The sequence below is a fragment of the Delftia sp. K82 genome, from assembly GCF_002193035.1.
In the GTDB taxonomy this organism is placed as follows: Bacteria; Pseudomonadota; Gammaproteobacteria; order Burkholderiales; family Burkholderiaceae_C; genus Comamonas; species Comamonas acidovorans.
In genome coordinates this window covers 248,269-298,859 of record NZ_MYFL01000001.1, presented here as the reverse complement: position 1 = coordinate 298,859, position 50,591 = coordinate 248,269, and the positions used below count along the sequence as shown (strand labels likewise).

General features: G+C 66.4%; 47 protein-coding genes (1 of these 47 running past the window's edge). 12 read left to right on the top strand and 35 right to left on the bottom strand.

Going from position 1 to position 50,591, the window contains the following annotated elements; all coding sequences use genetic code 11:
• The 3 genes from KDK82_RS32590 to KDK82_RS01300 all read right to left on the bottom strand — a co-directional run.
• The coding region (locus KDK82_RS32590; protein ID WP_218827060.1) for a hypothetical protein at window positions 1-2,479 on the bottom strand (2,479 nt) is incomplete at its 3' end.
• 103 nt (window positions 2,480-2,582) lie between these two features.
• Window positions 2,583-3,266, bottom strand: coding sequence for a hypothetical protein (locus KDK82_RS01305; RefSeq protein ID WP_088163847.1), 684 nt, complete (start codon window positions 3,264-3,266; stop codon window positions 2,583-2,585).
• A 260-nt stretch (window positions 3,267-3,526) separates the two neighbouring features.
• Window positions 3,527-7,999, bottom strand: a complete 4,473-nt coding sequence (locus tag KDK82_RS01300; protein ID WP_179217832.1) for an IPTL-CTERM sorting domain-containing protein — start codon at window positions 7,997-7,999, stop codon at window positions 3,527-3,529.
• Between the two features lie 359 nt (window positions 8,000-8,358).
• On the opposite strand from KDK82_RS01300, the gene KDK82_RS01295 reads away from it, so the two are divergent.
• Window positions 8,359-9,510 (top strand): S1C family serine protease, encoded by a 1,152-nt coding sequence (locus KDK82_RS01295; protein ID WP_012207313.1) that lies wholly within the window; start codon window positions 8,359-8,361, stop codon window positions 9,508-9,510.
• 70 nt (window positions 9,511-9,580) lie between these two features.
• Here the strand turns inward: KDK82_RS01295 and KDK82_RS01290 are convergent, their stop codons facing one another.
• Window positions 9,581-10,483: a D-hexose-6-phosphate mutarotase gene (locus KDK82_RS01290; protein WP_088163845.1), complete on the bottom strand. Its 903-nt coding sequence runs from the start codon at window positions 10,481-10,483 to the stop codon at window positions 9,581-9,583.
• An 85-nt stretch (window positions 10,484-10,568) separates the two neighbouring features.
• On the opposite strand from KDK82_RS01290, the gene KDK82_RS01285 reads away from it, so the two are divergent.
• A complete protein-coding gene (locus tag KDK82_RS01285; RefSeq protein ID WP_088163844.1) occupies window positions 10,569-11,759 on the top strand; it encodes a spherulation-specific family 4 protein in 1,191 nt (396 codons plus the stop codon).
• 85 nt (window positions 11,760-11,844) lie between these two features.
• Here KDK82_RS01285 and hisA read toward each other — a convergent pair whose 3' ends face one another.
• The 29 genes from hisA to KDK82_RS01140 form a co-directional block, all read right to left on the bottom strand.
• Window positions 11,845-12,585 (bottom strand): 1-(5-phosphoribosyl)-5-[(5-phosphoribosylamino)methylideneamino]imidazole-4-carboxamide isomerase, encoded by a 741-nt coding sequence (hisA, locus tag KDK82_RS01280; RefSeq protein ID WP_088163843.1) that lies wholly within the window; start codon window positions 12,583-12,585, stop codon window positions 11,845-11,847.
• A 61-nt stretch (window positions 12,586-12,646) separates the two neighbouring features.
• Window positions 12,647-13,315 carry an imidazole glycerol phosphate synthase subunit HisH gene (hisH, locus tag KDK82_RS01275; protein ID WP_013800802.1) on the bottom strand — a complete coding sequence of 223 codons (669 nt, stop codon included), beginning with the start codon at window positions 13,313-13,315 and terminating at the stop codon, window positions 12,647-12,649.
• Window positions 13,316-13,396: 81 nt separating this feature from the next.
• A complete protein-coding gene (hisB, locus tag KDK82_RS01270) occupies window positions 13,397-14,002 on the bottom strand; it encodes an imidazoleglycerol-phosphate dehydratase HisB (protein WP_012207318.1) in 606 nt (201 codons plus the stop codon).
• Window positions 13,999-15,123 carry a histidinol-phosphate transaminase gene (gene hisC, locus KDK82_RS01265; protein WP_088163842.1) on the bottom strand — a complete coding sequence of 375 codons (1,125 nt, stop codon included), beginning with the start codon at window positions 15,121-15,123 and terminating at the stop codon, window positions 13,999-14,001. Before hisC ends, hisB begins: the two co-directional genes overlap by 4 nt.
• A gap of 53 nt (window positions 15,124-15,176) precedes the next feature.
• Window positions 15,177-15,614: a PIN domain-containing protein gene (locus tag KDK82_RS01260; protein ID WP_088163841.1), complete on the bottom strand. Its 438-nt coding sequence runs from the start codon at window positions 15,612-15,614 to the stop codon at window positions 15,177-15,179.
• Window positions 15,611-15,859 carry a DUF6364 family protein gene (locus KDK82_RS01255; RefSeq protein ID WP_017405472.1) on the bottom strand — a complete coding sequence of 83 codons (249 nt, stop codon included), beginning with the start codon at window positions 15,857-15,859 and terminating at the stop codon, window positions 15,611-15,613. Before KDK82_RS01255 ends, KDK82_RS01260 begins: the two co-directional genes overlap by 4 nt.
• Before the next feature lie 134 nt (window positions 15,860-15,993).
• Window positions 15,994-17,310 carry a histidinol dehydrogenase gene (gene hisD / locus KDK82_RS01250; protein ID WP_013800800.1) on the bottom strand — a complete coding sequence of 439 codons (1,317 nt, stop codon included), beginning with the start codon at window positions 17,308-17,310 and terminating at the stop codon, window positions 15,994-15,996.
• Between the two features lie 17 nt (window positions 17,311-17,327).
• Entirely contained in the window at window positions 17,328-17,999 is a 672-nt protein-coding gene (locus KDK82_RS01245; protein ID WP_088163840.1) for a DUF6348 family protein, read from the bottom strand.
• Window positions 17,983-18,633 (bottom strand): ATP phosphoribosyltransferase, encoded by a 651-nt coding sequence (gene hisG / locus KDK82_RS01240; protein WP_012207324.1) that lies wholly within the window; start codon window positions 18,631-18,633, stop codon window positions 17,983-17,985. Before hisG ends, KDK82_RS01245 begins: the two co-directional genes overlap by 17 nt.
• Window positions 18,630-19,898 carry a UDP-N-acetylglucosamine 1-carboxyvinyltransferase gene (gene murA, locus KDK82_RS01235; protein WP_088163839.1) on the bottom strand — a complete coding sequence of 423 codons (1,269 nt, stop codon included), beginning with the start codon at window positions 19,896-19,898 and terminating at the stop codon, window positions 18,630-18,632. Before murA ends, hisG begins: the two co-directional genes overlap by 4 nt.
• A gap of 96 nt (window positions 19,899-19,994) precedes the next feature.
• On the bottom strand, window positions 19,995-20,243 hold the full coding sequence (locus tag KDK82_RS01230; protein WP_012207326.1) for a BolA family protein: 249 nt from the start codon (window positions 20,241-20,243) through the stop codon (window positions 19,995-19,997).
• A gap of 128 nt (window positions 20,244-20,371) precedes the next feature.
• Entirely contained in the window at window positions 20,372-21,127 is a 756-nt protein-coding gene (locus KDK82_RS01225; protein WP_012207327.1) for an ABC transporter permease, read from the bottom strand.
• Window positions 21,124-22,053 (bottom strand): ABC transporter ATP-binding protein, encoded by a 930-nt coding sequence (locus KDK82_RS01220; protein WP_017405469.1) that lies wholly within the window; start codon window positions 22,051-22,053, stop codon window positions 21,124-21,126. Before KDK82_RS01220 ends, KDK82_RS01225 begins: the two co-directional genes overlap by 4 nt.
• Window positions 22,054-22,126: 73 nt before the next feature.
• On the bottom strand, window positions 22,127-22,408 hold the full coding sequence (locus tag KDK82_RS01215; RefSeq protein ID WP_034396961.1) for a lipid asymmetry maintenance protein MlaB: 282 nt from the start codon (window positions 22,406-22,408) through the stop codon (window positions 22,127-22,129).
• Window positions 22,409-22,428: 20 nt separating this feature from the next.
• Window positions 22,429-23,070, bottom strand: coding sequence for a phospholipid-binding protein MlaC (locus tag KDK82_RS01210; RefSeq protein ID WP_088163838.1), 642 nt, complete (start codon window positions 23,068-23,070; stop codon window positions 22,429-22,431).
• A gap of 115 nt (window positions 23,071-23,185) precedes the next feature.
• Window positions 23,186-23,989, bottom strand: coding sequence for a VacJ family lipoprotein (locus KDK82_RS01205; protein ID WP_034396962.1), 804 nt, complete (start codon window positions 23,987-23,989; stop codon window positions 23,186-23,188).
• Window positions 23,986-24,471 (bottom strand): outer membrane lipid asymmetry maintenance protein MlaD, encoded by a 486-nt coding sequence (gene mlaD, locus KDK82_RS01200; protein ID WP_012207332.1) that lies wholly within the window; start codon window positions 24,469-24,471, stop codon window positions 23,986-23,988. Before mlaD ends, KDK82_RS01205 begins: the two co-directional genes overlap by 4 nt.
• Before the next feature lie 44 nt (window positions 24,472-24,515).
• A complete protein-coding gene (mlaE, locus tag KDK82_RS01195) occupies window positions 24,516-25,298 on the bottom strand; it encodes a lipid asymmetry maintenance ABC transporter permease subunit MlaE (RefSeq protein WP_034396964.1) in 783 nt (260 codons plus the stop codon).
• Window positions 25,295-26,134: an ABC transporter ATP-binding protein gene (locus KDK82_RS01190; RefSeq protein ID WP_088163836.1), complete on the bottom strand. Its 840-nt coding sequence runs from the start codon at window positions 26,132-26,134 to the stop codon at window positions 25,295-25,297. Before KDK82_RS01190 ends, mlaE begins: the two co-directional genes overlap by 4 nt.
• A gap of 218 nt (window positions 26,135-26,352) precedes the next feature.
• Window positions 26,353-27,105 (bottom strand): amino acid ABC transporter ATP-binding protein, encoded by a 753-nt coding sequence (locus KDK82_RS01185; protein WP_034347627.1) that lies wholly within the window; start codon window positions 27,103-27,105, stop codon window positions 26,353-26,355.
• 176 nt (window positions 27,106-27,281) lie between these two features.
• Window positions 27,282-27,935 (bottom strand): amino acid ABC transporter permease, encoded by a 654-nt coding sequence (locus KDK82_RS01180; RefSeq protein ID WP_088163834.1) that lies wholly within the window; start codon window positions 27,933-27,935, stop codon window positions 27,282-27,284.
• A 131-nt stretch (window positions 27,936-28,066) separates the two neighbouring features.
• Window positions 28,067-28,873 (bottom strand): amino acid ABC transporter substrate-binding protein, encoded by an 807-nt coding sequence (locus KDK82_RS01175; protein ID WP_012207337.1) that lies wholly within the window; start codon window positions 28,871-28,873, stop codon window positions 28,067-28,069.
• A 208-nt stretch (window positions 28,874-29,081) separates the two neighbouring features.
• Window positions 29,082-30,455, bottom strand: a complete 1,374-nt coding sequence (gene pelG / locus KDK82_RS01170; protein ID WP_012207338.1) for an exopolysaccharide Pel transporter PelG — start codon at window positions 30,453-30,455, stop codon at window positions 29,082-29,084.
• Window positions 30,455-32,011, bottom strand: coding sequence for a GT4 family glycosyltransferase PelF (pelF, locus tag KDK82_RS01165; protein WP_088163832.1), 1,557 nt, complete (start codon window positions 32,009-32,011; stop codon window positions 30,455-30,457). The genes pelG and pelF overlap by 1 nt, the downstream gene beginning before the upstream one ends.
• Complete coding sequence (locus KDK82_RS01160; protein ID WP_071956744.1) at window positions 32,008-33,030, bottom strand: hypothetical protein; 1,023 nt, start codon at window positions 33,028-33,030, stop codon at window positions 32,008-32,010. Before KDK82_RS01160 ends, pelF begins: the two co-directional genes overlap by 4 nt.
• Entirely contained in the window at window positions 33,023-34,402 is a 1,380-nt protein-coding gene (locus tag KDK82_RS01155) for a PelD GGDEF domain-containing protein (RefSeq protein ID WP_012207341.1), read from the bottom strand. The genes KDK82_RS01160 and KDK82_RS01155 overlap by 8 nt, the downstream gene beginning before the upstream one ends.
• A 23-nt stretch (window positions 34,403-34,425) precedes the next feature.
• Window positions 34,426-34,977 carry a penicillin-binding protein activator LpoB gene (locus KDK82_RS01150; RefSeq protein WP_088163830.1) on the bottom strand — a complete coding sequence of 184 codons (552 nt, stop codon included), beginning with the start codon at window positions 34,975-34,977 and terminating at the stop codon, window positions 34,426-34,428.
• Between the two features lie 25 nt (window positions 34,978-35,002).
• Entirely contained in the window at window positions 35,003-38,842 is a 3,840-nt protein-coding gene (locus KDK82_RS01145; RefSeq protein WP_088163828.1) for a tetratricopeptide repeat protein, read from the bottom strand.
• A complete protein-coding gene (locus KDK82_RS01140; RefSeq protein WP_088163826.1) occupies window positions 38,808-41,645 on the bottom strand; it encodes a bifunctional glycoside hydrolase 114/ polysaccharide deacetylase family protein in 2,838 nt (945 codons plus the stop codon). Before KDK82_RS01140 ends, KDK82_RS01145 begins: the two co-directional genes overlap by 35 nt.
• Before the next feature lie 234 nt (window positions 41,646-41,879).
• Between KDK82_RS01140 and galE the strand changes: the two genes are divergently transcribed.
• From galE to tatC, 10 genes are all read left to right on the top strand, one after another.
• Window positions 41,880-42,890: a UDP-glucose 4-epimerase GalE gene (galE, locus tag KDK82_RS01135; RefSeq protein ID WP_088163824.1), complete on the top strand. Its 1,011-nt coding sequence runs from the start codon at window positions 41,880-41,882 to the stop codon at window positions 42,888-42,890.
• Between the two features lie 76 nt (window positions 42,891-42,966).
• Window positions 42,967-43,767 carry an imidazole glycerol phosphate synthase subunit HisF gene (gene hisF, locus KDK82_RS01130; RefSeq protein WP_013800786.1) on the top strand — a complete coding sequence of 267 codons (801 nt, stop codon included), beginning with the start codon at window positions 42,967-42,969 and terminating at the stop codon, window positions 43,765-43,767.
• Between the two features lie 97 nt (window positions 43,768-43,864).
• Entirely contained in the window at window positions 43,865-44,263 is a 399-nt protein-coding gene (gene hisI / locus KDK82_RS01125) for a phosphoribosyl-AMP cyclohydrolase (RefSeq protein ID WP_012207347.1), read from the top strand.
• Window positions 44,260-44,673: a phosphoribosyl-ATP diphosphatase gene (locus tag KDK82_RS01120; protein WP_043822256.1), complete on the top strand. Its 414-nt coding sequence runs from the start codon at window positions 44,260-44,262 to the stop codon at window positions 44,671-44,673. The genes hisI and KDK82_RS01120 overlap by 4 nt, the downstream gene beginning before the upstream one ends.
• Window positions 44,670-45,062 carry a hypothetical protein gene (locus KDK82_RS01115; protein ID WP_088163822.1) on the top strand — a complete coding sequence of 131 codons (393 nt, stop codon included), beginning with the start codon at window positions 44,670-44,672 and terminating at the stop codon, window positions 45,060-45,062. The genes KDK82_RS01120 and KDK82_RS01115 overlap by 4 nt, the downstream gene beginning before the upstream one ends.
• 19 nt (window positions 45,063-45,081) lie before the next feature.
• Window positions 45,082-46,113 (top strand): patatin-like phospholipase family protein, encoded by a 1,032-nt coding sequence (locus KDK82_RS01110; RefSeq protein ID WP_088163820.1) that lies wholly within the window; start codon window positions 45,082-45,084, stop codon window positions 46,111-46,113.
• 41 nt (window positions 46,114-46,154) lie between these two features.
• On the top strand, window positions 46,155-46,517 hold the full coding sequence (locus tag KDK82_RS01105; RefSeq protein WP_012207351.1) for a histidine triad nucleotide-binding protein: 363 nt from the start codon (window positions 46,155-46,157) through the stop codon (window positions 46,515-46,517).
• A gap of 193 nt (window positions 46,518-46,710) precedes the next feature.
• Window positions 46,711-46,950 (top strand): Sec-independent protein translocase subunit TatA, encoded by a 240-nt coding sequence (gene tatA / locus KDK82_RS01100; protein ID WP_016445560.1) that lies wholly within the window; start codon window positions 46,711-46,713, stop codon window positions 46,948-46,950.
• Window positions 46,951-46,971: 21 nt separating this feature from the next.
• Entirely contained in the window at window positions 46,972-47,469 is a 498-nt protein-coding gene (tatB, locus tag KDK82_RS01095) for a Sec-independent protein translocase protein TatB (RefSeq protein ID WP_012207353.1), read from the top strand.
• Between the two features lie 150 nt (window positions 47,470-47,619).
• A complete protein-coding gene (gene tatC / locus KDK82_RS01090; RefSeq protein ID WP_013800779.1) occupies window positions 47,620-48,444 on the top strand; it encodes a twin-arginine translocase subunit TatC in 825 nt (274 codons plus the stop codon).
• A 195-nt stretch (window positions 48,445-48,639) separates the two neighbouring features.
• On the opposite strand, the gene KDK82_RS01085 is transcribed toward tatC, so the two are convergent.
• Entirely contained in the window at window positions 48,640-50,115 is a 1,476-nt protein-coding gene (locus KDK82_RS01085; protein WP_013800778.1) for a glutamate synthase subunit beta, read from the bottom strand.
• Window positions 50,116-50,184: 69 nt separating this feature from the next.
• Window positions 50,185-50,591, bottom strand: the final stretch of a protein-coding gene (locus tag KDK82_RS01080; RefSeq protein ID WP_013800777.1) for a glutamate synthase-related protein. 4,324 nt of this gene lie beyond the right edge of the window; the window shows 407 of its 4,731 coding nt (coding positions 4,325-4,731); its start codon lies beyond the right edge, outside the window — the gene reads right to left on this strand; its stop codon occupies window positions 50,185-50,187.

Sequence of the window (50,591 nt, the reverse complement as noted above, 5' to 3'; positions counted from 1 at the left end):
CATACCTCGTGAGCCTCAGCGCCTGGCTGGCAGCCACCACGGTCTGCACATTCGACTTGCTCTCAACAAGGCCTTGCACCTGCGCTTGCACCCTGTAGGTTCCCGCTGAAACAGGGCGTTCCACGTAGACCCAGCCCGTGCCCCTCTGCCCTCGATCGATCACCATCTGCGAGATCAGGCTACCCCCATTGGCAGCAGAGTAGATGCCTGTGACCACACCAGCCGGGTCCTGGTCCCCCAGGCCCACCTGTACCGTCATCGGCTTGATCGCATATTGACTTTCTGACCAGTACGCGCCGGGTACGCTCAGCACCACATAGAAGTTGTCCCTCAGACTGACCGTAGACCGCTGTCCATCCAGGCCTTCAAACCGCATCTGCGGCAAGATGACTTCCACCGGCATGGGTGCAGCAGCCGTCGCCCCTTCCGCAGAGGCCTCGATCTGCGTGGAGCCCAACTCCAGGCCGCCCACGTTGATGTAGGCCCGGCTCTGTCCCGCAGGAATCGTCACCGTCGCTGGCGTCTCGCAGATCTCCGCCGCCACACAGCGCAGGTTCACCGTCACCGCATCAGCTCCGTTGCTGACCACACCGTTGACCAGCCGCTCCACATACAACTCGTCCGAGACGCTGTACAGCCCCTTGCCCACGATCAACTTGCTTCCTCCATACCTCGTGAGCCTCAGCGCGAACTTCGCCTTCACATCCACCTTCACCGCCTTGGCGATCAAGCCTGGAGATGCGAAATCCAGCACTGTCTGCCCCACAGCCAGCGCTTTGACCGTGATCGGCGTCGTCCCATAGATCTGTCCCTGGGGAATGAACACCTCGGCAGGGCTCACGCCGGCAACCGCCGGATCACGGCTGATCACAGACACCGTGACGCCGCCTTGCGGAGCCGCCTTGCTCAACTGCACACGCAGGACCCTGGTCAGTTCCTCATTCATCACCAGGTCGGCGGCTGGATCCGTGTCGAGGCCGATGGCATCCACGCGCAATGCAGCCTGCGCCGACTGGTAGCCGCTGGCCGTGGCCGTGATCCGGGTCGTGCCCAGGCTCTGGCCTGCCACCGTGAAGGCCGCCTTGCTCTGGCCAGAGGGAATCTGCACGGACGCCGGGACCTGTGCCAGTCCTGCCTGCTCCAGTGCAAGGCTCACGGCCAGCCCTGCCGAGGGAGCTGGCTCAGTGGTTTCGATAGTCACGCTGGCCTGCGCACCAGGCGCCACGATGACGCTGGCCGGCAGCACCAGTGCCTTGCCACGCACGGAGACCGTGGCCAGCGCACTGGCATGGCCTTCGGCTTGGGCTGTCAGCCGGCTGCTGCCATCGGCAAGGCCCGTCACTTCGAAGCTGGCGCCTTGTTGACCCGCCGGGACCAGCACGGACGATGGGACAGAGAGCACGTTGGCGTCGGAGTTGCCCAACTGCACGTTCACACCACCGACGGGTGCCGGCGCGGGCAACGACACGGTCATGGAATACGGCCGGTTGACACCGACCGTGGGGCTGCCGGGGACAAGGCCCAGCGAAGGCAGATTGACGACTTCGATCTGCGTTTCGGCAAAGCCCAGCGAGGCGTGGCTTGCGGTGATGCGGGTAGCGCCCAGGGTGCTGGCCTGTACCTCCAGGTCCGCGCTGGTCTGCCCCGGCGCCACGGCGACCCGCGACACGGCAGATGCCACCGAGGGCACGCTGCTGGTGATGTCCACTACCACGCCTTGTGCAGGTGCAGGCGCGTTGAGCGAGACCCTCAGCATGGCGACCACGCCGGGACTGAGCCGGAGCCTGGCGGGCTCGATGGACAAGGGCGCCTGACCTATCTGGATGAGGCCCTGCTGCACCAGGTAAGGAATGCCGACCATGCCCCAAATGACTTGGGAGCGAATGGTGCCCGAAGGAACTGCAATGGCATTCAGCGAGTTGCCCTTTGCCGAGTTTCCCTTGCCGGCCGGCGAGGACGCAAGATCAACGCCGATGGCCGGGCCGCTGTGGTGATTGAAGGCCGTGTTGTTGATGGAAGGGGCAGCGTTCTCGATGACCACGCTGCTGCCGTATTCGATGGTGACGTGGTCCAGCAGCGTCTGGGCGCTGCGCGTGCCGGCCGTCATGCGCCATTGGCGCCAGTCCCCGGGCGCCGGGGTTGCGGCCGCCGAGGTGATGAGGATGGGCTTGTCCGGCGTGCCCACGGCTTGCAGCGCACCTTTCTTGAGCAGGAAACTGGCGCCAGGGGCCATGCGCAGGGTCACCCCCGGCTCGATGGTGAGCGTTGCATCGCCATCGAGCACCACGTCGCCCTGCATCAGGTAAGGCGATTGGCTGGCACGCAACACCGTTTGGCTGGAGATGGTGCCGCTCAACGTGGTCTGGGCCCAGGCGGGAGAGACCAGCAGCAATGCCAGCGCAAGACAGGCAGCCAGCCATGCCTTCCCCACGTCTGCCATGCGGGCCAGCGCGGTCACGGCCAGGACCTGCCAACGCACAGGATTCGCCCTTCTGCACACACCCACAGACCCATCCGTTCGCACGCTGTACTGCATCACCACTTCTCCCCCAATACTTGACTCGTTCAATCGTTGTGCTCGCTCAAAACCGCCCGCATGCCGCCTGAAGCCGGTGGCCTGCCGTTGTTCCGATGGCCTGCATGCTCGCCACCTGTGACTGATAGGCCTGCCACCCGCCCAGCAGCCAGTACAGGGGCACTGCGTCAGGCCGCTCACCCAAAGAGGCCCGTTGCGCGGCCAATCGGGCACGCAACTCAGGCTCCGTCGAAGCGTCGGCTATGACCACCAAAGCCCGGGATGCGAGGCCTCCTGGCTGGTCGCCGCGTGCCTTGCCGCCGGCCATGGCGTTCAGTTGGATGGCCAGATCGTGCGTGGCGACCAGACGGTGCGTTTGTTGTTCGTCAACGGGTGACTGCACAGCCGGCGCCGCATCCAGGGCCTTGCTGAGGGACAGCACCGTCCATTCAATGCCTTGTCCCAGGCTGGCGATCCAGTCGCTGGCGGACAGGTCCTGCAGCCTGGCCGATGCCGTGGGATGCAGGGCCACCGCCGCGCCGCCCAGCAAGGCCTTCACACGGCCAAAGCCCTGGCTGCGCAATTGCCGGCATGCCGAGTCAAGGTCCGCATGGTCCAGCCCGGTGCCCAGCAGGATGACTTCCTCCTGCATCAGAAAACGCTTGCCTTGCAGCTGCGGCAAATCCATCTGCAGGGCCTGCGCGATGGGGGTAGCGCGCCTGTGCTGCGCCGGCCGAACGTCAACGAGCATGGCCGCTGCGCCAGGGGAAACAAGGCGCTGCCGCCACTCGGCCGGACTCATCCAGCAGGAAGGGGTCAACGCCAGAGACAGCACCTGACGGGGCCACGTCACAGGGGACTCGGCGGCCCTTGCGTCCCGTACGGCATGCGCGTCTGCCCGACAGGACTGCGGCTCGGCATCGGCCTGCGCCCGCAATGGTGCAGCCACCAGGACGGCTGCGCACACCGCCACTGCATGCGCCAGGCCAGCGCCACAAAAACGACGCAGCCTCATGCATCCATCCCCGCGCCTGCACGTGCGGCGCGTCGGCGCCTGTGCTGCAGGCAGGCGCCCAAGGCCATGAGGGCGGACAACAGGGCCAGGCCCGCCGCCTCCAGGCCAGGCACCGCCGTCAACTGATCCTCAGGCAACGGCCCAGACTGAATAACGGGGCCGCCCGGGTCCTTGATGACGCCATTGGCCTGCAGGTCATCGTCGCCCAACTGGCCATCGGTGATGGTGTAGCTGATGCGGTTGCCGTTGATCGACAGGTTCCTGGGCGCGTACCAGATGCTGCGGCCCCGCGAATGGGGCACAGGCCCGTACTTCAGGTAGCTGCTGATGCCGAACAGGTTGGGCCACTCGGTGGTGACGGTGACCGTGCTTCCGACGTCGCAGCCGGTGAGTTCGTAGTCGAACACGCCATGCGGGAAGAGCAGCACGTTGAACAGCGGCAGCCAGCCTTCAGGCTTGCGCACGGCCGTCTTGTCCGGGTTGAAGCGGCAGCTGGCGCCTCCGCCCGTCACCGAGGCTTTCAGCGTGCCGGAGCCCGTTGGCGTTGGCAGGGCCACATCCTTGCTTCCTGCGGGCGTGGCCTGGTTCTGCAAGGACACGCGCAAGGCTTCGCCCGCACCGGCCGCCGTCACGCGCATCTCGAATGCTCCGACCAGTCCATTGGCTCGAAGAGCGGGCGACGCGGCAACGCCTGCCGCATCGGTGACGGCCTGCGCTGCGAGCGTGCCGCCGTCAAACACGGCGCTCGCTCCGCTGTCCGGCAGCGCAAAGACCACGGCGTGGCCGGCCACGGCGGCGCCCTGCGCATCGGTGACCTTGACACGTACAGGTGCCGCATAGGCCGTCCCCACTGTGGCCGTCTGCCCATCCCCTGCCAGCTTGACAATGCGCAGCACGGGCGCCGTGCCATCCAGGTTGCCCAGCGTGAAGCGCACGCCGCCGGGCAAGGCCTCGACGCCGGCGGATACGGTGAAGCTTCCCGCAGCGCCAGTGGCTGTCATGACCGGGCTGCGTGCCAGGCCCTGTGCGTCGGTGAGCACGCGCGCCTGGCGGCTGCCGCCGGCAAAGCGTGCGGAGGCCCCGCTGGCAGGCGCGTCGAACGTGACCTCCTGCCCTGCCACCGGGTTGCCACCAGCCGTCTGCAGGCGCACCTGCAGCGGCAGCGCAAACGGCTGCTCCAGCCTGGCGGACTGCAGGTCGCCGGACACGATGGAAAGCGTCCAATCCCGCGCGGGCTCCTCCTGCCACTGGGCGGCGACAAGGCCTATCCACTGCGCCAGCGATTGCAGGGCCACATTCCGGGTACCGTGGGATGGCAGCTCCCTCAACAGGGGCTGGGCCTGCACCAGGGCCGAGAGGGCCTGGGCCGGCTTTTGCTGCTCCATGGCGACCCGAGCCTGGCCCAGCAATGCCTCGACGGCCTGCCGCTGGTCTGCCGTGGCCTGCGCCAGCGCAGCCACTGCGGCCCGGGTGTTAGCGGCGGCTTGAGGTTCTGCGATGACGGTGACCGGCTGCGACCAGCTGTCCACCAGCGACTTGTCGCCGGCCTTGCGCAACTGCGTCTCGACCGTGGTGGCCAGCGAGGTGCCGGGCAGGTCCAGCCAGGCCTGCACCTGCAATTCGGCCTGGGAGGCGGGCTCCAGGGTCCACCTGACCCGATCACCGTCGACCACGGCCTGCGGCGAGGAGGAGCGCAGCTTCATGCCACTGGCCAGGGTCATGGCCTGCTCCAGCGCAATGGCTTGTGTGCTTCGGTTGGCGATGCTGGTTCTGACGCGCACGGCAGATTGCGCCAGCATGGGCTCGGACACAGGCGGGACCAGGGCATTGAAGCGCGTCTTGGTCCAGTCTTTCCACGAAGCCGCAACCGCGCCTTGCGCCAGGGCATCGAAGCCGATCACCAGCACCTGGCCCTTGCCGTGGGCCACGCCCAACGCAGCAGTCTGCCCTGTGCCATAGCGGGCCAGTTCCGAGCCTGCGCCTTCGTTCTGCAACGCCCACGCCCGGCCTTGCAGCGCCAGCGCCGCATCGCCCAAGCCTGCATCGCCCAGGTGCACAGAGACGCCCGCAGGCAGTGGCTGGCCTGAACGACTGCCGCCCCAGACGTCGGCCAAGGTGTCCGGCAACGCGCCCGGTGCGCCATCGATGACCAGCGAGGCACCGCGGTAGACGGCGGCCCGCACTTCCTCCATCTGGGAAGCGGCCAGGTCATCCACCGATCCATGGAGCCAGAGCGCGCTGAAGTCGCCGGCACGCAAGGCCTTGCGGAGCTCCCCTGGCGTGACCGCCAACTGCACCGAGCCATCGGCCTGCGCCAGCAGATCCTGCAGAGCCTGGCGCTTGCCGTCCGTGCAAGCGGTATCGGCGCCGCATGCGGCATAGGCCAGCACACGCAGGCCCTGGTCCAGGGTCTGCGAGGCGGCTACGGAGGCCTCCTGCTCGCGCCTGAGCAGGGTACTGGCCGCGTTGTTGCCGGTGACGGGGTCGCGGGTGGCCGCGCCGATGCGTGCGGCCAGCAGGAATTCCCTGGCCGTGGCGCTTGCTGCAGGACGCACCTGCAGCACCAGGGTGGGGGCGGAGTCCTTGGCCATGTCGCCCAGGGTCCAGCGGCCCTGCGAATAGCTGCCCGCCGATGCCAACTGGCTGGCGATCTCCAGCCCCTGGGGCAGGTCCACATGGACGACGGTGGAGGCTGCAATGGCCGGCCCGGCATTGCGTGCCGTGATGGTGACCGTGGAGCCACCGTCGCGCGCCATGGTGGCCGGTGCCGCAGTCACGCTGATGCCAATGTCCGCTTCCGGTTCGGGATCTGGCCCGGTCACCTTGGCGGAGCGCTTTGCAAACAGATAGCCCGCAGCCGCCGTACCGGTGGCCAGATCAATGCCCGATATGCGTCCCGGCGCGGACTGGCCGCCCGCCGTGCCCGCAAGCGCAGCGCCATCGACCAGCCCCTCGCTGACGGCAGCCGACAGCGCATAGCTGCCCTGCAGCAGTCCATCGAATCGGAATTGGCCCTGGGCATCGGTGTGGGCCGTGGCCAGCACCGACTCCCCAGTGCCTGCCCGGGTACCGGTGAGCTTGATTTCGAGCACGGGGATGGCGGGCTCGCCTGCATCGCGCAATCCGTTGGCATTGCGGTCCTCGAAGGCCGCGCCGGCGATGCTGGCCTGTGCCTCGCCAGCGACCAGACCGATGGTGTAGCGGCCCGTGGTGTTCACGTCGAACAGGTTCAGGTAATAGCTCCAGCTCAGGTCCTCGTTGCGCTGCCTGGAGAGCCAGACGTTTTCGCCAGGGACGACGTAGCCGTCGGAGCGGACCACCTGCCGGGGAAGACGGGTGCCCCTGGAGGGATCGGGCACGCGCGCATAGGCCATGCCATTGGCCACGGGATTGAACTGCAGGCTGGCGGTGGCACCGGAGGGCACGAATTGCGCGGATCGGCTTTGATCGCTGACCTCGGTATCCACGCCATCGGATTCATAGACGCGGTAGACATCGCCATCCAGGGCCAGAAAATCGCGGACCTTGTCGCGTCCCGGAAGATCGACACGCACATCCTGGACCAATTGATGGGTATTGACGGTCTTGATCAGGGACGTCAGGGCACCGCCCAGCGAATCCGCATGGGTGAATCCGGCCGTGAATTCGACAAATTTGCCGGCCAGGCTGGACACCATGTTCCAGCGCCCATGCAGGGACGATCCCGGCGTGATGTCGCCAAAGTCGAGCAGCAGGCTTTTGCCTGCTGGCGCATCGTTGACATAGCCGCTCAGAATCTGGAAATTGACAAGCAGCCCTTGCCGGTTTTCGACAATGCGGGGCTGGGCGGTATCGATCTTGGTCTTGTACGAAGTGCCGCCACCACTGTTCTTGATGCGCACGCCCAGCGTGAAGGGGTCGGAAGGCTCGACCTCGGGGGTGAAGGCATCGTCACCCGGAACGTCACGGGGCAGGAAGTAGTCAAGCACCAGTTCAGGCTGGGGCCGCACGACGATGGACTCTGGTGCGACCTCGACGGTGTCGGTCTTGCCATCCAGCGTGTAGGTGACCTTGGCGCCTATGTAGTAGACCGCACCCTGGGGATCGCGGCCGCCCGTGCCGGCTGCGGGAATGATCAGCCATCGGACATTGGCGACGGCCTTGGGAGCAATGGTGCCGCCCTGCAGGGAAGTGATGCCCTCGACCCCATCCGTGCGGTAGAAAAAGTGGGCTCCGGAGGCTGCGGGATCCGTGGTGGCGATCACCGTCTGGTTGTTCGCATCCAGGAACTGCAGCGTGATGCTGACGTTCTCCAGCTTTTGGTCCGCCAGGCCATTGGTGATCACCATCCTGGCGTCAAATGCCTGGCGCTCCAGCGAAAGTTTTTGCTCTATGACAATCTTGACTTCGGCACATACCGCATCGGCGGCCTGTGCAAAGGCAATGCCGATGGTTCCTGCAATGGCAAACACCGCGCCAACCAATAGCATCAGCCATCTGGGCGCAATCCTCCCCGAGTCTTTCCACTCCATAGCCCCTCCGTCCCCGCTCTATTCATTGGGCCGCGATTGTATTGAAATTCCTCATCCGTATCAAATCGTGACTTGAAAAAATAATTAGCAAGCCAATTTAAATAAGACTTGTCCCATTTCAAATGGCGCAACAAAAAAATTGACACGCCCTTCAGCGCTTCAGGAAAAGGCAAAAATCGGCACATCCCGATATAGCAATGTCGGTTGTCCGGTGATTCATCGATCACCCAGCGCCCCAGCGAACGCGCCCACCACCGCCCTGTGTACGACATGCCTCACAATGAGGCCTTGTACTCCCGCACAGAACACCACACTTCATGAAACGCACCTGGCTGCTGTTTTCGCAGGCGGTCACCATCCTGGTGGCTGCCTACTTTGTCGTCGCCACCCTGCAGCCGGACTGGCTGCGCCGTGGAGCCGTGCGCAGCAATGCCGGCATCGCGTTGCTGGAGGCGCCGGCCACGCCCGTCGGAGAAGTCAGCCCCGGCAGCTTTGCACCTGCGGCCAAGAAGGCAGCGCCGGCCGTGGTGAGCATCAACACCAGCAAGGCGGTGCGCCATCCGCGCAGCAACGATCCGTGGTTCCAGTTCTTCTTCGGCGACCAGGGCACGCAGGAGCAGGCGGGCCTGGGCAGCGGCGTGATCATCAGCACCGACGGCTACATCCTGACCAACAACCACGTGGTCGAGGGTGCGGACGACATCGAGGTCACGCTGACCGACAGCCGCCAGGCCAAGGCCCAGGTGATCGGCACCGATCCCGAGACCGACCTGGCCGTGCTCAAGATCGCCCTGGACAAGCTGCCCGTCATCGTTCTGGGCAATTCCGACCAGATCGACGTGGGCGACCGCGTGCTGGCCATCGGCAACCCCTTCGGCGTGGGCCAGACGGTGACCAGCGGCATCGTCAGCGCACTGGGCCGCAGTCAGCTGGGCATCAATACCTTCGAGAACTTCATCCAGACCGACGCCGCCATCAACCCCGGCAATTCGGGCGGCGCACTGGTGGACGCCAGCGGCAATCTGCTGGGCATCAATACCGCCATCTATTCACGCTCGGGTGGCAGCATGGGCATCGGCTTTGCGATTCCCGTGTCCACGGCCAAGCTGGTGCTGGACGGCATCGTCAAGGACGGCCGCGTGGTGCGCGGCTGGATCGGCGTGGAGCCCAATGAACTGTCGCCGGAACTGGCCGAGACCTTTGGCGTGAAAGCCGACTCCGGCGTGATCATCACCGGCGTGCTGCAGGCGGGCCCCGCGGCCCAGGCCGGCATGCGACCGGGCGATGTGATCGTGCAGGTGGGCGACAAGCCCATCCGCAATGTGTCCGAGCTGCTGACCGCCGTGGCCGCGCTCAAGCCCGGCGAGGCTGCGAAATTCGATGTGCGCCGTGGCGAAGGCCCCGTGGAGCTGCAGATCACCCCGGGCCTGCGCCCTGCGCAGTCGGCACAACGCATGCAGCGCCGCTGACCCGGCTCACGAACCCATGAAAAAAGCGCCTGTTCACAGGCGCTTTTTTCGTTCAAGAACGGGTGCCGGACTACCGCTTGTGCAAACGCTGCGCCGCGCGCCAATGCGCGCCGGGCGCCACATGCACGGGCGCATCGATGGCGGCGGCCTCCACGCACAGCATCTGCTGCCACCCTTGTGGCGGCATGTCGGCCAGGCGGGCACACAGCGCAGGACCGGGGTTCCAGACCACGGTCTCGCTCCAGGCAGCATCCTGCGAGATGCGCAAGCCTCCGGCAGGAGCGTCCAGCTCCATGGTCTTCCCGGGCCGAGGATAAACACGATCGAGCTCTTCGCCAAAGCGCACGTCGCCTTGCTGCGTGGGGTGGGTGTCGGCCACGGCATCCCAGTAGGGCAGGCCATCGAGGCCTTGCAACCGGCATTGCTCCACGTCCGCCACGCGCAGGTAGCTGTGCAAGGCGGCAGTGAAGGCCAAAGGCATGTCGCCCCGGTTGTGCACCACCAGGTCCACGTCAAGCCGGCCAGGCAACAGCGTCACCTCCAGCCAGGTCTCGAAGGAATGCGGCCAGACAGCGCGCGTCTGCGGCGTGTCGGCGAGCTTGAGCCGCAGGAACAAGCCATCGTCGGCAAGAACCTCGGCCTGTGCTGCATCAGCCTGCCACGGCAGGGTGCGCGCAAAGCCGTGCTTGACCAGCGGGCCGCGTTGGTTGAATTGGGGAAAGCAGACCGGAATACCGCCGCGTATGGGTGTGTGGCCGTCATGGGCGGCATGAGGGCTCAGGAACAGTTGCTCCTCGCCACCTGCCTGCCAGGACAGCAGCTGCGCGCCCTGCAAGGCCACCAGGGCGGTATCGCCGCAGGCCAGGCGCAGGCGGATGGCGGGCAGGCCCTGCCATGCATCAGCGCAGGCGCCGGGAGCTTGCGCGGCCGCAGGTAAAGCTGTTACTGCGGGAAAGGAAGATGTAACTTTCATGCTTGAATATAGCCTTTCCCCCGCTCAGCCCTCCTCTGTCATGCAACGCTCTCACGCTCCCTCTCCTCTTGTCCTGCGACTCGGCATGCTCGCCCTGGCCGCCTCGGTGGCCTCCTGCGGCGGAGGCGGCGGTGGTGACAGCAACGCTGGCGGTGGCAATGGCGGTAATGGGGGTGACGGCGGCACCGGCCAGCCCGGAGTGACCTCGGTCACTGTGCAATGGACGGCCCCTGCCGCCAGGGATGTGGTGACTGCAGGCTCGGCACTGACCCTGCGCACAAGTGTTCTGGCCGATGGCGTGAATGCCGCCGATGGAACCGTGGTGAGCTTCAGCGCAGCCACAGGCGTCAGCACCTCGGCGCTGACAAGCTCCGGCGTGGCAACAGCTTCGCTGACCGGCGCCACGCCGGGCCGCCAGCAGGTGCAGGCCAGCGCCACCGTGGCAGGCCGCACGGGCAGCGCTTCCCAGACCTTCTATCTGCGTCCTGCACCTGCACCGCTACGGGTGCTGGTGCCCACGTACTTCTATCCCACCGGCTCGGGAGCCACGGCCTGGAATGCGCTGACGGCCAGCGCACAGGCGAATCCGACCGTGCAGATGACGGCCATCCTGAATCCGGCCAACGGCATTTTCAGTGGCCCGGACGCGAACATCACGCGCGCCGCCACCGCTTTTGCCAACGCGGGCGGGCAGCTGGTGGGCTATGTGAGCTCCAGCTATGGCACGGGCACGCGATCGCTGGCCAGCATCCAGGCCAATATCGACAACTATTTCACGCACTACGGCGCGGGCCTGGTCAAGGGTTTCTTCATTGACGAGATGGCGGCCACCACCAACCGGCTGGACTTCTACCGCACCATCTACCAGTACATCAAGGCCAAGAATCCCAACCTGATCGTGATCGGCAACCCGGGCCTCGTGCCCGTGGCCGGTTATGCCGATGTGGCCGATGTGCTGACCACGTTCGAGGGCAAGGGCTCCACCTACGCCACCTACGATCCGCGCACGACGAGTTTTGACTGGCTGTACGGGCTGCCCAACAGCCACCAGGCCTCGCTGGTGCACAACGTGTCGGGCTGCGCGGCCATGCAGACGGCCGTGCAGTCGGCCGCCTCGGCCCGCTACCAGGCGGGATGGATCTACGTGACCCAGCTGGAGTTCGAGCCCAGCACCGGCGTGGGCAACCCCTGGGCCGGGCTGCCGAACTACTGGGGTGCCTTTGTGCAGACCGTGCGCGCCACCAATGCCGGGCAGGCCATGCCCGCCTGCTCGTAAAGAAAGCCTGAAGCCCTGGCGCTGAATGCAGCGCGGGCGCCTGTGAAGCACAGGCGCCCGCGGATACAGGGAAGGCGCAGGCCGTTCAGGCCCTGAGCTCGTCGGCGCGGGCCTGCGCCGCGGCGAAGTCAAGGTCGCCCGAGTAGATGGCGCGGCCGCAGATCACGCCTTCGATGCCTTCGTCCTCGACCTTGCACAGCGCTTCGATGTCGGCCATGCCCGCCAGGCCGCCCGAGGCGATGACGGGAATCTTCAGCGATTGGGCGAGATTGACGGTGGCGTCGATGTTGATGCCCGTGAGCATGCCGTCGCGGCCGATGTCGGTGTAGATGATGGACTCCACGCCCCAGTCCTCGAAGCGCTTGGCCACCGAGTGCACGTCCTGGCCCGTGAGCTTGCTCCAGCCGTCGATGGCCACCTTGCCGTCCTTGGCATCAAGCCCGACGATCACATGGCCGCCGAAGGCGCTGCAGGCGTCCTGCAGAAAGCCCGGGTTCTTCACGGCAGCGGTGCCGATGATCACGTAGCTGATGCCGGCATCTATGTATTTCTCGATGGTGTCCAGGTCACGGATGCCGCCGCCGAGCTGCACCGGAATCCGGCCATCCACCTCTTTGAGGATGGCCTTGATGGCCAACAGGTTCTTGGGCTGGCCCGCAAACGCGCCATTGAGGTCCACCAGGTGCAGGCGGCGTGCGCCGGCGTCGAGCCAGCGGCGGGCGATGATGGCCGGGTCTTCGCCGAACGTGGTCGACTGGTCCATATCACCCTGGATGAGGCGTACGCAGTGGCCGTCCTTGAGGTCGATGGCAGGAATGAGCAGCATGATGGTTTGCGAGCAATGAAGGCCTGGGATGCAGCGGCCGGTGCGGGGAGGGAAAGAGGGTTCAGGGCTTCCAGCCCAGAAAGTTGCGGAACAGGGCCAGGCCCTGGTCCGCGCTCTTTTCGGGGTGAAACTGGGTGGCGAAAATATTATCGCGTGCGATGGCGCAGGCAAAGCGCCCGCCGTAGTCGGCCTCTGCAGCGCAATGCTGGGGCTGCTGCACCACGGCGTAGAAACTGTGCACGAAGTAGTAGAAGCTGTCTTCGGGAATTCCACGCCACAGCGGGTGGGACTGCCCGGCATTGTGCTTGCGGTGCACGCGGTTCCAGCCCATTTGCGGCACCTTGAAGCGGCTGCCGTCGGCCTGGACGCGGCCCGCCAGATCGAACTTGCGCACATTGCCGGGGATCAGGCCCAGGCCAGGCACATCGCCCTCGTCGCTGTGGTCCAGCAGCATCTGCATGCCCACGCAGACGCCGAACAGGGGCTTGTTGGCAGCGGCATGCAGCACGGCGTCCTGCAGGCCGGATTCGCGCAGTTCGCGCATGCAGTCGGGCATGGCACCCTGGCCCGGCAGCACGACCCGGTTGGCGGCCAGCACCACCTCGGGATCGGCGGTGACCACGACCTGCCAGCCGGAGTCGGCGGCGGCCGTGCGCACGGCCTGGGAAACCGAGCGCAGATTGCCCATGCCGTAATCGACGACGGCGACGGTGTTGTCAGTCAAACTCATAGCGTGTGGCGCGTGTTCGGTCGGATTTTCGGCTGGATTGCCCGGTCAGATCAAGCTCTGACCGGAGTCAATCGCTTCTCTTTACAGAGCGCCCTTGGTCGAGGGGATGACGCCGGCCATGCGCTCGTCATGCTCCAGCGCAAAGCGCAGGGCGCGTGCGAAGGCCTTGAAGATGGTCTCGCACTGGTGGTGGGCGTTGAAGCCTTTGAGATTGTCGATGTGCATGGTCACGCCCGCGTGGTTGACGAAGCCCTGGAAGAACTCGTAGACCAGCTGGGTGTCAAGCTGGCCGATGCTGCCGGCCGTGAATTTCACGTCCATGTGCAGGCCCGGGCGGCCAGAGAAATCGATGACCACGCGGCTCAGGGCCTCGTCCAGCGGCACATAGGCATGGCCGTAGCGGCGGATGCCCTTCTTGTCGCCCACGGCCTTGGCAAAGGCCTGGCCCAGGGTGATGCCGATGTCCTCCACCGTGTGGTGGCCATCGATGTGCAGGTCGCCCTCGCAGTCGATATCGAGGTCGATCAGGCCATGGCGCGCGATCTGGTCGAGCATGTGGTCCAGAAAACCGATGCCCGAGCGCAGGCTGGCCTTGCCCGTGCCGTCCAGGTTGATGGCGACCTTGATCCGGGTCTCGGCGGTGTTGCGCTGCACTTCAGCGGTGCGTGCGGGAGCTGCATTGCTCATAGGGATTCCTTCAGGGCCGCCAGCATCTGGGCGTTTTCTTCGTGGGTGCCCACGGTCAGTCGCAGGCAGTTGGCCAGCAGCGGGTGCATGGCAGAGACATTCTTCACCAGCACGCCCCGGGCCTTCATCTCGGCCTGGGCGCGCGCGGCATCGCGCACGCGCAGCAAGACCATGTTGGCCTCGGATGGCCAGATCTTTTCCACACCCGGCAGCGTGGCCAGCGCATCGATCAGCGGCTGGCGCTCGGCGCGGATGGCCACGGCCTGCTGCGCATACAGCGCTTCATGCTCCAACGCGAAGATGGCCGTCTCGCAGTTGAGCACGCTGATGTTGTAGGGCGGGCGCACCTTGTCGATCTCGCCGACGATGGCGGCCGGGCCGATCAGGTAGCCCAGGCGCGCACCGGCCAGGCCGAACTTGCTGAGCGTGCGCATCAGCAGCACATGGGCGTTGCGGGCCGGGTCGGCGCGCATGTTCTCTGCCCAGCTGCGGCGGGCGAAGGGCTGGTAGGCCTCGTCCATGACGACCAGGCCGCCAATGGCGCCGACCGCGTCGATCACGGCCTGCACATCGGCCTCGGCCCAGAGCGTGGCCGTGGGATTGTTGGGATAGGCGACATAGGTGATGGCGGGGCGGTGCTCGGCAATGGCGGCGCGCATGGCGGGCACGTCCAGCTCGAAGTCGGCCGTCAGGTTGACGCCCACGAAATCCAGGCCCTGCAGCCTGGCGCTCATGGGGTACATGACGAAGCCCGGCATGGGCGCCAGCATGGTGGCGCGGCCCTCGGCGTGGGGCTGGGCACAGGCCAGGGCCAGCAGCGTGATGATCTCGTCCGAGCCATTGCCCAGCAGCACGGCACTGCCGACCGGCGCCTGCGCGTAGCGGGCCAGCATGTCCTTGAGCACTTCCTGGCGCTCGCCAGGGTAGCGGTTGATCTCCAGCCGGCCCAGGCGTTCGCCCAGCGCAGCCTGCAATTCAGGGGGCAGGCGGAAGGGGTTCTCCATCGTGTCCATCTTGAGCAGGCCTTGCGAGGGCTGCACATGGTAGGCATGCATGGAGCGGACATCGGCGCGGATGCGCTCCAGGGCCAGGGCCTGAACCTGCGGAATGGAAGCTGTCATGGCATGCACACTTTCACGAGTCGGTGGGGGAGGAAATCCATCAGCGAAGCCGCTCAGGCCTGCTGCTGCAGCGGCGCCTGGTGCAGCGGATGCACCATGGCAACGCCGCCAAACTGGGTGCCGTGCGGCAGGTGCAGGGTCAGCATCTGCTCGCAGCCGCTGTGCTGGGCGCAGGCCACGGCCAAGCAGTCGCCAAAGGCCAGTTGGTGGCGCGATTGCACGGCCCAGGCGGTCTCCAGCGTGGCTGCATCGGTCTTCCAGGGCGTCCAGGTCTGGTAGCGGCGGATGGCGGCGCGCGCATCGCCCTGCGGCAAAGGCTGGGCGGCCGTGGTGACCTGTTCATAGAACTCGCACAGCGACTGGCTGCCGGTGCGCCCGCTGCGCGTGCGCCACAGCAGGTCCAGCCACTGCAGCACGGCGGCATGCAAGGCGCCCTGCCCCGTGTCTTCGGCAGCGACCAGCACGGAGGTATCGACAAAGACGGTGTTCATGCCTGGCCCTCGCGGCGCAGCGCGGCACTGCGCTGGGCGGGCTGCGTGGATGACGGCTGACCGCCGTCCCAGCCGCGCTCGTCCGTGCGCCAGGCCAGGTAGGCGCGCTCGTAGGCATCCTCGCGGCGCTGCATCTCGGCCATGAAGTCGCCCACCATGCGCGAAACGCTGGTGCCGCGGCGCGCGGCCTCGATGCGGGCCCATTCGAGCACGCTGTCTTCAACGGTGATGGTGAGGTTCTTCACAGGGCGCAAGTCTACACGAAATTCGTGCTCCACTGATTTCGTGTCAATTCTTGACACGCTTGCTCTAGCGTTCAGACAGCAAAAAGCGCCGTCCCTTTCGGTAACGGCGCCTTCGTCCAACAGGAAGCGAGTGTCTACTTCAAACGCATTTCGGCCGCACGCGCATGGCCTTGCAGGCCTTCGCCATGTGCCAGCACCGAGGCGATGCGGCCCAGGGTCTGGGCGCCCTGCTCGCTGACCTCGATGAGGCTGGACCGCTTCTGGAAGTCATAGACCCCTAGCGGCGAGGAAAAGCGCGCCGTGCCGCTGGTGGGCAGCACATGGTTGGGGCCGGCGCAGTAGTCGCCCAGGCTCTCGCTGGTGTAGGCCCCCAGGAAGATGGCGCCTGCGTGGCGCAGCAGCGGCTCCCACTGGTGGGGATCGTTGCTGGAGACCTCCAGGTGCTCGGGCGCGATGCGGTTGCTGATGGCGCAGGCCTCCTGCATGTCGCGCGTGAGGATGAGGGCACCCCGGTCGCTCAGGCTCTTGGCAATGATGGCGCGCCGCGGCATCTCGGGCAGCAGGCGGTCGATCTCGCGCTGGACGGCGGCGATGTAGTCGGCATCGGGGCACAGCAGGATGCTCTGCGCCAGCTCGTCATGCTCGGCCTGGCTGAACAGGTCCATGGCCACCCAGTCGGGCGGCGTGCTGCCGTCGGCCAGCACCAGGATTTCACTGGGGCCGGCAATCATGTCGATGCCCACGGTGCCGAACACCCGCTTCTTGGCGCTGGCCACATAGGCATTGCCGGGGCCGGTGATCTTGTCCACCTTGGGGATGGTGGCCGTGCCGTAGGCCAGGGCCGCCACGGCCTGGGCGCCGCCGATGGTGAAGCCGCGCGTGACGCCGGCCACATAGGCAGCCGCCAGCACCAGGGCGTTCTTCTCGCCGCGTGGCGTGGGCACGACCATGATGATTTCCTGCACGCCAGCCACGTGGGCGGGAATGGCATTCATCAGCACGCTGGACGGATAGGCGGCCTTGCCGCCGGGCACATAGATGCCCACGCGGTCCAGCGGCGTGACCTTCTGGCCCAGCAGGGTGCCATCGGCGTCGCGGTAGCTCCAGCTCTCGCCGCTGGCGCGCTTTTGGGCCTCGTGGTAGGTGCGCACGCGCTGGGCGGCGGCCGTCAGCGCATCGCGCTGCTCGTCGCCCAGGCTGTCGAAGGCGGCCTTGAGCTCGGCCTGCGTCAGCTCCAGCGCTGCCATGCCGTCCACCTGCAATCCGTCGAAGCGCGCCGTGTACTCCAGCACGGCCGCATCGCCGCGCTTTTGCACATCGGCCAGGATGTCGGCCACACGCTGCTCGATGGCCGCGTCCGTGTCTGCCGACCAATGCAGGCGCTGCGCAAAATCGTGTTCGAAGTTGGCGTCCGCAGTCGACAGGCGGGCAGGGGCAGCTACATATTCCATTGTGGTTTCCTTGGGGTCTAGCAGGCCGTCTCGCAGCCGTGCTTCAGTATCAAGAACAGGCGCGCGCCGTAGTAGCCGTCGCGCAGGGGCCAGTCCTGGTCGCGCAGCAGGGCTTCAGCGCTGGGCCACTTCTGATTGTCCTTGAGCGCTTCAATGGTGAAATCACCATTGTTCTGCCCGACAAAGAAGCGGAACCAGTGCAGGTCCTCGTCCTTGTCCAGCGCCTCGGCCTCGATCAAGGCCTGCAGGCGCTCAGTGATGCCTTCGGGCAGCGGGGCATCGTTGCGAAGATGCCAGGGACCCGGATAGGCCTGCCATGGCCGGCCCTGGACCTGCCAGGCCTCGGCTGGCACGGCATCCTCATCGCGCGCCGTCCACAGGGCGGAGAGCATCACATGCAGGTCGCTGACAGCGAAGTGGCCGAATGCGTCGTGCATTCCCTGCAGTCCTTCGCCCAGGCCCGTGAAATTCTCGATGATCTCGCGCCGGTCCGGCAGGCGGACCACCACGGCCAGGGAACCGACCAGGGGATGGCCGAGGTAGGCACCGCGCCAATCAGCCAGCACGCCTGGTGCCTGGCCGCCAGGCAGCAGCCAGCCGTTGTATTCCTCGCAGGGCAGGCCATGCGCGGCGAAACACAGCGCAAGCGCCTCCTTCGCCGGATCGCCGGGCTCAGCCCCTAGGGCCATTTACCGCCTCGGCGAAGGCATCGATGATGTGGCGCAGCGGCTCGCGCTTGAGTTTGAGCGCCGCCTGGTTGACCACCAGGCGCGAGCTGATCTCCATGATGGGCTCGACCTCGACCAGGTCATTGGCCTTGAGCGTGTTGCCGGTGGACACCAAGTCGACGATGGCGTCGGCCATGCCGGTCAGCGGGGCCAGCTCCATGGAGCCGTAGAGCTTGACCATGTCCACGTGCACGCCCTTGGTGGCGAAGAAGTTGCGCGCGATCTCGGGGTACTTGGTGGCGATGCGCAGGCGGGCACCTTGCTTGACGGCCAGCGCATAGTCGAAGCCGTTGCGCACGGCCACGCTGACGCGGCAGCGCGCGATCTTCAGGTCCAGGGGCTGGTACAGGCCCTGGGCGCCATGCTCGATCAGCGAGTCCAGGCCGGCCACGCCGAGATCGGCGCCGCCGTACTGCACATAGACTGGCACGTCGGAGGCGCGCACCAGCACCACACGCACGTCGCTCTTGTTGGTCTCGAAGATCAGCTTGCGCGACTTTTCAATGTCTTCGCTGACCGAGATGCCGGCAGCGGCCAGCAGCGGCACGGTTTCGTCGTAGATGCGGCCCTTGGACAGGGCAATCGTGATGGTCATTGGGAAACTCTTTCGATGTCGGCACCCAGGCCGCGCAGCTTGTCTTCCATGCGATCGTAGCCGCGGTCCAGATGATAGATGCGATCGACCAGGGTCTCGCCCTTGGCCACGAGGCCGGCGATGACCAGGCTGGCCGAAGCGCGCAGGTCGGTGGCCATGACGGCCGCGCCCGACAGCGACTGGCTGCCGGTGATGGTGGCAACGCGCCCGTCGGTGGTGATCTGCGCGCCCAGGCGCAGCATTTCGTCCACGTGCATGAAGCGGTTCTCGAAGATGGTCTCGGTGACCATGCTGCAGCCTTCGGCCACCAGGTTCAGCGCCATGAACTGCGCCTGCATGTCGGTGGGAAAGCCCGGGTATTCGGTGGTGCGAAAACTCTGGGCCTTGAGCTTGCCGGCCGCGCGCACGCGGATGCCGCCGTCCTCGGCGGACACCTCGGCGCCCGCATCCTTGAGCTTGTCGATGACGGCGCCCAGATGGTCGGCGCGGCCATTGCGCAGCAGCGCATTGCCGCCCGTTGCGGCCACGGCGCACAGAAAGGTGCCGGCCTCGATGCGGTCGGCCACCACCTGGTGCTCGCAGCCGCTCAGGCGCTCCACGCCCTGGATGACGATGCGGCCGGTGCCATGGCCTTCGATCTTTGCGCCCATCTTGATGAGCATTTCGGCCAGGTCGCCGATCTCTGGCTCCATGGCGGCGTTTTCCAGCACGGTCTCGCCTTCGGCCAGCACGGCGGCCATCAGGAAGTTCTCGGTGCCAGTGACGGTCACCATGTCGGTGGTGATGCGGGCGCCCTGCAGGCGCTTGAGATGCCCGGGCAGGCACGCGTTCATGTAGCCGTTCTCGACAACGATCTCGGCGCCCATGGCCTGCAGGCCCTTGATGTGCTGGTCCACGGGCCGCGAGCCGATGGCGCAGCCGCCGGGCAACGACACGCGGGCCTGGCCGAATCGTGCCAGCAGCGGGCCCAGGGCCAGGACCGAGGCGCGCATGGTCTTGACCAGTTCGTAGGGTGCCTCGGGGTTGGACAGAGAGCCGGCGTTGATGCGCACGGTGCCGCTGTCATCGTGCTCGGCGCTGACACCCATGTTGCGGATGAGCTTGAGCATGGTGGCCACGTCCTGCAGGCGCGGCACATTGCGCAGGGTGACGGGCTCGGACGACAGCAGCGCGGCGCACAGTTCGGGCAAGGCGGCATTCTTGGCGCCGGAGACCGTCACCTCGCCATGCAGCGCTCGGCCACCGCGAATCAGGAGTTTGTCCATGGCTGACAGCCTTGAATCTGGAAATCGGGGAAAAGAAGATGCCGCACGGGCCGTGGCGACCGGTGCAGCAGGAGTCTGAAGTGCCTGACCGCTGGCTCAGGCCTGGCCGGCCTGGGCAGCCCACTCGGCGGGCGTATAGGTCTTCATGGACAGGGCATGGACCTCGTCGGTGTGCATGCGCTGGCCCAGCGTGGCGTAGACCAGGCGCTGGCGCTGCAGCAGTCGCTGGCCCTCGAATTGGGCCGAGACGATGGTGGCAAACCAGTGCCGTCCATCACCTTCCAGCGCAATGTGTTCGCAAGGCAGGCCGGTGGCGATCAGTTCCTTGAGTTGGTCTGCAGTCATGGGGGGAAGCTTTCCTGCCATGCATCGTGGCATGGCCTTGGTTGGCGGCGGCGCCGGGCGCCGGCCGCCTGTTCATGGGTGGATTCAACAATGCGGGCACAGCGCCCGCCGCAGCCTGTGGAAAAACCTCAGCCGCGGATCTTGTAGCCGATGCGCAGCAGGTGCACGGCCAGGGCGCTCACCGCCAGCCAGGCCGAGCCGACGATGGCCAGGCTGACCCAGGGCGACACGTCGCTCTGGCCGAAGAAGCCGTAGCGGAAGCCGTCGATCATGTAGAAAAACGGGTTCAGATGGCTGACTTTTTGCCAAAAAGGCGGCAGCGACTGGATGGAATAGAACACGCCCGACAGGAACGTCATGGGCATGATCAGGAAGTTCTGGAAGGCCGCCATCTGGTCGAACTTGTCCGCCCACAGGCCGGCAATCACGCCCAGCGTGCCCAGCAGCGCCGCGCCCAGCAGGCCGAAGACCAGAATCCACAGCGGCGCCGTGAATTCGGGAATGGCGAAGTACAGCGTGACGATGAAAACGCCCACGCCCACCAGCAGCCCACGCAGCACCGAAGCGCCCACGTAGGCGCCAAACCACGCCCAGTGCGACAGCGGCGTGAGCAGCACGAAGACCATGGAGCCCATGATCTTGCTCTGCACCAGGCTGGAGGAGCTGTTGGCGAAGGCGTTCTGCAGCACGCTCATCATCACCAGTCCGGGGATCAGGAAGGCCGTGTAGCTGATGCGGTCGTAGACCAGCACCCGGCCTTCCAGCACATGGCCGAAGATCAGCAGATAGAGCACGGCCGTGAGCACGGGTGCGGCCACGGTCTGGAAGCTGACCTTCCAGAAACGCAGCACTTCCTTCTTGAGCAAGGTCTGCCAGCCGTTCATGCCGAAGCTCCCTGCGAGGTCTGGCCTTGCTCGTTCATCACGTGAATGAAGACATCCTCCAGATCGGCACGGCGGATTTCCACGTCCTCGGGGACGACGGAGCCCTCGCGCAGCGCGGCGAGCAGGCGCTCCACATCGCTGGCGTCGTTGGCGGGTATCTGCACGATGCGGCCGGTCACCCGTGCCCGCGCGGCCAGGGCCGGCGGCAAGGCGGTATCGGTCTTGAACTGCAGCACGTTGGAGGAGGCGGACTTGAGCAGATCCGACATGGTCGAGAGCTTGACGATGTTGCCCTGCTTGAGCATGGCCACGCGGCTGCACAGCGCCTCGGCCTCTTCCAGGTAATGGGTGGTGAGCAGCACGGTATGGCCTTCGCGGTTCAGGCGCGCGATGAAATGCCACAGCGTCTGGCGCAGCTCCACGTCCACGCCGGCCGTGGGCTCGTCCAGCACGATGATGGGCGGCTTGTGCACCAAGGCCTGGGCCACCAGCACGCGGCGCTTCATGCCGCCGGACAGCTGGCGCATGTTGGAGTTGGCCTTGTCGGTCAGCCCCAGGCTGTGCAGCAGCTCGTCGATCCAGTCGTCATTGTTCTTGACGCCGAAATAGCCGGACTGAAAGCGCAGCGCCTCGCGCACGTTGAAGAAGGGATCGAAGACCAGCTCCTGCGGCACGATGCCCAGCTTGCGCCGGGCAGCCGAGTAGTCGGCATGCACGTCGCTGCCCTGGACCAGCACGCGGCCGCTGGTGGCGCGCGACAGGCCGGCCAGGATGCTGATCATCGTGGTCTTGCCAGCGCCATTGGGACCGAGCAGGCCGAAGAACTCGCCCTCCTCGATGTCCAGACTCACGTGGTTGAGCGCCTGGAAGGCCCCCTTGGGGGTCTGGTAGGTCTTGGAGATGGATTGGAATGAGACGGCAGACATGCGAGGCGCGATTCTAGGCCCTTGCAGCCAAACCTGCCTTGCAGGGCTCTTTGCAGCGGCGCGCTGCGCCGGCTCAGGAGGGGGAGGATGCGTCGGTCAGCAGCCCGTCGACGCCGTACAGCGCCGCCATGGACTGCAGGCCCTGCGGCAGGCCCACGACCACCAATTGCTTGTCGGCCGCCTTCGCGGTGCGGCGGCAGGCCAGCAGCACGGCCAGGGCGGCCGAGTCGAAGACCTCGACGCCGCTGGCATCGACGCGCACCTGGGCGCCATCGAAGGCCTGCACCTGGGGCTGCAGCTGCACAAGGCAGCTGCGCGCCTGGCGGTAGGTCAGTTCACGGGGGAGCTGCAGCATGGCGCGTGCGTCAGCGGCTGTCAGCCCTTGGAGGGCGGCGTGGCCGGCATCTTGCTGCGCGTGGCCAGGGTCTCGATCAGGCCGTCGATGCCGCGAGCATTGATTTCCTGGCTGAACTGGTTGCGGTAGGTTTCCACCAGCCACACGCCCAGCACGTTCAGGTTGTAGATCTTCCAGCCGTCACCGGACTTCTCGAGCCGGTAGTCCAGCTGCACGGGCTCGCCGCGGCCCAGCACCTCGGTGCGCACCAGCACATCGGTGTCGCCGGCTGCCGCGCGCAGGGGCTTGACGTTGATGGTCTGGTTGCTGACCTGGGTCAGCGCGCCCGAATAGGTACGGATCAGCAGGGCCTTGAACTCGGTCTCCAGCTTCTCGCGCTGCGCAGGCGTCGCCTGGCGCCAGGCCGGACCCACCGAAGCGGAGGTCATGCGGCGGAAATTCACATACGGCATGACCTTGTCATTGACCAGCGCATTGACCTTGGAGACATCGCCCTCGCGCAGCGAGGGGTCCTTCTTGATGGTTTCCAGCACGTCGGTGGAGACACGCTTGATCAGCGCATCGGGGGTCTCGCCGGCTGCGCGGGCCGGCAGTGCCGCGCCAAGGGTTCCCAGGGCCAGCATGGCTGCAGCTGCAGCGCTCCAGGCACGTCGATTGATCATCACTCTTCCTTTCCCAGCAGGGCCTCATGCCCCGGACCGGGTTGATATTGCACATTTTCCCGGCCGCGCCATGTCAGGCAGCGGCCGTTTTTCATCTCGGGATGTTACGAACTGCTTACTTCGCGCCGTCTTCGGGCGGCAGCTTGCCGGCATCGTCGTCGTAGTCCTCGATGCGGCCGTCATCGCCGGACTTGCCACGCCGCAGGTTCAGGTAGACATCGCGCGTCAGGCTGTAGCGGTCGAGCGCGACGGAGTCCAGCGTGTCGGAGGCATTGAGCAGGCGGGCACGTGTATCCACCAGTCGCAGCACATACAGGCTGTTGCGCACCGGGATGTCGTTGATCGCCGACATGGGGTTGCCCCAGGCATCCACCGGAAGAGCCGCAGTGTCACGCACCGTGGACGGACCCAGGAGCGGCAGCACCAGGTACGGCCCGGTGGGCACGCCCCAGCGACCCAGGGTCTGGCCGAAGTCCTGCTTTTGGCGCTCGATGCCGGCCTCGCTGGCGATGTCGAGCAAGCCGCCCAGGCCGAAGACCGTATTGACCGAGAACCGCACGACGGAGTTGTAGGCGCCTTCGGCCTGGCCCTGCAGCGCGTTGTTCACGAAGGACCAGACATCGCTGAGGTTGGAGAAGAAGTTGCTCACCCCATCGCGGGCCAGACGCGGAGTGACGTCGCGGTAGGCCGTGGCCACCGGCTTCAGGACGGCACGGTCCAGGCCGTCGTTGAACGAGTAGACGCTGCGGTTGAACGGCTCGAACGGGTCCTGGGGATTGCGGGCCTCGCCCGGCGCGGTGGCGCAGCCGGCGAGCAGCGAAGCGGCGGCCAGCGTGCCGAGCATGGCTGCGCGCTGCCAGGAGGCTGCCTGGGCGGCAGGGCGACCCGCAGTCGCCTGTTCATGGTGGTTGGTTGTCATTCTTTGCCTCCTGCACCGGAGCTGCCACCCTGCTCGGCCTTGCCGTAGAGGAACTGTCCGATCAGATTTTCCAGCACAACGGCCGACTGGGTTGCGACGACGCGGTCGCCATCCTTGAGATTGTGGTCATCTGCACCGGCCTCGATGCCGATGTACTGGTCGCCGAGCAGGCCGCTGGTCAGGATCTTCAGAGAGCTGTCCTTGGGAAAGGCGTAGCGGTTTTCCAGGGCCATGGTCACGCTGGCCTGAAAGACCTTGTCGTCGAAGGTGATGGATTCCACGCGGCCCACGACAACGCCCGCGCTGCGCACGGCTGCCTTGGGCTTGAGTCCGCCGATGTTGTCGAAGCGCGCGGTCAGCGTATAGGTCTTCTGGAAGTTCAGGCTCAGCAGGTTGGCCGACTGCAGCGCCAGGAACACCAGCGCCGCAGCGCCGATCAGCACGAACAGTCCGACCCAGACATCACTCTTGGATTGCTGCATGGTTTGTTTTTCCTTGTTTTGCGAGAGGTGGCACCGGTGCCGGGTCAAAGGCTGAACATCGTTGCCGTGAGCAGGAAGTCCAGCCCCAGCACGGCCAGCGAGGCCATCACCACCGTGCGCGTGGTCGCGCGGGACACGCCTTCGGGCGTGGGCTTGGCTGCATAGCCCTGCAGCAGCGCGATGAAGGTCACCGCCACGCCGAACACCAGGCTCTTGAGAACGCCGTTGCCCAGGTCATACCACCAGTCCACGCCGTTTTGCATCTGGCCCCAGAAGGCGCCGCCATCGACGCCGATCATGACCACGCCCACCAGCCAGCCGCCGATCACGCCGACGGCACTGAAAACGGCCGCCAGCAGCGGCATGGCGATCAGGCCCGCCACGAAGCGCGGCGCCAGGATGCGGCGCACCGGGTCCACGGCCATCATCTCCATGGCCGACAACTGCTCGCCGGCCTTCATCAGGCCGATCTCGGCCGTCAGCGCCGTGCCGGCACGGCCGGCAAACAGCAGCGCCGTGACGACGGGGCCGAGTTCGCGCACCAGCGACAGCGCCACCAGCAGGCCCAGCGCCTCGGCCGAGCCATAGCGCTGCAGCGTGTAGTAGCCCTGCAGGCCCAGCACGAAACCGACAAACAGGCCGGACACGCCAATGATGGCCAGCGAATAGTTGCCCAGGAAATGGATCTGGTCGCCGATCAGCCGCGGGCGGCCCAGCGCAGGCCCGATGAGGGCGAGCAGGCGGCCGAACAGGCGCGTGCCCATGCCCAGCTGCGTCAGCTGTTGGCGTACCGCCGCGCCAATGCGTGCGGGATGCAACCGGTTCATGCGTGCCTCCTGCCGTTGCTCTTGCTGGAGCTTGCGGGGTTGCCGAAATCTTCCTCGGCGCTCACGCCGGGGTAGTGGAAAGGCACGGGGCCGGTGGGCCGAGCATGAATGAACTGCTGCACCAACGGGTCGGGGTTGGCACGCACCTCGTCAGGCGAGCCCTGGGCGGCGACGCCGCCATTGCCCAGAATGACCACATGATCTGCCACACGGAAGGTTTCCTCCACATCGTGGGACACGAGGATGGAGGTCAGGCCCATGGCGTCGTTGAGCTCGCGGATCAACTCGGCGGCGGTGCCCAGGGAGATGGGGTCCAGCCCGGCGAAGGGCTCGTCGTACATGATCAGTTCGGGGTCCAGCGCAATGGCCCGCGCCAGCGCCACGCGGCGGGCCATGCCGCCAGAGATCTCGCTGGGCATGAGGTCGCGCGCACCGCGCAGGCCCACGGCATGCAGCTTCATGAGCACGATGTCGCGGACCAGTTCGTCGGGAAGATCGGTGTGCTCGCGCAGCGGGAAGGCCACGTTGTCGAACACGCTCATGTCGGTGAACAGCGCGCCGAACTGGAACAGCATGCCCATGCGCCGGCGCGCGGCGTACAGGCCTGCGGCGTCCATGGTGGTGACGTCCTTGCCATCGAACAGCACCTGCCCCTGCTGGGCATGCTGCTGGCCGCCGATCAGGCGAAGCACCGTGGTCTTGCCGCCGCCCGACGCCCCCATCAGGGCCGTGACCTTGCCGCGCGGCACCTGCAGCGACAGGTCGCGCAGGATCACACGTTCGCCATAGCCGAAGGTGACGTTGCGCAACTCCACGAAAGAGGCGGTTGGGATCATGCTGTGGTGCGGTCGATAAATGTTCGCAGGCAAGCCCGCTATTGTGCAGACAGGTGCCGATGCCTGCTCATCACCCCCTGAGATAAACATACATCCGTGTATGTTTCTCAAAAAGTCATGGCAGAAAACGCCATAAAAAAAAGAGCATGCTTCGCTTGCTACACAAGCGTTGCACGCTCTCTGGACCTGGGGAAAATCCGGACTGGACAGATGTTTTTTTACAACATGTTCTGCAGAAATGCCTGGGTCCGGGCGTGCTGCGGCGCTGCAAAAAAGGCTTCCGCCGGGCCTTGCTCGACGATCTCGCCCTTGTCCATGAAGATCACGCGATTGGCCACCTCGCGGGCAAAGCCCATCTCGTGGGTCACGACCAGCATGGTCATGTGCTCCTGGGCCAGCTCGCGCATGGTGCGCAGCACTTCGCCGGTCAGCTCCGGGTCCAGCGCGGAGGTGGGCTCGTCGAACAGCAGGATGTCCGGCTCCATGGCCAGTGCCCGGGCAATGGCCACGCGCTGCTTTTGACCGCCCGACAGCCGGTTGGGATAGGCATCGCGCTTTTCCAGCAGGCCCACCTTGTGGAGCAGCGCCTCGGCCTTGGGCACGATCTGCTCGCGCTTGAGGCCCTTGACGACGATCGGAGCCTCGATGATGTTCTCCAGCACCGTGAGGTGCGGGAACAGGTTGAAGGACTGGAACACCATGCCCATCTTGCGGCCGATCTGGCGGATCTGCGCCTCGGGCACGTAGTGGGCACGGCCGTCCGCGCCGCTGTCCACCAGCACCTCGCCCTCAACGGCGACACGGCCGCTGTCAATGGTTTCCAGGTGGTTGAGGCAGCGCAGGAACGTGCTCTTGCCCGATCCCGAAGGACCGATGACGGCCACCACCTCGCCGCGCGCCAGCTCCAGCGAAACGCCGCGCAGCACCGGCACACCGCCAAAGCCCTTGCAGATGTTCTGCGCACTGATCATTGTTTCGGGTTTCATTTCAATCATCCAGAGCGCGGCGTAGTACACGCTGTGTTTGAAAACGGGCGTGACCCCATACAGAAACACCGAGCAAGGGCCGCCCCGCCGCGAGGGTGTTGTCCCCCTCCCGCGTAGCGAGAGAGGGGGAAGGCGCGAAGCGCCTCAGGGGGTGCCGCGTGTCACGCGTCATACTTTGCATGGCGTTTTTCTAGGTATTGGAAGATCCAGGTCAGCACCAGCGTCATGACCAGATAGAAGCCTGCGGCCACCACGAAAGGCGTGATGGTGAAGTCGCGCTGCACGATGCCGCGCGCGGCGCGCAGCAGGTCATTCAGGGCCAGCACGTAGATGAGCGAGGTGTCCTTGACGAGGGTGATGGTTTCGTTGCTCACAGGCGGGATGATGCGCGCCCACATCTGCGGCAGGATGATGCGGCGCATGGTCTGGCCGCAGCTCATGCCCAGCACCTTGGCACCCTCGTACTGGCCGCGGTCCACGGACTGGATGCCCGCGCGGAAGATTTCGGCGAAGTAGGCGGCGTAGTTCAGCGCGAAGGCGACCACGGCGGCAGGAAAATCGGGCAGGCGCACGCCGATCACGGGCACGAAGGGCAGCGCGAAGTAGATGAACAGCATCTGCAGCATCAGCGGCGTGCCGCGCATCAGCCAGATGTAGCCGCCTACCAGCCGGCTCAGGGCGGGAAAGCGGGAGATGCGCATCAGCGCCAGCGACAGTCCCAGGGGAATGGACAGCGCCAGGGTGATGACGAAGAGCTTGAGGGTGACCAGGGCGCCGGCGGACAGCGGCCCCATGAGCGAGATTACATATTCCATCGAATGGCCTCAGTGCGGTGCGCGGCCCCGCCGGCATCGGCAGGATCCGGGCAGCCACGGGCGCGTGCGTCCCAGAACGCAAAAGACCGGCAATGCCAGGCTGGCCTTGCCGGTCGCATGGTGTGCCGGATTTACTTGATGATGTCCTTGCCGAACCACTTGGAGGCGATTTCGGCGGCCTTGCCGTCCTTCTTCATCTCGGCCAGCGCGGCTTCGAGCTTGCCCAGAACTTCGGTGTCTTCCTTGCGCAGGCCCACGCCGTAGTCCTCGGTGCCGAAGTTGTCCTCGAGCACCAGGTACTCGCCAGCCTTCTTGGCCACGTGGAAGCGGCCCACGACCTCGTCGACCACGACGGCGTCCAGGCGGCCGGCCGACAGGTCCATCAGCGCGGTGATGTTGTCGCCGAAGGTCTTCAGGTCCTTGAAGCTGGCGGCCACGGCGGCGTCCTTCTTGATGGCGTCCACGGCCGAGCTGCCATCCTGCGCGCCCACGACCTTGCCTGCCAGGCCGGCCTTGTCCTTGATGTCGGAGTTGGCGCGCACGATGATGATCTGGTGGTTCTCCATGTAGGGCGCGGTGAAGGCGATGTTCTTCTTGCGCTCTTCGGTGATGGTCAGGCCGTTCCACAGCGCGTCGACGCGCTTGCCGACCAGCTCGGCTTCCTTGGCGCTCCAGTCGATGGGCTTGAAGTCCACTTCCACGTTCATGCGCTTGGCGGCTTCACGCGCCATGTCGATGTCGAAGCCGACGATCTCGTTCTTGTCGTCACGAAAGCCCATGGGCGGGAAGTTGTCGTCCAGGCCGATCACCAACTTGGTCATGGCTGCCGGCACGGGGGCGGCAACCGGCGCGGCGGCGGTCGATGCGGACTCGTTCTTGCCGCAGGCTGCCAGCAGTGCAGACAGGGCCACCATGGCCAAGAGGGTGCGTTTTTTCATGGCTTAAAGCTTTGGAGTGGAAAAAGCGAAAGGCGGCGGCCACTGCACGCAAGGTGCGCAATCGTTGTAATGAACGGTTCCTTGGCGGAACCTTTGTCTCGGTTGGGTGCCGGCGCCGAATCCCGTATTGTCGCGCAGACCGGCGCCCCCCGCCAACACGCTGGATCAAGACCGTGCAAATCGGCAAATGGCGAGAGATGCCTGCCGGTCACTGCAGCATGAAGGTCTTGTATTCGAGCCGGTTGAGCTCGCGCGACAGCAGGTACAGCCCCACGCACAGCGTCACCAGCATGGCCAGGCAAAAGCCGTAGCCATAGAACGCGGCGCCCAGCGCCAGCGAGATGCCCGTGAAGGCAATGTTCAGCGCCACCAGCAGCAGGCAGAGCATGAACACGATGCGCCGCTCGTCCAGGTAGAAGAACACGTTGAGCACGGCCATCACACCCACCTGCAAGCCGGCGCCCACCACCTGCACGTGCAGCAGCGGCAGGTACAGCTGGGAGATGCCCAGCAACTGCAGGATGGCCGGCCCGGCCACCAGGGTGACGAGGACGGCCAGCGTCTGCACCTTGGCGATCTCGCCCAGGCCCGCCTGGATGGCGTAGACCATCTCGTTGCGCATGGACTCGATGTATTCCAGCGATCCGCCGCCGCGCACGGCGTCGAAGAACTTGTCGTAGTACTCGACGAAGTCGGTCTCGATGCGCACCAGGAAGACCGCCATGCCCGGAATGATGGACAGGTACGACAGGAACACCGGCAGGTCGTAGATCAGCGAGGCCCTGAGCCCGCCGATGATCTGCTGCGAGGTCGGCGGGTAGTACCAGAACATGAACTTGTCGATCCAGATGCCCAGGTTGTAGAGCACGCCGATGCCGATCAGCGCCGGAAAGATCAGCGAGCGCTGCGTGAAGTCAAAGGCGATCCAGCGCTGCTGCAGCGGAAAGCTGCGCAGCACGATCATCCACATGCCGGCCAGCAGCAGCACGTGGCCGATCACGAAGCTGGCCAGCAGCCCTTCCAGCCCCCAGTAGCGCAGCGGCAGCGCCAGCAGCACGATGAGCAGGTAGGTGGCGCCGAACAGCCCAGCAATGGCCCGGTAGTGCTTGAGGCCCGACAGCAGCACGGTCATGACCCAGACCACGCACATCAGCGTGAAGCCGGCCAGCATCAGCACGCGGTACAGCAGGCCCTGGCCCGGCAGCACCACGAACAGCGCCAGCGTGCCCAGCGCGCTGGCAGTGGCCACGACCACCAGCAGCAGGCCATGCAGGTTGGGCAGGATGCTCTCGTCCTTCTTGAGGAACAGCTGGTCCGACACAAAGCGCGTGAAGGCCAGCTGCGCCGCCCCGGTCAGGATCAGGCTGCTGGCCACCAGATAGGTGACCGAGGTCTGGAACTGCGTGACCAGCAGCGGCGGCGCCACCACGCTCACGCTGAACACCCCCACCAGCAGGATGCCGATGATGGAGAACACCCACGGCCCCGAGCCGATGACGCCCGCATAGGCGTAGGCCTGGAGCACGCTGGTCAGCGTGTTCTTGCGCAGCAGGTGGCGCAGTTCGAATCCAATACCGGCCATCAGTGTTTTTCCTCGGACTGTTGCAGCGCCCTGTCGTAGACCTGCCTGTAGCGCTCGAAAAGCAGCCGGTCGGAGTAGTAGCGCTCCACGCGCGCAATCCCGGCCGCGCTGGCGGCCTGCCACTGCGCGGGCGAGCTCAGCAGCTCCAGGCAGGCGTCGGCCAGCGCCTCGGGGTTGGCAATGCCGACCACGCGCCCGCACGAGCCCAGGGCCTGGTCTTGCGGCTCCAGCCCGTCGATGAGCTGGCGGCACGAGCCCACGTCGGTGCTGACCACGGGCACGCCCGCGGCCTGGGCTTCAAGGATCACCAGGGGCAGCGCCTCGCTGATGGACGACAGCACGACCACGCCCACCTTGGGCAGCAACTCCTCCACCTTCTGCATGCCCAGAAAGCGGACGTTGGCCTGCAGGCCCAGGCTGTCCACGAGGTTCTGGCATTCCTCGGCATAGGCCGGGTCCTCGGCCGTGGGGCCGGCCACCCAGGCCTGGGCCTGGGGCATCCGGTTGACCACGCGGCGCATGGCGCGGATGAAGGTCTTGATGTCCTTGATGGGCACCACGCGACCGATCAGGCACAGCACGGGCGGCACCTCGGCGGGCCGCTGGGTGCGCAGCGGCGCAAAGCGTTCTATGCGGATGCCGTTGGGGATGCTGACCGTGCGCTCGGCGGCCGCGCCATCGGCCACCTGGCGCAGGCGGTTGTTCTCGTACAGCGCAATGATGGGATCGGCCGCGCCATAGCAAAAGCGCCCCATCCAGTCGAAAAACCGTATCCACATCTGCCGGAAGAACGACACCTCCATGGGGTCGCGCTGGAAGATGTTGCGGTTGTCGCGGATCCAGGAGCTTTGCAGCAGGTCGATCTGGCGCTCTTTGGTGTAGATGCCATGCTCGGACAGCACCAGCGGCAGGCCGCGCGCATGGTGCAGCAGGCCGCCCAGAAATCCCGCATAGCCGGTCGAGACGGTATGCAGCACGCGCACCGGGATCAGCCCGTGGGCGATGCGCGCCATCAGCCACAGCGGCTGCAGCATGATGCGCACGGTCCAGAAGAAGTCCACGAAAGACGGGTCGGTGCAGTGGCGCCGGTAGCTGTCGCGGATCAGGTCCCAGGCGAATTCGCTGTGCAGGAAATCCTCCAGCGGCAGGCTGCCGCCGGGCTGCAGCTCCAGCGCAATGGAACGCATGGCCGCCAGCACCTTGGCCCGGCTTTCGGCACTGCCGTCATGCGCCTCCAGCGCGCCCAGGAATTCCCGGGCCTTGGCCAGGGCCTCGGGATGGCCGCGCGAAGGGGCGGGCTGGATATTGGAGTGCAGCGCGTCAAACAGGTAGTGCTGCTCGAAGTGCACCACGTTGGGCGGCAGTGCGTAGCGGAAATCGCCATAGTCCTCGCGCCGGCTGCCCAGGAAGACGATGGCAAAGCGGTGCTCGGGATAGGCCTGCAGGATCTGGTTGACCCAGCTGGACACACCACCGCTGACATAGGGGAAAGTGCCTTCCAGCAGCAGCGCGATGTCCGCATTGGGCGCCGTGGGGAACTGGCTCGCACGGCTCATGAGGCACTCCAGTAGCGGATGCTGGGCTTCAGGCGCGGCAGGGCTTGCTCGATGTCCAGCGAACGCATCAGGGCCTGCGCCTTGGCGAATTCGCGCCGATCGAACAGCAGCTCGGCCTGGTAGGGCACGACGCGTGCCGGCTCCATGCCCAGCGCCAGCGAGCGCTCATAGCAGGCCAGCGACTCCACCGCCCTGCCCTGCATGTGCAGCAGCCGGCCACGGCGCAGCAGCAGCAAGGCGTTGTCGGGCCGCTGAGCGAGCACCAGGTCGCAGTAGTGCAGGGATTGCTTGATGGCGTGGTCGCGCACATCGCCCTGCGCCACGCCCTGGTAGACCAGCTCCGCGTAGAGGTCGGTCAGCGCCCGCGCCGCCTGCAGGCCACGCGGCCCGTAGGGCGCATCGCCCTCGGACTGGCGGGCATGCTCGAACAGCTGCAGCTCCTGGTGGATGGTCTTGCTGATCTCGCGCTCCTTGGCGTCCAGCATGCTGTAGGCCAGCAGGCGCAGGTCTTCGCTGGAATCGCCCAGCGCCGTGCGCAGCATGGGCGAGGCAATGCGCCCCGGCACGCTGCCCAGCGCCACCATGGCCCGCATGCGCGAGGCGACCGGCACATTGGGATTGGCCAGGAAGGACTGCAGGCCCGCCTGGCGGCGGCTGGTGCTGGCCTGCTGGTGCGGGTCGAAATCAGGCAGGGGCATCACCGGGAAACGCGGGCCGCCACGCGGGCCGCGCTGGGTGTGCAGCGCAATGGTGGCGACCACGGCACCCAAAATACCGGCCACCGGCACGGCATAGGCAAACAAACCCATCAGCACCACCAACGCCAGCCGCTGGCGCACCGACTTGGCCGAGGTGGCCAGGAACGGCGTCAGGCACAGCGCCAGCAGGCCGCTGGCCAGCCCGTGGGCCGTGAGATAGCCCAGCAGGGCCGCGTCCGATTGGCTGCGCAGCAGCCACAGGCTGCTCCAGGAGGCGATTTCCGCGGCCAGCGCGCCCAGTGCCAGCTTGAGGTTAAGCATGGCCCTGCCCCATCTGATGGAGCCGCTCCAGCACGCTGCTGGCCGAGCAGCGGTCCAGCAAGATGGTGCGCGGGAAGATGCCCGCATCGGCCAGCGAGGCCACGCCGCGCTGGGCCAGCCAGCCCTCGATGCGGTTCAGGTAGCCCTCGGCCGTGGCGTTGGTGCCCAGTGGCATGAAGATGGCCAGCAGCTGCCGGCCATCGCTTTCCTGCAGCCAGGAGCGGTCCAGCATGCGCTCCAGCCGCATGATCTGCTGGGCCATCTGGGCCTGCACAGCCGAGGGCGACAGCTCCAGCGCCACCACCACGCTGCTCAGGCGCGCGCTGCGGTTGACATGCTCCATGCGCTGCAGCTCGAACGCGAAATGCGGCGGGCAATCGGGATAGGCCTGCAGCAGCGGCGCAGCCAGGCTGTTGGCGGCCACGCTGTCCGTGTAGTAGCCCAGCAGCAGGTTGATGGTCTGCAGCGCCTCTTCCTGCAATGCGAAGAAAGGCATTTCCTCGACCAGCAGCAGGCCGTAGATCTCGCCCTCCAGGTCCAGCATGGGCGCCACGACGATGTACTGCGTCTGCTGGCCCTCCGCCATGCTTTGCGAGACATGGCACAGCACATGGCTGTCCAGCGCCTGGCGCACCAGCGGATCGTGCACATGGATGGGCCGCTCGCCCCCCAGCTGGGCAATGGGCGTGGGGTCCAGCACCTCATTGCGCACGGGCACCAAGCTGGCCACGCTGATCTGGCTGAAGCGCGACAGCAGGTTGAGCAGGCTTTGCGCATCGCCCTCGGCGCCACTGAGGCCGCTGAGCACGTTGATGGCATCGCGCATGGACACGGGACGGCCTATGAGCTCCTGCTCCAGCCGGTCATGCGACAGGCGCAGCAGGTAATGCTGGCGGATCAGCTGCTCGGTGCGCTGGTCCATGTAGTTCTGCGCCGTGCGCGCGCGGCGTATGCGTGCGCGCCAGAGGCTGGAGATCTCGCCCACGACCATGACCAGGATCAGGCCGCCCAGAAAGTACTGTTCCGGGAACAGCGACAGATCGCGCTGGTTGACGCCCAGCCAGGCCAGCAGCAGCACGCCAGCCGCCGACAGGCCGGCCACCGGCCCGTAGCGCAGGGCCACCACCACGGGCGCCAGCCAGGCCCAGGGGAACTCGGACTCCACCCACAGGGGATTGTCCGGGTTGGCCCACATGCCGATCAAAAGAGCCAGCACCGGCAGCAGCAGCGTCTCGCCCACCACCACCCAGGGCTTGGCGCTCGTCTGCACGAGCAGGCCCAGCGGCGAGCCTCTGAATTCCGCGGCAATGCCGGCGCGGCGCGGTGCAGCGGAATGCGGTGCCGCCTTGGGCGTGCTGGCTTGGTCTGGCATGAAGAGTCGTTCCCTGGATTCGCTTATCGGGCGTTGGCCAGGCCTGTGCCCAGCAGGTTGCGGATCAGCTTCTGGCCCACGGCGGCCAGGGCCTCACGGCTCCAGCCGCTTTGCGCGCCCGCGCCGCTCCACACGGTGGCGCCGGTGCCCACGTCCACGATCTCCAAGGTCACGCCCACGGCCGGCTCGCCATCCACGCCCACCTTGTAGCGCCATTCGTCCACCGCGCCCGTCAGCGCATAGCGCACGCCTTCGCCGCGCGCCCAGGCCAGGGCGTCGTCGCGGCGCTTGGCTTCGCGGCCGTCGAACAGGGTTTCCTGCAGTGCATCGCCCGTGTAGCGCTTGACCTGGCCCACGCCACGCGCATTGATCAGCGCCGTGGCAATGGCGGCGGCGCGGTTGCCGGCCATGGGCGTTTCGGTGTGGTTCTCGAAGGGTAGCACCGCCCAGCTGGCGTTCGTCTCCAGCGCGGGCGCCGTGCCCCGGTCGATGGTCGAGCAGGCAGACAGCAGGCCGAAAAGGGCAATACCCGTGAGCACGCGAAGGCGGGAGGCGAAAGTGGTGCGGTGTGTCATGGAGAGGCTCCTTGAAGTCTTCGGATCAGTAGTGGAGGCGGTAGGTCAGCAACAGCTCGCGGGTATTGCCCACGGTGTTGATGCCCGACTTGGACAGATTCAGGCCCAGCGCGAGGTGGTCCGCGCCGAACAGGCTGGTGGCCAGGCCCATGCCCAGCTCGTAGCCCGCGCCGTTGACGCTGTGGTGCGTCAGGGCCAGGCTGGCGTAGGGCCGCAGCGCGCGCGTGTACTGCTGCTCGTAGCCCGTGTTGAACATCATCTGCAGGCCCGAGAAGCGGAAACTGCGCGGCAGCAGATAGTCGATGGTGGGATCGTTGAACGGCGGCAGGTAACCCAGGATGGCCGCATCCCGGCCCTGCAGCAGCGCCGGGTCGTTGCGGCTGTAGCGGTGCCAGGAGGTGAAGGCACCGAACTGCAGGGTGGGCGCCTCGCTGCGGTAGGTGTGCAGGTATTGCAGCGTCGCATGGTTGCCGGAGCCCACGCGTGCGCCGCTTTGCACGCGGTAGCGCTCCGATGCCAGCTCCAGCGTGATCTGGTCCAGGCGCGAGAGCTGGTAGCTGCTGCCCAGCGACACGCGGTCCTTCATGCCGCCCATGCGCATGGCCAGCGTTTCCTGCGTGGCCAGGTGCCGGCCCAGTGATGCCTGCAGGCTCCAGCGGCTGTCCACGTTGTAGGTCTGCGTGAACTGCATGGGCGTGTAGTCCTCCAGGCTTTCGCGCCGGCCCAGCATGAATTCGCTGGAGGCCGACTGCGTCTTGCGCGTCAGGCGCAGGCCGATGCCCCGCTCCTGCGAGGGGCCGCGCACCAGGGTGTTTTTGTTGACCGTGCGGCGCACGTCCTCGGCATCCAGGTCCAGCGCCCAGCGGGGGTTCAGGCCCACATGCCAGCGCAGCCGGGAGACCTGCTCGTCGATGGCGTCCATGCGGCGGTTGCGCAGTTGCAGGCCGCCGTAGTCGCTGAAGGCCAGCAGCTGCTCGGTCAGCGCCAGGTGCAGGGGATCGTCGTCGGGCTGGTCGGCCATGTTCTCGAAAGCCGCCGTCTGCGCCAGCCGCACATCGCCGACCATGGCTGCCGCGTTGATGCGGTCATAGCGCGGCAGCGCCTCGTCATGGCGCTGCAGCAGCTGCCCGGCCTGGGCCACATCCTTTTCCGCCAGGGCCACCGTGATCTCGGCCCACAGCGGCGAGCTGGTGCTCTTGCTGCGGCTGCGCGCGTACTGCTGCCACAGGTAACCACGCTCGGCCTGGTACTCGCCGCGCTCCTGCAGCCAGGCAATGGCCAGCTCGGCCGCAGCGGCGGAATGCTCGCGGCGCCCGCCTTCCAGGTCCATGCGCAGCAGCTCGCGCATCAGGGCGAATTCGGCATCGCCCTGTGTATGAAAGAGCATGAGCCGGCTGCGGGCCTGGCGCTGAACCTCGTCCAGCCCCTCGGCCGTCAGCCATTTGCGGGCGGCCAGGGCCGCTGCGCCGTCCTGGGCGCGTGCCCGCACCTTCTCGCGCGTCCACAGCTGCTGCCTCAGGCTCCAGGCCCGATCGGCCTGCTGGTTCTGCTCCAGCGCGTCGGCGTACTGCATCATCCACAGGAAGTCGTCGGCATGCTCGGCGCGGTGCGGCTTCAGATAGCGTTCCAGCGCAACGGCCGGGCGCGACAGCGTCATGTAGGCCGCCGCCAGGGCGCCGTGCATGTCGGCATCGCGCGCCCAGACAGGCTCGGCCGCCGCCAGCAGCAGCTTGAGGGCCGCCGCATTCTGCGTGTCGATCAGCAGCCACATCAGGCCCTGGCGCAGCGGCGTGGAGCCGGGGTCCAGCGCCAGGCCCTTTTCGAAGGCCTCCATGGCCTTTTTCGATTGCGCCGTGCGCTGGTAGTAGGCGCCCAGTATCTGGAAGAAGGTGGGCTGGCCCTGCAGGCGCTTGACCAGGGCCGGGTCGGCCAAGATGCGTTCGACCTGGCTGCCGATCTGGGTCCAGTCCTCCAGGTCCTCCAGCAGGTAGAAGGCCTGCGTCAGATGGCGCACGTCATGGAACTGCTCCCAGGCGTGCAGGGACATCCGGGCCGCCTCGCGCCGGTCGGCGCGCTGCAGCAGGCGTATCACCTCGTCGTAGTCGCTGATGCCGGCGTGCGGCGTCTGCAGCAGGCGGCGGTATGCCTTCAGCGTCAGTGCTTCCTGGCGCTGGTCCTGGGCCAGGTCGCCCAGCAGGCGCCAGTACTCGCCCTCGTCCTGCATGCCGGCGGGAATGCGCGTCTGCGCATCCTCCAGCCAGCGCAGGCCCAGGGCCGGCTCGCCCTGCAGCAGCGCGAGCACGGCGGCGGGCATGGCATGGGCCGGCGTCCGCTGCTCGGGATCGGCAAGCACACGCTTCCAGGCCTGCAGCGCCAGTTGCGACCGGCCTGCGCGTTCGGCCAGCTGGGCCAGCAGGATCTGCGACTGCGGCGTGCTGCCGTGCTTTTGCAGATAGTCGATGGCCTCGCCGGGCTCGGCCTGGCGCTCGTAGGCCTGGACCAGCGCCTGCTGCAGCGCGGCATCCTGGGAACGGCGGCTCAACTGGTGGCGCAGGCCGGCAATCAGGGCGCGGTCGTCGAACAGGCCCGGCGCCAGGCGCATCACCGTCTTCCAGGCATCCTCGCGCCCCGTGTTCTGCGCAATGACCAGCCAGCTGTCCAGGGCCTGCTGCTGCTGCCCCATCCATTCGGACACCTGGGCCAGGCGTTCGCGCCAGGCCATGTCCTGCGGCGCCTGGCGCACCGCAGCCGTGGCCACGCGCCAGGCATCTTCCAGGTTGCGGTTTTCGAGGAACACCTCGTAGCCCAGCAGGTAGGTCTTGTCGTCAAAGGGCAGGCCCGGCGGCGGCTTGCGCGCGGGATCGGCCGTGCGCAGCATGCGCCAGCCCGGCGCGGTCCAGGCCACGGGCTGCAGCGCCCAGGCGCCGTCGTCGGCAACCGGGTCCGGACCGGCGCCCGAAGCCCCGGCCACCTGCGTCTGCCATTGCTGCAGCAGCGACAGCTGCAGCAGCCGCTTGGCATAGCGCTCGGCCTCGGCCCGGTTGCCGGCCGCGCGCGCCAGGCCGATGAGCTTTCGCAGCGTCTCGGGGTCGCTGCCCAGCAGTTCTTCCTGCTGGCGCGCCAGCGCCAGCGCTTCGTTGGCACGGTTGCCGGACTGCAGCACCTGCAGGGCCTGCCAGAGGTAGGCGCGCGACTGCTGGACGTCTTCGGTCGTGGCGCTGGCCTGGCGCAGCAGCCGGGCCGATTCCTCGTACAGGGACATGCCCAGCGCCTGCCGCGCTGCGGATTCATAGACCTGCGCCTTGCGCGCGGGATCGGCCTGGCGCTCTGCCACGTCGTCGTAGATGCCCAGGGCCAGCGGTGCGTCCTTGAGCACCAGCGCCGACGAGGCCAGGTACAGCGCCTGCTCCTGGGTCAGCCCCTGCAGCGGCACGTCCTTCAACGCCTGCATCACCTGCGGCGCCAGCACCTCGGCCTGTCCGCCCGCGCGGTGGTCCTGCTTTTGCGCCTCCAGATAGCCCTGGTAGGCGGCCTGCCAGTGGTCCCAGGCCTGGACGGCTGCGCTGGGCAGTGCCTGCTTGGCCGCCTCTTCACGCGCCAGCTTGATGGCCTGCAGGCGCTCTTCCTTGGCTTTGAGCAGGGCGCGCAGGTTCTCGTTGCCGGGATCGCTCTTGAGCAGGTTGCTCAGGTAGTTGTAGGACAGCTCGGAGTCATCTCCGGTGACGGAGAGCCGGCGCTCCAGATCCTGCTTGGGAAACAGCATCCACAGGGCGCCACCGATCAGTACCGCCAGCAGCGCGATCAGCCAGAAGGGAACCGTGATGGGGCGCTCAGAGCCCCCGGCATTGCGCTTGGAGTTCGACACTGTTTTGGGTACTTCTGAAGGAACGAAGGTTGGCGTTGCCGGTATCGGCACCCGCCACGGCAAGGAGGGGCGTGGCGGCGTTCGAGGAACTCAGCGAACAGCCGGCAGGCAGGTACATGCGCAGCTCCAGCGGCACATGGCCCTGCAGGGCGAAGCGCACGCCGCCGTCGGCCTGGGGCTGCCATTGCGTGAGCCGGGCATTGGCATCCACCAGATAGGGGCGCGCCGCGTGGGCGGCCGCGCCTGCGGCGTCCTGTTGCGTCTGTTGCGCCTGTTGCACCAGGTATCCGGCGCTGCCGGCCAGGTGCAGGTAGCTGCCATCTGCCCCCTTGGCATAGCCGGCAATGCCGCTGCTGGCAGCCATGGAAGGCAGGGCCATGCCGGGCGGCATGCGCAGCGTGCGCAGCTGGCCCGGACCCCGCAGGCGCCAGCCCTGCGCGTCGCGGCCGATGGCGAATTCGTAGAAATCCTGCACCTTGCGGATGTACTCGGAGCTGTAGACCGGGTTCAGCCGCTGCGCCAGCGCCCACTGGTAGATCCTGTGCAGCGCCTTGATGCTGGCCTGCTTGCTGGCGGAGTAGGAGTGGTAGTAGATGTCCACGGCCTTCAGGCGCCGGGGAGCCTCGGTCATCTCGAAGGTCTCGATGACGCGCTCGAAGCCGTAGAACGGCCCGTGCCAGAGGTTGGTGTAGATGTTCTCGTTGGTGACGGGCGCATAGATCTGCAGGTGGCCGCCCTTGCGCAGACCCCAGCTGCGCACCTCGGTCAGCGAGGGATTGCTGCGCGTGATGGCCGTGTCTCCGCCATTCATGTTGAGCAGTCCCGCCGCGTCGGAGATGGCCAGGGCCTCGGCGCTGGGCGCCGTGTTGCCGGTCCACAGGAACACGTCCACCGGCTTGCCGGGCGGCGCCAGGCGCTTGCGGATGTAGTCGACCGAGCCATTGATCTCCCGGTTCATGTCCATCTGGTAGCCGGGGATGTGGAGGTTGAGGTTCACCTCCTTGCTGTCATCCCCGTCGGGCGCTGCCCCGGGCTCCCAGAAGAAGGGATGGGAATAGGAATGGCTGGCGATCTCGACATGGGGCATGGCGAAGATGCGCTTGGCAATGCCCTCCAGCTGGTCGGCCCACTGCGGATACAGGCCCTGCGGCGAGACTTCGGCCTCGATGACCGAGATGGTGTGCGGAATCCTGTAGCGCTCCAGAATCTCGCGGCGCAGCACTTCGCCCGCGAAGGGCGTGCCCGGCAACTCGGCCTTGGAGGGAAAGCCGTCCCCGTCCACATGGGCCAGCAGCAGGCGGCGGCCGTTCTCGGTGGTGACGTCGGGCGCCGGAAAGTCCTGGAGGCGCAGCGCCTCGCGCAACAGCGCGAAGGGGTCGATCACCCAGCGCGACTGGTCGGTGCCCGGCATGCCCACCACCACATAGGGCATGAGAGCAAAGCCGCCCCAGGGCGTGATGGCGGCTGACACGAAGCGGCGCCCCCGCTTGTCGTCGAAGGACAGCAACTCGCGGCTGCCCCTGGCCATCTGCGGCGTGAACTCCCAGCCTTCGTAATCGTGCGCTGGCTCGGCCGGCTGTATCTCGAAACCCATGACCGACACCTTTTCGGCGCGCCGCAGCGGGAACACGGGTGCCGCTTCCGTGCTGCGCGTGCCCAGGGCGGCCGACATGGTGCGGTCCTGGGACAGGCCCAGCGTATTGAGCACCAGCAGCGGCATGCCCTGCTGCACCTGGTTGGCCAGCCACTGCCGCACGCTTTTGGCCCGCATCTCGGGCACCGCGCCGCCGAACCAGCTCACCACACCGGCATAGCGGTCGCGTGACACGCCTTCGGGCAGAGGCTCGCGCACATCGGCGTAGTCGGCGACATAGCCCATGTAGTTGATGGGCATTTCCAGAAAGCGGTGCGCCGATGCGCCGTTGATGGACGGATAGTCGGCACCGTTGTAGAGAATCAACACCCTGCGCGCCACCGCCTCCACCTGGCCTATGCCCAGGGTCTGCAGGCCTGCATCCGACACCCACGGAATGATGCCCAGCTGCGCAATGCGGCGGGCCGTCTCGCGCGTGGCGTCGCGGTCGTGCGGGGCCACGTAGTCGATGGACAGCACCGGCAGGCGGTCGCGCTCGCGGATGGTCTGCAGTTGCTGCAGCAGCCATTCGCGGTCTTTCTCGGGCACGTTCACATAGCGCTTGAGGCTGGCATCCCAGCCCCGCAACAGCGACTCCGCCGCCACCATCTGCACCTTGTCCCGCACGCGCGGCACGATCTCGAAGCCCCGGTTCAGGATCAGCCGGATGCCGGGGTAGCGCTGGTGCAGCGTCTCGATGACGCGCACCAGGCCGTCCTGCTGAGCCTTTTCGTCGAAATTCGTGGCCAGGCGGTAGGAGTCCAGCGTGTCCAGGAAGAAGCCGCGAAAGCCCTGCTTCCACAGCGGTGCGATCACCTCGTCGGCAAAGAAGGCGGGCCACTGGGCAGGCGTCTGGTCCAGGACGATGGACTGCCAGGCGCCATTGCGCGCCATCTTCCAGGCCTCGGGAATCTTGCCGAAGTAGGCGCGCTCGGGCAGCACCTCGGCCACGGAAGCGTAGGCATACAGCTCGCTGCCCGGGGCCTGCTTGCGGAACCGTACCGGGTCATAGCCATGGCCCGGCTCCACGACGGCAATGTCGTAGAGGCTCAATTCACTGAGCGATGCCTTGTTCCCGTAATAGACAGCCACCGCGGGTTCGGCAGCCTGCACCACCCAGCCGCACAGCAACCCCCAGCAGACCAGGCAGCTTCGCAGGAAACCGTTCACGGCCTTCTCCTCGGGGCACGGTGATGCCCCATCAATTCATAGTTTTTATGCATCAAATTTCTTAGCAATTTGATGAAAGCTATCGTCAATTCGACGAAATGCGGGCCGAGCATAACGTTGTTTGTCTACAAACGTGTTTTCTTCCTACTTTTGTGCTCAGCGCACTTGAACCCGGGGAGAAGCTGGGTTATTGCGATACTAGGCACGCCAAAAAATCACCAATGAGAGGTATTCATGATCCTGGTCACAGGCGGCGCCGGCTTCATCGGCTCCCACACCTGCGTGGAGCTGGCCGCCGCAGGCGAGCCCTACCTGATCTACGACAACTTCAGCAACAGCAGCGCCGACGTGCTCGACCGCATGGAACGCATCACGGGCCGGCGCCCGCTGTGCGTGGAAGGCGACGTGCGCGACCGCGCCGCGCTGGACCGGCTGTTTGCCCAGCATTGCATCCAAGAGGTGATCCACTTCGCAGCGCTCAAGGCCGTGGGCGAATCCGTGGCCCAGCCACTGCGCTACTACGAACACAACGTGGGCGGCACGGTCGCCCTGCTGCAGGCCATGCGGACGGCGGGCGTGCACAGCCTGGTGTTCTCCTCCTCGGCCACGGTCTACGGCGACCCGGCCAGCCTGCCGATCCGCGAAGACTTTCCGCTGTCCGCCACCAACCCCTACGGCCGCAGCAAGCTGTGGATCGAGGAAATGCTGGCCGACCTGGACCGGGCCGAGCCCGGCCAGTGGAGCCTGGCACGGCTGCGCTACTTCAACCCCGTGGGCGCCCATGAAAGCGGCCTGATCGGCGAGGACCCGCGCGACATCCCCAACAACCTCATGCCCTATGTGTCGCAGGTCGCCATCGGCCAGCGCCAGCAGCTCAGTGTCTATGGCGATGACTATGCGACGCCGGACGGCACGGGCGTGCGCGACTACATCCACGTCACTGACCTGGCGCGCGGCCACCTGGCGGCGCTGCGCTATCTGCGCGAGCAGCAGGGCCTGCTGACCGTGAACCTGGGCACGGGGCGCCCAGTCTCGGTGCTGGAGATGGTCAAGGCCTTCGAGCGCGCCAGCGGCCGCCCCGTGCCCTACCAGATCGTGGCGCGCCGCCCCGGCGACGTGGCCCAGTGCTGGGCCGACCCCGCCGAGGCCGAGCGCCTGCTGGGCTGGAAGGCCATGCTGGACCTGGACCGCATGTGCGAGGACGCATGGCGTTGGCAAAGCCAGGCCGCAGGCCTCAAGCGCTGAACCCCGCAGCCCATGCGGGCGCCGAGGGCGTGGTATCTTTTCGCCCTTGTTTCACGCCCTAGCCACGAGTCTGCCCATGCTTGCCAAACGCATCATCCCCTGTCTTGACGTCACGGGAGGGCGCGTCGTCAAAGGCGTGAACTTCGTGGAGCTGCGCGATGCGGGCGACCCGGTGGAGATCGCCGCGCGCTACAACGCCCAGGGCGCGGACGAGCTGACCTTCCTGGACATCACGGCCACCAGCGACGGGCGCGACCTGATCCTGCCCATCATCGAGTCCGTGGCCAGCCAGGTCTTCATTCCCCTGACCGTCGGCGGCGGTGTGCGCACCGTCGAGGACGTGCGCCGCCTGCTCAACGCGGGCGCCGACAAGACCAGCTTCAACTCGGCCGCCATCGCCAACCCCGACGTGATCAATGCGGCCTCCGACAAGTACGGCGCGCAATGCATCGTCGTGGCCATCGACGCCAAGCGCCGCACCGCCGAGGACGAGCAGCGCATCGGCGCCGATGGCCGCGCTGCCGGCCCCGGCTGGGACGTGTACAGCCACGGCGGACGCAAGAACACCGGCCTGGATGCCGTGCAGTGGGCCGCCGAAATGGCGCGCCGCGGCGCGGGCGAGATCCTGCTGACCAGCATGGACCGCGATGGCACCAAGTCCGGCTTCGACCTGAAGCTCACGCGCGCCGTCAGCGACGCCGTGCCCGTGCCCGTGATCGCCTCGGGCGGCGTGGGCTCGCTGGACGACCTGGCCGATGGCGTGACCCTGGGCGGCGCCGACGCCGTGCTGGCCGCCAGCATCTTCCACTACGGCGAATTCACCGTGGGCCAGGCCAAACAGCGCATGGCAGAGCGCGGCGTGCCCGTGCGCCTCTGATTACCGCGCGCCGGCCGCTGGGGCCAGCGCGCCCCTCTTCCATTCCAGGCAATTCCTGACAATCCTGTCACAGGGATGCCCACCCAGGATATTCACAATGCAGGCAATGAACTGGCTAGATCAAGTCAAATGGGATGCGCAGGGCCTGGTGCCCGTGATTGCGCAGGAAAAGGACACGGGCGACGTGATGATGTTCGCCTGGATGAACCGCGAGGCCCTGGCCAAGACGGCCGAGCTGGGCCGCGCCGTCTACTTCAGCCGCTCGCGCAACAAGCTGTGGTTCAAGGGCGAGGAATCGGGCCACGTGCAGACCGTGCACGAGGTGCGCATCGACTGCGACAACGACGTGGTCCTGCTCAAGATCACCCAGACCGGCCACGAGCCCGGCATTGCCTGCCACACGGGGCGCCACAGCTGCTTCTACAGCGTGCTGCGCGATGGCCAGTGGCAGGCCGTCGATCCGGTCTTGAAAGACCCCGAATCGATCTACAAATGAATTCCACGAACATGAACGACACCGCAAGCACTTCCTCGCTGGACGCCCTGGCGCGCCTGGCCGCCGTCATCGAAAGCCGCAAGCCCGCCAACGGCGGCGACCCCGACAAGAGCTACGTCGCCCGCCTGCTGCACAAGGGCCCGGATGCCTTTTTGAAGAAGATCGGCGAAGAGGCCACCGAAGTGGTCATGGCCGCCAAGGACGCAGACCATGGCGGGGACGCCGGCAAAATCCTCTACGAAGTGGCCGATCTGTGGTTCCATAGCATGATCGCCCTGGCCCACTATGGCCTGACGCCCGCCCAGGTCGTTGCCGAGCTGGAACGCCGCGAAGGCACCAGCGGCATCGAGGAAAAGGCGCTGCGCAAGGCCCAGGAACGTGATGTGAACGAGAAAGGACCGCTGCCATGAATGACGATTTCATCGAAGTCCGTGCCCTGGACCAGTCCCGCATCGAAGGCCTCAAGGCCTGGGGCTGGGTCAGCTACCTGCTGCACCTGGTGGTGGCCGTGGCCGCCGTCGTGCCGGGCGCACAGCCCAGCATTGCGCTGCTGGTGATCGCCCTGATCATCGATCTGGTCAAGCGCGGCGACGCCGAAGGCAGCTGGATGGCCAACCACTTCTCGTGGCGCATCCGCAGCGTGATCTGGGCCGGCATCCTGTACCTGGTCACGGCGCCGCTGTGGCTGCTGTTCTTCGTGCCCGGCTGGATCGCCTGGACCGTCATCTCCATCTGGTTCCTCTACCGCATCGTGCGCGGCATGGTCGCCATGAACCGCAACCAGGCCGTGGACCGCTGAAGGTCCCGGGCAAACCGCCATGACTCCGACCCCGACCTGCAAGATCAACCTCGCCCTGCAGGGCGGGGGCTCGCACGGCGCCCTGACCTGGGGCGTGCTCGATGCGCTGCTGGAAGACGGCAGCCTTGTCTTCGACGGCATCAGCGGCACCAGCGCCGGTGCCATGAATGCCGTGGCCCTGGCCCAGGGCTTTGCCAAGGCTGCACGCCAGGAAAGCGATCCGGTGGCCGCCCAGGCTCTGGGGGCCGAGCTGGCCCGCGCCACGTTGACCGAACTCTGGGAAGGCGTGGGCACCATGGGCAGCCTGATGTGGGGCGCGCCCCTGCCGGGCAGTCCCTTCATGGGTGTGCTCAACCAGTTCTTCTCGCCCTACCAGACCAACCCGCTGGACATCAACCCGCTGCGCAAGCTGCTCGAACGGGTCGTGGATTTCGAGGCGCTGACGCATCCGCCCGTGGAGGGCGTGGTGCCCAAGGTCTTTGTCTGCGCCACCAATGTGCGCACGGGCCGGGGCTGCATCTTTTCGGGCAGAAAACTCAGTGCCGACGCGGTCATGGCCTCGGCCTGCCTGCCCCAGCTGTTCAAGGCCGTGGAAATCGATGGCGAGCCTTACTGGGACGGCGGTTTCTCGGGCAATCCCGCCCTGTATCCCCTGATCTACGGCACCGCGTCCAGCGACATCCTGCTGGTGCAGATCAATCCCATCGAGCACACCGACCTGCCCAATACGGCGGCCGACATCATGGACCGCATGAACGAGGTCACCTTCAACGCCGGCCTGTTGTCCGAGCTGCGCGCCATCGAGTTCGTCAAGCGCCTGCTCGAGCAGGGCAAGCTGGACCCGACACGCTACAAAAAGGTGCTGCTGCACCGCGTGGACGGCGGCTCCGTGCTCAAGGGCTATGGCGCCTCGACCAAGACGCGCTCCGACATGCGCTTCGTGCGCGAGCTGTTCGAGCTCGGACGCGAGCAGGGCCAGCAGTGGCTCCAGCAGCACCGCAGCGACATCGGCGTGCGCCAGACGCTGCGCATCAACGACAATCCGGCCTGATTTCCAACCTACCGCCAGCCTCCCAGGATTCCTGTAGCGCCATGCACGACCACGACCCGAACTGCCTGTTTTGCCGCATCACCAAAGGCGAGATCCCTTCCCGCAAGGTCTATGAGGACGAGGACGTCTTCGCCTTCCACGACATCCATCCCGGCGCGCCCATCCACTTCCTGATGGTGCCCAAGAAGCACATCCCCTCCATGGCCCAGGTCCAGGCCGAGGACGCCCCGCTGCTGGGCCGCCTGATGGCACTGGCGCCCCGCCTGGCTGCCGAGCAGGGCTGCAACCCGTATCCGGACGGCGGCTTTCGCCTGGTGGTCAACACGGGCACCGAAGGCGGCCAGGAAGTCCACCACCTGCATATCCACGTCATGGGCGGCCCCCGCCCCTGGCTCAAGGGCTGAAACTCAAGGGCTGAAAACGCCGCAGCGGCCACGCTACCTGCAGCAGACGGCTGCCGCCCGGCACAAGGTGGCCCGTCTCTTGCTTGAGGCACCCCCTGTTTCTTGCGTCGGCCGAACGGCTTTTGTGGGGCCTTGCGAACTGCCGCCATGGCCCGGCGTCTAAAATGATCTGCAATTCTTAGGAGAGATTCTCATGGGCTCGTTTTCCATCTGGCATTGGCTGATCGTCCTGGCCATCGTGGTTCTGGTGTTCGGAACCAAGAAGCTGAAGAACATCGGTTCCGACCTTGGCGGCGCCGTCAAGGGCTTCAAGGACGGTGTGAAGGACGGCTCGACCTCCACCGACACCCCCGCAGCTGCCCCTGGCCAGGTTGCAGGCCAGACAGCCACCGACAAGGCCACCATCGACGTCGAAGCCAAGCAAAAGAGCTGATGGCCCGCACGCCAAGCTTCCATGTTTGATATTGGCCTTTCCAAGATGGCGCTGATCGGCGCCGTGGCTCTCGTGGTCATCGGCCCCGAGAAGCTGCCGCGCGTGGCGCGTACCGTCGGCACCCTGCTGGGCAAGGCCCAGCGCTATGTCTCCGATGTGAAGGCCGAGGTCAACCGTTCGATGGAACTCGACGAGTTGCGCAAGATGAAGGACACCGTGGAGGGCGCGGCGCGAGACGTCGAGCAGTCCATCCACACTTCGGCCGCCAACTTCGAGAAGGACTGGAACGAGTCCACGGCATCGCTCAACGGCACGTCTTCCTCGTACGACTCCTCTTCCTACGGCTCCGACAGCGATACGTACAGCGCCGTGGCGCCGGCCTACCGTCACCCGGGCAAGAACTGGCGCCTCAAGCGTGCAGCCGTGCCCCAGTGGTACAAGGCCCGCGCCGGTGTGCGCACCAAGGCGCAGTCGGGCGCGGCGCGCGTGGCGCGCTTTCGCCCCCAGAAGTCCCGCTGAAGATGCCGGCGCGCCGCGGGCCACGAGGCAACCAGCCCAGCCTCTGCCACCCGGGCACCCGCCATTGCCGAATCCTGCCCGATCCGTCGGGCTTTCTGCTTTTCACCCCAGGTCCGTGGATGCCCTTGCGGCCCGCCGCGGTTTCGCACCATGTCCGACATTCCACCTAAAGACGACGAGCTGGCAGGCACCGAGCAGCCTTTCGTCCAGCACCTGATGGAGCTGCGCGACCGCCTGCTCTATTGCATCTACGGCATTGGTCTGGCGATCGCCGTGCTGGCCGTGTGGCCCGGCCCCAACGGGCTGATCGACTTCATCGCCCACCCGATCAAGGCCCACATGCCGCCCGATGCCAAGCTCATCGCGGTGGGCGTGTTCACGCCCTTCTTCGTACCGCTCAAGGTGCTGATGATGGTGGGCGTGCTGGCCGTGCTGCCCTGGATCATGTACCAGATGTGGGCCTTCGTGGCGCCCGGCCTGTACAGCCATGAAAAGCGCTTTGCGCTGCCGCTGATCATCTTCGGCAGCCTGCTGGCCTATATCGGCATCGCCTTCGTGCAGTTCTTCGTGCTCGACAAGATGTTTGCCTTCATCCAGGGCTTCACCCCGGACAGCGTGGCGGCCACGCCGGACATCGCCTCGTATGTGGAGGCCATCCTGTCGCTGTACCTGGCCTTTGGTCTGGCCTTCCAGGTGCCCATCGTGGTCATGCTGCTGGTGCGCTTCGGCCTGGTGGACATCGCCAAGCTCAAGTCCTTCCGTGGCTACTTCATCGTGGTGGCCTTCATCATTGCCGCCGTGGTCACGCCGCCCGACGTGATCTCCCAACTGGCCCTGGCCATTCCGATGTGCATTCTTTACGAAATAGGCATCCTGGGCGCCGGCTGGTTCAGCCGCGTCTCCAAGGCACCGGAAGAAGAAGCCGAGCCCGGCACCGCAGTGGACAAGCCGGCAGAGGATAAACCCTCCCCCTGAGTCGCTTCGCGCCTTCCCCCAGAGGGGGACGACACCCTCGGTGCGGGGCGGCCCTTCCTCGGTGTCCCTCGCTTTAGGGCGCGCCAGTTTCAAGAGCCTACGCTGAAACACGAGGAATCTGTAATAAAAAGCCCTTGGTTCATCACCAAGGGCTTTTTCTTTGTCTATGGCCAAGCCCCTTCCGGGGTTGGCATCTCACCGCGGCAGGTCGGACGTGCCCATGAGGAACTCGTCGATGGAGCGAGCGGCCTGGCGGCCTTCGCGGATGGCCCAGACCACCAGGGACTGGCCGCGGCGCACGTCGCCAGCGGCGAACAGCTTGGGCACGCTGGTGGCGTAGCCGCCTGTGAAGTCGGTGGTGGCCTTGGCGTTGCCGCGTGCGTCCTTGTCCACGCCAAAGGCGTCGAGCACGGCCTGCACCGGGCTGACGAAGCCCATGGCCAGCAGCACCAGATCGGCCTTGAGCACCTGCTCGCTGCCGGGCACCTCGACCATCTTGCCGTCCTTCATTTCGATGCGCACGGTCTTGACGGCCGTGACCTGGCCTTTCTCGCCGATGAACTCCTTGGTGGCGATGGCGAACTCGCGCTCGCAGCCTTCCTCGTGGCTGGAACTGGTGCGCAGCTTGATCGGCCAGTAGGGCCAGACCAGGGGCTTGTTCTCCTGCTCGGGCGGCATGGGCATCAGCTCGAACTGGGTCACGCTGACGGCGCCATGGCGGTTGCTGGTGCCCACGCAGTCGGAGCCGGTGTCGCCGCCACCGATGACGATGACGTGCTTGCCATCGGCCCGCAGCTGGCCCTTGAGCTTGTCGCCGGCGTTGACCTTGTTTTGCTGCGGCAGGAACTCCATGGCGAAATGGATGCCCTTGAGTTCGCGCCCCGGCACGGGCAGGTCGCGCGACTGCTCGGCACCGCCGGTCAGCAGCACGGCATCGAACTCGGCCATGAGCTGCTCGGGGCTGACGGTTTCCTTGGCCCAGTTGGTGACCTTGGAGTCTTCGCCCAGGCCGTCCTTGCCCGCCACCAGCACGCCGGTACGGATCTTGACGCCTTCGGCCACGAGCTGCTCGACGCGGCGGTCGATGTGCGACTTCTCCATCTTGAAGTCGGGAATGCCGTAGCGCAGCAGGCCGCCGACGCGGTCGTTCTTCTCGAACAGCGTCACATCGTGGCCGGCACGGGCCAGCTGCTGCGAGGCCGCCAGGCCTGCGGGGCCGGCGCCGACCACGGCCACCTTCTTGCCGGTCTTGCGGCTGCTGGGCAGGGGCTTGACCCAGCCTTCGGCCCAGGCACGGTCGATGATGGCGTGCTCAATGGACTTGATGCCCACGGCGTCGTCGTTGATGTTCAGCGTGCAGGCGGCCTCGCAGGGCGCGGGGCAGATGCGGCCGGTGAACTCGGGGAAGTTGTTGGTGCTGTGCAGCACGGCGCTGGCGCTCTTCCAGCCGCCGTGGAAGACCAGGTCGTTGAAGTCCGGAATGATGTTGTTGACCGGGCAGCCGCTGTTGCAGAACGGCGTGCCGCAGTCCATGCAGCGCGCGCCCTGGATCTTGGCCTGGCTGTCATCGAGGCCGATGACGAATTCCTTGTAGTGCTTCACGCGCTCGACGACGGGCGCGTAGCCCTCCTCGAGGCGTTCATATTCCATGAAGCCGGTGGTCTTTCCCATGATTCGTTGTCCTGATGTGTGGGGTGCAGGGATGGATGCGGGCCGCTGCCTGCATCCTTCGCTTCCTTGTTATTTGGCGGCCACGGCTTCCTTGGCGTGTTCCTCGACCTCGGGCGTGGCGGGCTCTTCCATCACCTGGCGCTCGTACATCTCGGACAGGGCACGCTTGTACTCGCTGGGGAAGACCTTTACGAACTTGGAGCGGGCCGCCGCCCAGTTGTCCAGCAGGTCGCGGGCACGCTTGGAGCCCGTCCAGCGGCTGTGCGCCTCGATCAGTGCGCGCAGCTGGCGTTCGTCGGTTTCGCGGCGGTGCCAGACGGCGGGCGAGACCTGGGCCAGGTGCTCGTCGTGGGGCAGCACCTGGTCCAGCGAGACGGACGCCTTGTTGCAGCGCTCGGCGAAGCGGCCATCCTCGTCATACACATAGGCCACGCCGCCGCTCATGCCGGCTGCGAAGTTGCGGCCCGTCTTGCCCA

Excerpts from the sequence above, each read along its gene's own strand:
- hisB (WP_012207318.1), bottom strand. The coding sequence starts at position 14,002 with ATGAGCAATGCAGCTCCCGCACGCACCGCTGAAGTGCAGCGCAACACC.
- KDK82_RS01215 (WP_034396961.1), bottom strand. The coding sequence starts at position 22,408 with ATGCTGCAGCTCCCCCGTGAACTGACCTACCGCCAGGCGCGCAGCTGC.
- hisG (WP_012207324.1), bottom strand. The coding sequence starts at position 18,633 with ATGACCATCACGATTGCCCTGTCCAAGGGCCGCATCTACGACGAAACC.
- KDK82_RS01260 (WP_088163841.1), bottom strand. The coding sequence starts at position 15,614 with ATGAACACCGTCTTTGTCGATACCTCCGTGCTGGTCGCTGCCGAAGAC.
- KDK82_RS01230 (WP_012207326.1), bottom strand. The coding sequence starts at position 20,243 with ATGACTGCAGACCAACTCAAGGAACTGATCGCCACCGGCCTGCCTTGC.
- KDK82_RS01110 (WP_088163820.1), top strand. The coding sequence starts at position 45,082 with ATGACTCCGACCCCGACCTGCAAGATCAACCTCGCCCTGCAGGGCGGG.
- KDK82_RS01120 (WP_043822256.1), top strand. The coding sequence starts at position 44,260 with ATGAATTCCACGAACATGAACGACACCGCAAGCACTTCCTCGCTGGAC.
- KDK82_RS01160 (WP_071956744.1), bottom strand. The coding sequence starts at position 33,030 with ATGCTTAACCTCAAGCTGGCACTGGGCGCGCTGGCCGCGGAAATCGCC.
- KDK82_RS01115 (WP_088163822.1), top strand. The coding sequence starts at position 44,670 with ATGAATGACGATTTCATCGAAGTCCGTGCCCTGGACCAGTCCCGCATC.
- KDK82_RS01150 (WP_088163830.1), bottom strand. The coding sequence starts at position 34,977 with ATGACACACCGCACCACTTTCGCCTCCCGCCTTCGCGTGCTCACGGGT.
- KDK82_RS01210 (WP_088163838.1), bottom strand. The coding sequence starts at position 23,070 with ATGATCAATCGACGTGCCTGGAGCGCTGCAGCTGCAGCCATGCTGGCC.
- mlaE (WP_034396964.1), bottom strand. The coding sequence starts at position 25,298 with ATGAACCGGTTGCATCCCGCACGCATTGGCGCGGCGGTACGCCAACAG.
- galE (WP_088163824.1), top strand. The coding sequence starts at position 41,880 with ATGATCCTGGTCACAGGCGGCGCCGGCTTCATCGGCTCCCACACCTGC.
- hisI (WP_012207347.1), top strand. The coding sequence starts at position 43,865 with ATGCAGGCAATGAACTGGCTAGATCAAGTCAAATGGGATGCGCAGGGC.
- KDK82_RS01295 (WP_012207313.1), top strand. The coding sequence starts at position 8,359 with ATGAAACGCACCTGGCTGCTGTTTTCGCAGGCGGTCACCATCCTGGTG.
- KDK82_RS01205 (WP_034396962.1), bottom strand. The coding sequence starts at position 23,989 with ATGACAACCAACCACCATGAACAGGCGACTGCGGGTCGCCCTGCCGCC.
- KDK82_RS01285 (WP_088163844.1), top strand. The coding sequence starts at position 10,569 with ATGCTCGCCCTGGCCGCCTCGGTGGCCTCCTGCGGCGGAGGCGGCGGT.
- KDK82_RS01155 (WP_012207341.1), bottom strand. The coding sequence starts at position 34,402 with ATGCCAGACCAAGCCAGCACGCCCAAGGCGGCACCGCATTCCGCTGCA.
- tatC (WP_013800779.1), top strand. The coding sequence starts at position 47,620 with ATGTCCGACATTCCACCTAAAGACGACGAGCTGGCAGGCACCGAGCAG.
- tatB (WP_012207353.1), top strand. The coding sequence starts at position 46,972 with ATGTTTGATATTGGCCTTTCCAAGATGGCGCTGATCGGCGCCGTGGCT.
- KDK82_RS01220 (WP_017405469.1), bottom strand. The coding sequence starts at position 22,053 with ATGTCTGCCGTCTCATTCCAATCCATCTCCAAGACCTACCAGACCCCC.
- pelF (WP_088163832.1), bottom strand. The coding sequence starts at position 32,011 with ATGAGCCGTGCGAGCCAGTTCCCCACGGCGCCCAATGCGGACATCGCG.
- KDK82_RS01175 (WP_012207337.1), bottom strand. The coding sequence starts at position 28,873 with ATGAAAAAACGCACCCTCTTGGCCATGGTGGCCCTGTCTGCACTGCTG.
- KDK82_RS01185 (WP_034347627.1), bottom strand. The coding sequence starts at position 27,105 with ATGATCAGTGCGCAGAACATCTGCAAGGGCTTTGGCGGTGTGCCGGTG.
- hisH (WP_013800802.1), bottom strand. The coding sequence starts at position 13,315 with ATGAGTTTGACTGACAACACCGTCGCCGTCGTCGATTACGGCATGGGC.
- mlaD (WP_012207332.1), bottom strand. The coding sequence starts at position 24,471 with ATGCAGCAATCCAAGAGTGATGTCTGGGTCGGACTGTTCGTGCTGATC.
- KDK82_RS01305 (WP_088163847.1), bottom strand. The coding sequence starts at position 3,266 with ATGCTCGTTGACGTTCGGCCGGCGCAGCACAGGCGCGCTACCCCCATC.
- KDK82_RS01300 (WP_179217832.1), bottom strand. The coding sequence starts at position 7,999 with ATGCTATTGGTTGGCGCGGTGTTTGCCATTGCAGGAACCATCGGCATT.
- KDK82_RS01290 (WP_088163845.1), bottom strand. The coding sequence starts at position 10,483 with ATGAAAGTTACATCTTCCTTTCCCGCAGTAACAGCTTTACCTGCGGCC.
- hisC (WP_088163842.1), bottom strand. The coding sequence starts at position 15,123 with ATGACAGCTTCCATTCCGCAGGTTCAGGCCCTGGCCCTGGAGCGCATC.
- hisA (WP_088163843.1), bottom strand. The coding sequence starts at position 12,585 with ATGCTGCTCATTCCTGCCATCGACCTCAAGGACGGCCACTGCGTACGC.
- KDK82_RS01225 (WP_012207327.1), bottom strand. The coding sequence starts at position 21,127 with ATGAACGGCTGGCAGACCTTGCTCAAGAAGGAAGTGCTGCGTTTCTGG.
- hisF (WP_013800786.1), top strand. The coding sequence starts at position 42,967 with ATGCTTGCCAAACGCATCATCCCCTGTCTTGACGTCACGGGAGGGCGC.
- hisD (WP_013800800.1), bottom strand. The coding sequence starts at position 17,310 with ATGGAATATGTAGCTGCCCCTGCCCGCCTGTCGACTGCGGACGCCAAC.
- KDK82_RS01245 (WP_088163840.1), bottom strand. The coding sequence starts at position 17,999 with ATGGCCCTAGGGGCTGAGCCCGGCGATCCGGCGAAGGAGGCGCTTGCG.
- murA (WP_088163839.1), bottom strand. The coding sequence starts at position 19,898 with ATGGACAAACTCCTGATTCGCGGTGGCCGAGCGCTGCATGGCGAGGTG.
- KDK82_RS01180 (WP_088163834.1), bottom strand. The coding sequence starts at position 27,935 with ATGGAATATGTAATCTCGCTCATGGGGCCGCTGTCCGCCGGCGCCCTG.
- tatA (WP_016445560.1), top strand. The coding sequence starts at position 46,711 with ATGGGCTCGTTTTCCATCTGGCATTGGCTGATCGTCCTGGCCATCGTG.
- KDK82_RS01105 (WP_012207351.1), top strand. The coding sequence starts at position 46,155 with ATGCACGACCACGACCCGAACTGCCTGTTTTGCCGCATCACCAAAGGC.
- pelG (WP_012207338.1), bottom strand. The coding sequence starts at position 30,455 with ATGGCCGGTATTGGATTCGAACTGCGCCACCTGCTGCGCAAGAACACG.
- KDK82_RS01190 (WP_088163836.1), bottom strand. The coding sequence starts at position 26,134 with ATGATCCCAACCGCCTCTTTCGTGGAGTTGCGCAACGTCACCTTCGGC.
- KDK82_RS01085 (WP_013800778.1), bottom strand. The coding sequence starts at position 50,115 with ATGGGAAAGACCACCGGCTTCATGGAATATGAACGCCTCGAGGAGGGC.